Source organism: Phyllobacterium calauticae (assembly GCF_019991125.1).
Taxonomy (GTDB): Bacteria; Pseudomonadota; Alphaproteobacteria; order Rhizobiales; family Rhizobiaceae; genus Phyllobacterium; species Phyllobacterium calauticae.
Map to the genome: position 1 here is coordinate 55,993 of NZ_JAGENB010000005.1, position 57,671 is coordinate 113,663.

The following is a 57,671-nucleotide window of genomic DNA, read 5'->3' on the forward strand; positions in this document are numbered from 1 at the left end:
GAGCCGCCGCACCTTTACGCGGTTTTTCCGGCGCGAGACGGGCTTAAGCCTGTCGACATGGCGCCAGCAGGCATGCCTGCTATCCGCTTTGCCGCGTCTGTCCGGAGGTGAAGCGGTGACGAGCGTTGCGCTTGATCTTGGCTATAACAGCGTTCCCGCCTTTACCACCATGTTCAAACGCATGCTGGGCGCCCCTCCCCGCAATTATCTTCATTCGGCAGCCTGATTGCTTGCACCGGCATTTCCTGAGCGCCATCTTTCCGATGGCGCTCAGGAGACGTGGGCTATCCCGGAGCGCCCGGTGCTGACCAGATTTGGTTGACTTGGTTTTTAGACGATCGGTCACACGGATAGGGAGCTACCAGTTTATTCTCGACAATTGAGCCGGCATAAATGTCCACACACTTTCGCGTCGAATCTGGGCTATGGGCAGACATATCAGACGGCTCCAAGGCGTCGTTGGCAAGGTGACCATTCAAGTAGTACGAGAAGTCCTGACTATTGTCTTCTGATCTGCCCTTACACTCAACAAGACCAAATTTGTCATTTGCAGCCATGGATAAACACAGTTTCGGATCTGCTGCCAGTTTGATGCGGTGCGCGGCGATGTCACGCGACCAGATTTGCTGTTCGGATCCATTGCATGTGCTGATGGAAAATTTGGCAGTTGCGGTACTCTTGGAAGATGCAGTGAGGCACAAACCCTGTCCGCCAGCGCTGGGCACCGAATAAATCTGACCGGTAGGTATGACTTTAACCGTTTTGCCGTCGCATTTCGCTGCAAGCCGGTACATGGCATTGCCGTGAGCTTGAATAACCGTAGTCCACAACTCGTTCTTCGACAGGAGGCCTTCCGGCTTATCATCCCAGAGGTCTTTTGCGGAGACGGTGCAGCTTTGACCGGAAAGATCGAGGCCTATGAATTGCAGATTTATTTTCTGCGGCTGAAGTTGCGTATTGCCCTTATTCAGAATGACAACGGCAAGCCGGTCTTGACTGAGCGGCTTAACGACAACGTCCATTCCCTTGTCTGTAGCGGAATCCGTTTGATATGCGATATAGCCGCCGATGCCGAGTTCATCCTGATCAACGGCGATAATATCCTTGTTTGTCAGAATCTTGAGGGAGTCCTTGAGATGCGCGAGGGTTACGTCCGCATCATCCCTTCCCTTCGCCAGATAATCCTTGGTCAATCGCCGTATGTCGGTACTGAGAAGCAGCGGGGCCCCCATGACGGACCAGAGTGCGAACTGGCTCTTTTCTTCATCGGTGTTCATGCCGTTGTCACCGATGAGCAACTGATCTGGGTCATTCCAACTGCCAGGCGCGACGTAACGGGAAAGTGCCACGGCAATATAGAAACTCGGATAGACACCCTTGTCGTTCTCTCCTCCTGCACCGGATGACCAGGGATTGCTGAGCGTATTGGAGACTGCATCATACGTGTAGTTCTTAATGTCACCCCCGACACGCCACATCTGGCCGAGCGGGCGAACCCAATCCATTGTTGTATATTTTTCGCTGGCGTTATTGCCATATGCAGCTGGCGCCGATTCTTCAAAAATGATTTTACGAACGCTATTTTTCGTGGCTTCTGCCAGAGCATCGGCCATTGCTTTGAAGAGCTCATTTTTGGATTTGTCAGTAACCGCGCCGGGGCGTTCTTTTTTTGGCCAATACGAATAGTCGGACGGGTCGTCACTTTTGTCATAGTCGCAGTTATCGTACTTCAGATAGTCGATACCCCATTTTGCGAAAGCAGTGGCATCTTGCCTTTCATGCCCTGCCGATGCGGGAAAGATTTGACAGGTCCGCAGTCCGGAACTGCTGTAGAGCCCGGCTTTAAACCCCATAGAATGTAAATATTGAACGTATTGGCTGAGATCAGCATCAAAACCATTATGTGAGCCGTCAGGCCAATGGCCATAAGTCCAGCTCGCCGCGCCTTTTAGAGATTCATTATCGTCCCGTGCCCGGTTCATCCAGCAATCATCGACGTTCAGATAGCTATACCCTGCATCCAGCAGGCCGGAATCTTTCATCGCACGTGCCTGGTCCAGCATGAAGTGCTGGAACGAATATTGACTTCGGCTACCGTCGTCATTCAACGGCGCTTGGACGCCATTGATTGTTTCCAGTTTCGGCCAACTCTTGAATGGGTCTTGGGCGTTGCATTTAAAACGCGACCACGTTGTGAACCCCATGGGTGGTTTGGCCGCGAGTTTAGTCACTGACGGCATAGGAGCGCTGCCGGATGTCGATTGTTGTGCTGCGGCTCGATCGGTGTTGTACCCAGACAAAACTGAACAAAGCAAAAGTGCCGATGCATACGGTAAAATGTTTTTCATTATATTTCCGTTCTTCAATTGGATCAGATGTAAAAAGGTTGCGTAAAAAATCCTCTGGCGAGTGAGATTGGAACCATGAAAATCGATACCAATAGTCGAGAAATGTAGCTAATTTTCAGCTATAAAAGAAAGTTAGCTTAGAAATGTAATTTTGCAACATATACCAATGTCGTAGAACCCGCCGTTCGCGGAGCATAGCGAACAGCCGTATAAGACCACAATGATCGTGGCATGAGGGCGTTGTAGAGTTACTCGGCCGCTTGAACCCGGGGGGCCGGAACATAGTTGAGGATCGGGCCGAGCCAGCGCTCGACTTCTTCGACGGGCATTGCCTTGCGCTCCGAATAATCCTCGACCTGGTCGCGCTCCACCTTGGCCACGCCGAAATAGTAGGATTCCGGGTGGGCGAGATAGACGCCGGAAACCGACGAGCCCGGCCACATGGCGTAGCTTTCGGTGAGGCGCACGTTGATCTGCCTTTCCGCGTCGAGCAGGCTGAACAGAGTATCCTTTTCCGTGTGATCGGGTTGCGCGGGATAGCCGGGTGCCGGGCGGATGCCGCGATAGGGCTCGCCGATCAGTTCATCTGGCTTCAAAGTTTCATCCGGTGCATAGCCCCAGTATTCCTTGCGCACCCGTTCATGCATCAACTCGGCAAAGGCTTCGGCAAACCGGTCGGCAAGGGCCTTCACCAGAATGGACGAATAGTCGTCATTCGCCCGCTCGAACCGTTCGGCAATGGCGATTTCTTCTATACCTGCCGTCACGACGAAACCGCCGATGTAATCCCCTTTGCCGCTGGCAACAGGTGCGACGAAATCCGACAGGGCGACATTCGGCCGGCCATCGCGCTTCGACAGCTGCTGGCGCAATGTATAGAGTGTGGCCAGCTCTTTCTGGCGCCCTTCGTCGGTGAACAGGCGGATATCATCGCCGACGGTTCCCGCCGGCCAGAAGCCGATAACGGCTTTCGGATTAAACCACTTTTCATCAATGATCTTGGCCAGCATGGCCTGCGCGTCGGCAAACAACTGCCGCGCTGCCGCGCCCTGATGTTCGTCTTCGAGAATGGCGGGATAGCGGCCCTTCAGCTCCCATGTCTGGAAGAATGGCGTCCAGTCGATGTAGCGCGACAGTTCGGCGAGGTCGTAATTTTCGAACACCCGCGTTCCAAGGAAGGACGGCTTCGGCGGTTCATAGCCCGACCAGTCGATCCTGTGGGCATTGGCGCGGGCCTTTTCCAGTGACAGCCGCTGCTTGTCTGCCTCATTGCGGGCATGGGTCTCGGCAACCTTGGTGTATTCGCTACGGATGTTATCGACAAAGCCGCCCTTGGTATCCGGCGAGAGAAGTTGGGAGACGACGCCGACCGCACGGCTTGCATCGGTGACATAAACCGTCTGGCCCTTGTGATAGCGCGGATTGATCTTCACCGCCGTGTGCACGCGGCTTGTCGTGGCGCCGCCGATCAAAAGCGGAATATTGAACCCTTCGCGCTCCATTTCGGACGCGACATGCACCATTTCGTCGAGCGACGGCGTGATCAGGCCGGAGAGGCCAATGATATCGACGTTCAGCTCCTTGGCTGTCTGCAGAATCTTGGTGGCGGGCACCATCACGCCGAGATCGATGATCTCGTAATTGTTGCAGGCAAGAACGACGCCGACAATGTTCTTGCCGATATCATGCACATCACCCTTGACCGTCGCCATCAGCACCTTGCCGGCGCTTTCGCGTTCGCCCGTGCCGCCATTGGCGAGCTTCTCCGCCTCCATGTGCGGCAGGAGCAAGGCCACGGCCTGCTTCATCACGCGGGCGGATTTGACCACCTGCGGCAGGAACATCTTTCCTGCACCGAAGAGATCGCCGACAACGTTCATGCCTGCCATCAGCGGACCTTCGATCACATGCAGCGGCCGTTCGGCCGCAAGCCGCGCCTCTTCCGTGTCGACATCGATGAATTCGGTAATGCCGTTGACGAGCGCATGGGAAATACGGTCGGCCACGCTCCATTCGCGCCAGGCGAGATCACGCTCACGTGCTTCCTTGCCGGCCGATCCCTTGTAGCGCTCGGCGAGGTCGAGTAGCCGTTCCGTCGCATCGTCGCGGCGGTTGAGCACGACGTCCTCACAGGCCTCGCGCAGTTCCGGATCGATGGATTCATAAACTGCCAGCTGTCCGGCGTTGACGATGCCCATGTCCATGCCGACCTGGATCGCATGGTAGAGGAACACCGCGTGCATGGCTTCGCGCACAGGCTCGTTGCCGCGGAACGAAAAGGACAGGTTCGAGATGCCGCCGGAGATGTGGACATGCGGCAACGTTTCCGTGATCTGGCGTGTCGCCTCGATAAAGGCAACGCCATAGCCGTTGTGCTCCTCGATGCCGGTGGCAACCGCAAACACGTTCGGGTCGAAGATGATGTCTTCGGGCGGGAACCCGGCTTCCTTGGTCAGGAGTTCGTAGGCGCGGGTGCAGATCTCGACCTTGCGCTCCAGCGTATCGGCCTGGCCCTCCGTGTCGAAGGCCATGACCACGACGGCCGCGCCATAGGCCCGCACACGTTTTGCATGATGGAGAAAGGCTTCTTCGCCTTCCTTCATGGAGATGGAGTTGACGAGCGGCTTGCCCTGCACGCATTTCAGTCCGGCCTCGATGACATCCCACTTGGAACTGTCGATCATGACGGGCACGCGGGCGATATCGGGCTCGGCAGCAATCAGGTTGAGGAACTCGACCATCGCCTTCTCGCTGTCGATCAGGCCTTCATCCATATTGATGTCGATGATCTGCGCGCCATTGGCAACCTGATCGCGCGCCACATCCAGCGCCGTGGCAAAGTCGCCGGCGGTGATCAGCTTGCGGAACTTGGCCGACCCGGTGATGTTCGTGCGCTCGCCCACATTCACAAACGGAATGTCCTTGGTCAGCGTGAACGGCTCAAGGCCGGACAGGCGCATATGCGTGGAAATTTCCGGGATCTGGCGCGGCGGATACTTGCTGACCGCCTCGGCAATCGCCCGGATGTGATCGGGCGTCGAACCGCAGCAGCCGCCGACGATGTTCAGCAGGCCTTCACTGGCAAAGCCTTCCAGCTGCTCGGCCATCGCTTCGGGGCTTTCGTCGTACTGGCCGAATTCATTGGGCAGACCGGCATTGGGATAGGCGCAGACAAATGTATCGGCAACGCCGGAGATTTCAGCCAGGTGGGCGCGCATCGCATTGGCGCCAAGCGCGCAGTTCAGGCCGATGGTGAAGGGTTCCGCGTGACGCACGGAATGCCAGAACGCCGTCGGCGTCTGACCGGACAAGGTTCGGCCTGAGAGATCGGTGATCGTGCCCGAAATCATGATGGGCAGGGTAATGCCCTTTTCCTCGAAGACTTCCTGCGTGGCGAACACCGCTGCCTTGGCGTTCAGCGTGTCGAAGATCGTTTCGATGAGGATGATATCGGCGCCGCCATCCATCAGGCCGCGCACCTGATCCGCATAGGCAATACGCAGATCGTCGAAGGTGACAGCGCGATAGCCGGGATTGTTCACGTCAGGCGAAATGGATGCGGTGCGGTTCGTCGGTCCAAGCGCACCGGCAACAAAGCGGCGCTTGCCGTCTTTCTGTTCGGCCTTGATCGCGGCGCGGCGGGCAAGACGTGCGCCATCGCGATTCAGCTCGTATACAACCTCTTCCATGCTGTAGTCAGCCTGGGCAATGGTCGTGGAAGAGAATGTGTTGGTTTCGAGAATGTCCGCACCGGCCATGGCATAGGCGTAATGGATGTCCTCGATGGCCTGGGGCTGCGTGAGAATCAGAAGGTCGTTATTGCCCTGCAGGTGACAGGAGCAGTCGGCGAAGCGTTCGCCGCGGAAATCGTCCTCGTTCAGGCTGAGGCCCTGAATCTGCGTGCCCATGGCCCCGTCGAGAATCAGGATGCGTTCGCGCGCCACCTTGGTCAGCGCTTCAAACACCTCCGAGCCATCCCGTGGAGCGCCCATGGGACCGAACAGATTATCGACTGCAATATTCATGACTTAAACGCCTCTTGGCCATCTTGGGACGAGAGGCGTAAACTCACATAAAGATATCTTTATGTCAACAAATCAATTCCATTGGCGGCAGATTCTGTCGCAGCTGCGGCGTCCTGTCCCGCCGCAGCCGCGATGCCCGCATAAAGCGCGGCCACGCGACGAAAATGTCCTCGGAGCCGGCATTCTACGCATCAATCCCATGCCAGCGCTCCGCCATTCTGGTATTCGATAACCCGGGTTTCGAAGAAGTTCTTTTCCTTCTTCAAATCCATCGCTTCCGACATCCACGGGAACGGATTGTCCGTGTCGGGAAAGACCTGGGCAAGGCCAAGCTGGGCGCAGCGGCGGTTGGCGATGAAGTGCATATAGCTTTCGCACAGGGCAGCATTCAGCCCGAGGAACCCGCGCGGCATGGTATCGCGGCCATAGGACGCCTCGAGCTCCGCCGCATCCCTGATCATTCCGCGCAATTCTTCGGTAAAGGCTTTCGTCCACAGATGCGGGTTCTCGTGACGGATCTGGTTGATCACGTCGATGCCGAAATTCATGTGGATGCTCTCGTCGCGCAGGATGTACTGATACTGTTCGGCAATGCCGACCATCTTGTTGCGGCGGCCGAGCGACAGGATCTGGGCAAAGCCCGTATAGAACCACATGCCCTCGAAGATGACGTAGAAAGCCACGAGATCGCGCAGGAACTGCTGATCCATCTCGGGTGTGCCGGTCTTGAAATCGGGGTTGTCGAGATTTTGCGTGTGCTTGAGCGCCCATGCCGCCTTGTCGGTGATCGATGGCACTTCGCGATACATGTTGAACAGTTCGCCCTCGTCCAGGCCGAGACTTTCGACGATATACTGGAATGTATGGGTGTGAACCGCCTCCTCGAAGGCCTGACGCAAGAGATACTGGCGGCATTCCGGATTGGTCAGGTGGCGGTAGATGGCAAGGACAATATTGTTGGCAACAAGTGACTCGGATGCCGCGAAGAAACCGAGATTGCGCTTGATCATGCGGCGTTCGTCGTCGGTCAGCCCGTCCCTGGATTTCCACAGGGCGATATCCGCCTGCATCGACACTTCTGTCGGCATCCAGTGATTGTTGCAGCCATTGAGATATTTCTCCCAGGCCCAGTGATATTTGAGCGGCAGGAGCTGGTTGACGTCGGCCCGTGAATTGATCATCGCCTTGTCGTCGACGCGCACACGGCCACCGCCGCGTACGATATCGCCAAGACCCGTGGCATCGGCGGCGGGTGCCTGATCCGGTGCAAGGGCGGGATGAATGGCGCGGGCCGCATTGACGGCAGCTTCGGTGTTGGTCCAGTCAAGCATGGTCTTTTCCTTCAATTCATTGCAAAGCATGTGTGGCAGGCGCGGTTGCGCTTACTGGCAGGCTTCACAGTCAGGATCGTTGATCGAGCAGGCATTGCCGGCCGGTTCCGACAGGATGATCGGTTCGGCAATCGGCTTGGCGGCGACCGCGTTAAGCTTGCCATCCGTGCCTTTCAGCGTGGACTTTTCCACGTGCGACGCCGAGCGCGAGCGCAGGTAATAGGTCGTCTTCAAGCCGCTGTTCCAAGCGAGGCGATAGAGCTCGTCCAGCTTCTTGCCGCTCGGATTGGCAATATAGAGGTTGAGGGATTGAGCCTGGTCGATCCACTTCTGCCGGCGCGAGGCCGCTGCAATCAGCCATGCACTGTCGATTTCGAATGCCGTGGCATAGAGCGCCTTGAGGTCGGCGGGAATGCGGTCGATCTCACCCACCGAGCCGTCGAAATATTTCAGGTCCGAAATCATTACCTCGTCCCACAGCCCGCGCTGCTTCAGGTCATGCACCAGTGCTGCATTCACGACAGTGAAGTCGCCCGACATGTTGGATTTGACGAAGAGGTTCTGATAGGCGGGCTCGATGGACTGGGCGACGCCGCAAATGTTGGAAATCGTTGCGGTGGGGGCAATCGCCATGGTGTTGGAATTGCGCATGCCTGTCTTTTTCACCCGCTTGCGCAGGGCTTCCCAATCAAGGGTAGTGCCGCGGTCCATCGAAAGCCTGGCGCCGGCCGCCGTGCGGGCCTGATCGAGCAGTTCGATGGAATCGATCGGGAGAATGCCTTTTGACCAGAGCGAACCGCTGAAGCTCGGATAGCTGCCACGTTCGCTGGCGAGGTCAACCGATGCCGAAATGGCATGATAGGAAATGGCTTCCATGCTGAGATCGGCGAAAGCCACGGCCTCGTTGGAGGCGTAGGGAATACGCAATGCCTGCAATGCATCCTGGAACCCCATCAATCCGAGACCGACCGGACGGTGACGCAGGTTGGAATGGCGCGCTTCCGGAATTGTGTAGAAGTTGATGTCGATGACATTGTCGAGCATGCGCATGGCCGTTGCCACAGTGCGCGCCAGACGCTCAAGGTCGAGACCTTCGGCTGCAATGTGATTGGCAAGGTTGATCGAGCCGAGGTTGCACACCGCAACTTCATCCTTCGATGTGTTGAGGGTAATTTCCGTGCACAGGTTCGACGAGTGCACCACGCCGACATGGCCTTGGGGCGAGCGGATATTGCAGGGGTCCTTGAACGTGACCCATGGGTGGCCCGTCTCGAACAGCATCGTCAAAATCCGGCGCCAGAGATCCAGTGCCCGCACGGTGCGGAAGACACGGATTTCGCCGCGTGCAGCCTTGGCTTCATAGGCCTCGTAGGCAGTTTTGAAGTCCGCGCCATAGAGATCATGCAGATTCGGCGTCTCGTCAGGTGAGAACAGGGTCCACGGCTCGTCCTTTTCCACGCGGCTCATGAACAGATCAGGCACCCAGTTGGCGGTGTTCATGTCGTGGGTGCGGCGGCGGTCGTCACCGGTATTCTTGCGCAGATCGAGAAACTCCTCGATGTCGACATGCCAGGTCTCGAGATAGGCGCAGACCGCGCCCTTGCGCTTGCCGCCCTGATTGACCGCGATGGCCGTATCGTTGGCCACTTTCAGGAACGGTACGACGCCCTGGCTTTCGCCGTTGGTTCCCTTGATATGGGCGCCAAGACCGCGCACGGGCGTCCAGTCATTGCCCAGGCCGCCGGAATATTTTGCCAGGAGCGCATTGTCCTTCACCGCCTTGAAGATGCCGTCGAGATCGTCGGCGACGGTGGTCAGGAAGCAGGAGGACAACTGCGGACGCAGCGTGCCCGAATTGAACAGCGTCGGTGTGGATGCCATGAAGTCGAACGACGACAGCAGATCGTAGAATTCGATGGCGCGTGCTTCCCGGTCGATCTCGCGGGTGGCGAGGCCCATGGCAACGCGCATCAGGAAGGCCTGCGGCAACTCGAACCGGATACCGCGCGTCTGCTGGAGATAGCGATCATACAAAGTCTGCAGGCCGAGATACTGGAACTGCAGGTCGCGTTCCGGCTTCAGAGCGGCTGATATTTTCCGCAGATCGAAGCGGGCAAGTTCAGGATCGAGCAATTCGGCTTCAATGCCGGCCCTCACATAGGCCGGAAAATAATCGGCATAGCGTTCCGCCATTTCATGCTGCGTCGCCTGTTCAGGCCTGCCGAAGATAAAGCTCAAGGCTTCGCGGCGCAGCTTGTCCAGAAGCAGACGGGCGGTGACAAGGGAATAGTTCGGTTCGGTTTCAACGAGTGTGCGCGCAGCCAGAATGGGCGCGAGTGACAGTTCGTCGAGCGTGATGCCGTCATAAAGATTACGCCGGGTTTCGCTGAGGATCGGCGCGGCGCTGACCCCCTCAAGTCCTTCGCAGGCTTCGTCGATGATGCGGGCGAGGCGCGCCGCATCGAGCGGTGCCTTGGTTCCGTCGAGCGAGGTAACGCTCAGCGACGGGCCGGTTTCGGCCACGGGTTCAACCAGCTTCGCCCGTTCTCTCGCGCGTTCTTCCCGGTAGAGAACATAGGCGCGTGCGACCTTGTGGTTTTCGCTGCGCATGAGGGCAAGTTCGACCTGGTCCTGCACGTCTTCAATGTGGAACAGACGGCCTTCACTGCTGCGGCGCTTCAATGTTGTCACGATGTCGGCGGTCAAGCCCTCGACGACATCGTGCACACGGCGCGAACCGGCAGCGACATGGCCTTCAACGGCGAGGAAGGCTTTGGTGAGAGCAACAGTGATTTTCAGCGGGTCGAAGGGTGTGACCGAGCCATTGCGGCGAATGACGCGATAGCCGGGCTCGCTGGATGATGGCTGCAGTTCGGCAGGACGAACCGGCGACTGACCGTCGGCGCGGGTGGTTTGAAGAGAAAGAGACATGTGTTTATACCCCAAATGTTGGGGGCAAAGGTCGAGCGCACGCGTGCAAGAATCCGATCAGCTTGCGGCCAACCATTGCAAGCGACACACCGGGACACCCCGCCCGTGGACGTTCATCATGTCATGGCAGGTCTCCTGGCTCACAGGTCGGCGCTGGTGTCGGCCTTCCCGAAGCTGGGCTTCAGTGGCATTGTCGACAACAACTCGCTGTTTACAGTTGCGGGGGCAGCGCCGGCATCAATGTCCAGGACATTTCACCGGCTTCCCTCTTAGCTCCCGGTCTTGCGACTCGGAGAGAACCATAACATCTATATTTAGTATCAAATCGCCGTTTTTAGTCAATAGATAGATGGAGGCGTCTTCGCGTACTCAAAGGACTGCAGATTGCGGCAAGACGAACGGCACGGATTTTCCGGGCAGACCGCCCACCTTGAGCGCACATTCATAGACGCGCAGGATGCGGTCATCCGTCAAGACCTCCGTGGGGGTGCCCACAGAATCGGCCCTCCCCCTGTGCATGACCACGACCCGGTCGGCAAACATGGAGGTGAGGTTGAGGTCATGCAGGATAGCGATGACCCCGCCACCGCGATCGGCAAAGTCGCGGGCAATCTGCATGATGATCAACTGATGTTTGATATCGAGGCTTGAAACCGGCTCATCAAGAAAGAGAAAGCGCGGCTGGCCGTCGAGCACCGGCTGCCAGACCTGGCAGAGGACGCGCGCCAGTTGCACCCGCTGCTGCTCGCCGCCGGAGAGTTCCTGATAGAACCGCCCACCGAAACCCGCGAGGTCAACGCGCTCAAGCGCTTCATCGGGCAGTGTGTCCACGTTGTGGCGCGAAGCACCGGAGCGGCCGCTGGTCATGCCCAGCTTGACGATCTCACGCACGGTAAACGGGAAGGACAGCGAGGTGGATTGCGGCAGGATCGCCCGCATGGTTGCCATCTGCCAGAGCTTCAACCGGTCGATCGGCGTGCCGTTGATGCTGATGACGCCCTCATGCGGCAGATCACCGGAGAGTGCGCGCATCAGGGTCGTTTTGCCTGACCCGTTGGGGCCGACGATAACTGTGAATGCGCCCGCCTGCGCATCAAAGGATACGTCCTCGACGATTCTGTTTCGGCCGAGGGATACGGAGACATTGGAAACATGGATCATGGTCAGAGGTCCAGAATGCCGCGGCGGCGCAGCAATATCCACAGGAAGAACGGTGCGCCGACGGCTGCCGTGACGATGCCGATCGGCAGTTCCGATGGCGCAACAATCGTTCGGCTGACCGCATCGGCAATCAGCAGCAGGCTGGCACCGAGGAGAGCCGCCGCTGGCAGGAGATAGCGATGATCGGGGCCGATCACGAGGCGCAGCAGATGCGGAACGACGACGCCGACAAAGCCGATGCCGCCGCTCACCGCAACCGATGCGCCGGTGGCCGCGGCAACCGTCAGAATAGCGATGCGTTTGAAGCGCTGCACCGGGATGCCGAGATGGCTGGCTGATGCCTCCCCTAGTGCCAGGCCATTCAGGCCGCGGGCGAGGAACGGTGAAATGACGAGGGCGAGCGCAATGAGCGGGCCTGATGCAGCGATCTTGACCCAATTGGCCCCCGCCAGCGATCCCAGCCCCCAGAATGTCAGATCGCGCAATTGCTTGTCGTCGGCGACATAGACCAGGACACCGATATAGGCGGCGGCCATGGCGCCGAGCGCAATACCGGCGAGCAGCATGGTGGCGATGGATGTCTGCCCGCGCCGCGTCGCGACACGGTAGAGGACGAGCGTGAAGATGAGGGCGCCGAAGAAAGCGGCGAGCGGCAAGGCATAGAGACTGAACAGGGCGATCACCGGGGCGAGGAAGGTTCCACCGAGAACGATGATGCTGACCGCGCCAAGCCCGGCGCCCGCCGAGACGCCGACGATGCCGGGGTCGGCCAGCGGATTGCGGAACAATCCCTGCATGACTGCACCCGATACGGCAAGGGACGCGCCGATCAGCGCGCCGAGAATGACGCGCGGCAGGCGGATATCGTAAATGATGATGCGATCACGGACGGAGAGCGCATTGTCCGTGATATCGGATCCAGCAATCAGGGACTTCACGACGGAGAGAACCGATGCATCGGATGCACCAAAGGCAAGGCTGAAAAGGACTGTGGCAACGAGCGCCACGCACAGGCAGGCAATGACCATGCGCGCAAACGCTGACCGGTCACCCTCCGGGCGCAGTCTGCTGCCGCCCTGTGCGGAAGCAAGGACGGCAGGTTTTCTCAAGACGGTCTCACTCATTTGCCGAGTTCGTTGCCGTAAATGGCTTCTGCCAGCTCGTGAATTGCCTTGGGCGCACGCGGCCCGAAGCCCAGCAGATACTGACCACTCATGCGGATGATCTTCTTGTCCTTGCCGGCGGGCGTTGCGGCAATCGCAGCATTGGCAAGAAGGTCGGCATTGTCGGACGAATGGTCACCACCGCGGTCCATGACCAGAATGACGTCGGGTTTGGCGGTGATGATCGCCTCGTCCGTCAACGGCTTGTATCCGGGATATTCCGTTATCGCATTGTCGGCACCGGCCAGTGCAATGATCCCATTGGCTGCCGTTTTGGTGCCGGAGGCCATGATCTTGCCGCCCTGAGCGCTGAGGACAAACAGGATGCGCTTGCGGTTCTTGATGTTCTTCGTTGCGTCTTCAGCCGCCTGCAAATCCTTCTCGACCTGTGACGCCAGCTTTTCCGCCTTGTCGTCAACGCCAAGTGCCGTACCCACCACGCGTATCTTCGCCGAGATGCTTTTTCCCGTGTAGTCCTCAGGTACGAAGACAAAGGGGATGCTGGCCTTCTTCAGGACATCGATGGTTTCCTTCGGGCCGCTGCCTTCCACGGCAATGATGGCTGTCGGGTTGATGGACAGAACCCCTTCGGGAGACAGCGCGCGCATGTAGCCGACATCGGGCAGCTTCTGCGCAGCTTCCGGGTAGGTACTCGTCTGGTCACGACCGACAAGGTGCCCCTCTTCTCCCAGCGCATAGACGATTTCCGTGATGGAATCGCCAATGGACACCACACGGGCCGCATCAGGAAGACGCCCGGTGACTTCTTCTGCAGAAGCCACGCCTTGTGCGGAAAGCAATGCCATCAGCCCGGCGAGCGAAGCGGCGAGATGCAGCCTTGCCGGCTTGCTCTGGCGTTTAGCGAACATGGTCATTTCCTTACGCGGCCGAACGCAGAACGCGCGGCAGGTTTTCGACAAGCTGGCGCCAGTCTTCGCGCTCCCCCGAACCTTCATGACGCTTGCCAAAGAACTGGATGATCATTTCCCCTTCGGCGCCGTAGGCTTCGAGCGATGTCACATGACCGTCCTTGGTCGGTTTGCGCACGGCCCACAACTCGGCAATGTGATCGAGGCGCAGATGCATATGAAAGGTTTCATCGAGGATATTGAGCCATGGCCCCATCGCCTTGATGTTCGCAATCGGACCCGAATGAATCTGGATGCAGCCACGATTGCCGACAAAGCACATGATCGGTATCTGCTCCTGCGCCGCATGCTGCATCATGGCGCTCAAGGCGTCGCGATCCAGTGCCCAGGCATAGTCCTGCCCGATCACCTGCACCGCCTGATGGCGCGTCATCTTCAGTGAACGCAGAATGCCGAAGAACTCATGCACATCCTTCATCTGGGTCCAGCGATCCCGCAGGCCGTCCGCATCGAGTTCATGAATTTCCGCGGTCTTCTCCTCGGGCTTCGGCAAGGCCGTCAGTTCGATACTCTGCGACTGGTCGTCGAGACGCAGCTTGGCGACAAGTGCGTGGTAGGCATCAAGATCCGAAGCGGGGCGCAGATGGATTTTGTGGATTGCCTCACCGGCGGCATCGAAGAACTGGAGACTGCGGCGGGTGAATTCGCCATCCTGCTTTTCCACCGCAAAGCCGTGCGCCCAGCTGTCGGGAAACAGCCGCAGATCGATCTGTTCGCCCAGCAGCATGGAGGCGTGCTTGCCGACGATGGGCTTGTCGTAGACGCCAATCTTTTCGTGCACGGCGCTTTCGTTGCGCGTCAGCGCCATCACCTCGCCGAGGGTCTGTATCTCGGTCAGGAAGGTCTCGATGCGCGGGGTGATGCGAATGACATTGAGGCCGCAAAAGGCTGCTACCAGATCAGCCTCGGTGATGCCAAGCTGCTGGGCAAGATCGCGCTCGCGCATTTTGGGGTTGTCTGCCCGAGCTTGCCGGATGTCCTGGGGTGCTGGCTTGTGCGTATCAGTCATTGTCTTCGGATGCCTATCAATGCGTTACTTGTTGAGAATGAGTTTGCCCTGGCGGGTGATTTTCAGGCGGTAAAGCGAGCCGGCATGTTCGATGCCGACTTCGTTGGAGCCGTCGAACAGGATCTCGCTGCCGTAAACGCGCATATCCGTTTGCCGGACCGGCATGATTTCGCGTGCGAGCGGGGCCAGCCTCGGAAGCCGGACTTGAAGATCGATGATTTGGCGTCGTGACATTGCAGGCCAGCCTTTTCGTGCTGTCGCTGCCGGAATGCTCCGGCAACGGATAGTTCAAACTTGACTCGTATGATCATATTTATTACTCAACATAAAGAGGAGTCAACGAGTCAAGTTAGTTGGCGCTTGAAAAACATCACAAAATTGCAAGCGCGCTGACCGCGAGCCTGCAAAAAACTCTTGAAGTTCGCGCTATCCCAGCAAGCGCAACGGCTGGAAATTTCGGCGTGCGAAGCGCAATTTGCGGCAGGAAATGGTTTGAGCATGACCGCTGCTCCAGCCATGATGAAGCCTGCTGCAACAGGGAAGGCGTCGGGGTACGAGTCCTCCCCGGCGCCAACCCTGACAAAAGAAAAAGGCCCTTGCGGGCCTTTTCCATGTGCAGACTGATCATGTCTTGATCGTGGAGATCAGAACGGCGAATCAGGGAAGTAGAATTCCTTGGCATTGTCCTTGGTGACCAGGGTGGCATCCAGGATGTATTTGCCGCGTACAGGAACCTGATCGTAGAAATTGGCAACCGTCAGTTCGAGTGCCGTTGCGATCATGGACGGCGGATAGAGAACATTGATCGGTGTCATGGCATCGCCATCGCTGACACGCTTGATCATGTCCTTCATGCCGGCACCGCCGATGACCATCTTGATATCGGTACGCTTGGCCTGGCTGATGGCCTCGAGCACGCCGACGGCCATGTCGTCATCCTGGCACCAGACAGCATCGATCTTCGGGAACTTGGTCAGATAGTCCTGCATGACCTTGAAGGCGTCATCGCGTGACCAGTTGCCGAACTGCTTGTCGAGCACCTTGATACCGCTTCCGGCAATGGCTTCGTCAAAACCCTTCTGGCGTTCTTCGTCAATGACGATCGGCAGGCCGCGAATGACCACGACGTCAGCGGTGCCAAGCTTGTCTTTCAGATATTTGCCGGCGACACGGCCGAGCTCCGGATTGTTGCCGGCGACATACAGATCCTGAATGCTCTGATCGGATAGGGCGCGGTCGACAACCGTGACGAATACGCCCTTTGCCTTGACCTGACGGATCGGGTCGGTCAGTTCGTCGGAATTATGCGGCAGGGTGACGAGGGCATCGATCCCCTGCGTGGTCAGGTCTTCGAGCGCATTGGCCTGGGAAGCACCATCGGGTGATGTCTTGATGGTGATCTTGAGGCCGGGATGGTTGGCCTCGAGAATCTTGGCCGCCCGTTCTGCGTGATAGACGACGCCGCCTGTCCAGCCATGATCGGCAGCCGGAATGGAAACGGCGATATTGACTTTCTTGTCTGCGGCGTGAGCCAGGACCATGCTTGACGCGAGCAGCGCGCCGGCAAGTCCCACGATGAGTTTACGCATATTTCTCTCCCAAATATTCTACGGGCCTTTGTGTCGAGGTCGGCGGGTGGCCCATTCTCCCCCTCCCAAACTTTATCGCCATTATCCCTTGCGCTGCAGCGTCCGCTGCACCAGCATGGCGATGATGATGATGACGCCCTGAACCGCCCCGATCAGATATTCACTGACGAAGTTGGACAGGACCATGATGTTGCCGACGATCTCCAGCATGAAGGCGCCGCAGATGGTTCCCCAGATGCGCCCGACGCCGCCTTTCAGCGCCGTGCCGCCAATGACGACCGCCGTGATGGCCTGCAACTCCCACAGCATACCTGTCGTGGTGGTTGCGGCACCCAGCCTCGGGACGTAAACCACAACAGCAATGGCGACACAGATGCCCTGAATGACATAGGTCATGGCGCGGACACGATTGACGTGGATGCCGGAATACCGCGCGACGTCTTCGTTGGAACCGACCGCGATGACGTGCCGGCCAAAGGAGGTCTTGTAGAGGATGAAGGCACCGAGCAAACCGACGGCGATGATGATCCAGACCGGTATCGGCAGTCCGAGAACCGTGCCGGTATAGACCGGCCGGAACAGATTGCGCATTTCACTGGATTTCATGGCAATCGATCCGCCATTGGCAAGCCAGACCGTGACGGAGCGGTAGATGGCCATTGTTCCAAGCGTCACGATAAACGGTTCGATCCGCCCCAGCGTCGTGACGGCGCCGTTCACCAGCCCGGCGCCTGCCCCGACGCCGATGGCGATGACGACACCGGCGGCCAGCATGGCGAAATTGCCGTCGATGGCGGCAGAATTCAGGAACAGGATCATGATGCCGGCGACAAGCGCAGCCATCGATCCCACCGACAGATCAAGCCCGCCTGCCGAAATCACGAAGGTCGCTCCAACCGCGATGATGGCGATGAAGGACGAGCGGGTCAGCACGTTCAATATATTGTCGATGCCGATGAAGCTTGGATTGACCAGGGCGCCCAGAACGAAAAGCGCGGCAAGCGCCAGGAACGGCGCAACCGCCGTCTTGTCGATATCCGCCAGCTTGCGGCCAAGGCCGCGCGTGTCGGTATTTGCTTGCGTATCGCTCATGCGGACCCCGTTGCGTATAGTTCTGCTTCGTTTGTTTTGACGCCGGTGGCGTAGACGACGATTTCATCTTCCGTCATCGCGTCACCCGAGACCTCGCCGACAATGCGCGCGGAGCGCATGACAAGGATGCGGTGACAGATGCCGATCAGCTCCTGCATCTCGGACGAGATGACGATGACCGATTTTCCTGACCTGGCGAGATCGGCGATGAACCTGTAGATCTGTTCCTTGGTGCCGATATCGATGCCGCGGGTCGGCTCATCGATGATGACGATGCTCGGATCAAGCAGCATCATCTTGGCGAGCAACAGCTTTTGCTGATTGCCGCCGGACAACTGGCCCGCCAGCAGATCGCGCCGCCGGGCCCGGATGTCGAATTCGGCAATCGCCTTGTCCAGCCCCTGTTCTTCCTGCTTGCGCTCGATGAGCGGGCCTTTGGTGAATTTTTCCAATGAGGCCAGCGTGAGGTTCGTCCGCAGGTTCTGTGCCAGAAGCAGTCCCTTGCCCTTGCGGTCTTCGCTCAGGTAGACAATCCCGGCGGCCATGCTGTCGCGCACGCTGTGAAACCGCACCGGCTTGCCGTTCAATTTGACCTGCCCATGTCCGGCACGCAGCCCGACAATGCCTTCGAACAGCTCAGTCCGTCCGGCGCCGATCAGCCCGGCAAAGCCGAGAATTTCACCTTTGCGCAAGGCGAACGAGGCGCTGCGGGCATAACCCGGAACGTCGAAATTGCTCACATCAAGGATCGTCTCGCGCGTCGCGGTCTCTTCCCTTTCGGGATAGAGCTTCGACATATCGCGTCCGACCATCAGCTTGGCCATGTCAACGGGCTGCAATTCCGAGGCATTGCGGGTTGCGATGAGCTTGCCGTCGCGCAGCACGGTGATGCGGTCGGCAATGGCGGCAACCTCCGGCAGGCGGTGGGAAATATAGAGAACAGCGACGTTCTGGTCGCGCAGGTTGCGGATCACCTTGAGCAGCGCTTCGGTCTCATAGGGCGTGAGGGATGCCGTGGGTTCATCGAAAATCACGACGCGGTGCGGCACCTGCAGCGCGCGGGCAATCTGCACGAGCTGGCGCCGCGCAATGGATAGCCGCGACACCGGTGTTGTCGGATCAATATCAGCACCGAGCTTGCGCACGGCTTCGGCAGCCAGCCGGTTCATCTCGCGGTCATTGACCATGAGACCGCGTTTCAACTCGCGGCCCATGAAAATATTCTGTGCGACCGTCAAATGCGGTGCGAGCAGGATTTCCTGGTGCACCAGCACAAGGCCGCGATGTTCCGCATCGACGGGACCGGCGAGGGTCACGTCCTCCCCATCCATCGCAACCGAGCCGCGGGTCGGCTGCAGATGGCCGCTCAGAAGCTTCATCAGCGTCGATTTGCCCGCACCGTTCTCGCCGATGATTGCATGCACCTCGCCGGGCTGGATGGTGAGGCTGATATCAGTCAGCACCTCCACCGGCCCGAAAGCCTTGGCGATGCCCCGGGCTTCAAGCACGGGCGCTCCGTCGTTGCGATGGGTTTGGTCGCTGTTCATCACACCTTCGTCCACACGCCGCCGGCTTTGGAGGACTTTACCGCCGCATCGATGAACTCCATGCCGGCAAGTCCATCCTCGACCGTCGGATAAATCACATCCTTCGGTGTCTTCTTGCCCGTCCGGGCGGCAATGATCGCCTGTGCGGCTTCCGTATAGATATTGGCAAAACCTTCAAGATAGCCTTCCGGATGACCACCGGGAACGCGTGTGACACGGGCGGCTTCCGGCGACGCGCCGGCTCCGCCGCGGGTCAGCAATTGCTTGGGTTTGCCGAACGGCGTGTACCAGAGATAGTTCGGATCGGCCTGCGTCCATTCCAGCCCGCCCTTTGTGCCGTACACACGAAGTTTGAGGCCATTCTCGTGCCCGGGTGCTACCTGGCTTGCCCAGAGCATGCCCTTGGCGCCGCCATCGAAGCGCATCAGGATCTGCACGTCGTCATCGAGCTTGCGGCCTTCGACGAAGCTGGTGAGTTCGGCGCACAGCTGCTTCAGCGTCAGGCCGGAAACAAAACAGGCAAGGTTATAGGCGTGCGTGCCGATATCGCCGATGGCGCCGCCTGCGCCCGAACGCGCCGGATCGGTACGCCATTCCGCCTGCTTCGATCCTGAGTCCTCCGCTTTTTCGGTCAGCCAGTCCTGCGGGTATTCGGCCTGCACCAGACGGATCTTGCCAAGGACACCCTTTTCGACCATGGCGCGGGCCTGCCGGATCATGGGGTAACCGGTGTAATTGTGAGTCACGGCAAAAATCTTGCCGGTCTTCTTCACCAATGCCACGAGTTCCTTCGCGTCCTTCACCGTTGTCGTCAGCGGCTTGTCGCAGATCACATGGATGCCCGCTTTCAGAAACGCTTTTGCGGCGGGTGCATGCATATGGTTCGGGGTAACGATCGCCACCGCCTCGATCCCATCCGGGCGCTTGGCTTCCGCTTTCGCCATCTCTTCGAAAGAACCATAGGCACGGTCTTCCGCAATGCCGAGCTCCTTCGCCGAGGCCTTGGCGCGCGCCGGATCGGAAGACAGGGCTCCGGCGACGAGCTCGTATTGATCGTCGATGCGCATGGCGATGCGATGCACGGCGCCGATGAAGGCGCCCTGCCCTCCTCCGACCATGCCGATGCGAATGCGCCGGGTTGCCGCTTTTTCTCTGCTTGCTTCAATAGCCATTGCCGCTTCCTTCCGTTCTTATACCAGACCAAGGATATGGCGGTTGGCCGCGTCGTCAGTTCCTGCGCCAGCGAAATCATCGAATGCCCTTTCGGTCACGCGGATCAGATGTGCGTTGATGAATTCAGCGCCTTCACGTGCACCGTCTTCCGGATGCTTGAGTGCGCATTCCCATTCCAGCACCGCCCAGCCATCGAAGTCATAAGCCGTCAGCTTGGAAAAGACGGCGCCAAAATCCACCTGTCCGTCACCGAGCGAACGGAAACGGCCGGCACGATTCACCCAGGACTGGAAACCGCCATAGACACCCTGACGGCCGGTCGGGTTGAATTCGGCGTCCTTGACGTGAAAAGCCTTGATGCGCTCGTGATAGATGTCGATGTAGTCTAGATAGTCGAGCTGCTGCAGCACGAAGTGCGAGGGATCATAAAGCAGGTTGGCGCGCGGATGATTGTTCACGCGCTCCAGGAACATCTCGTAGGTGATGCCGTCATGCAGGTCTTCGCCCGGATGGATTTCATAGGCCGCATCGACACCCTGTTCATCGAGGTAGTTGAGGATCGGTGTCCAGCGCTTGGCCAGTTCGTCGAATGCCGCTTCGACGAGACCGGCAGGCCGCTGCGGAAAGGGATAGAGGAATGGCCAGGCCAGTGCGCCCGAGAATGTCGGCATGACTTTCAGGCCAAGATGGTTGGAGGCACGTGCGGCGCGCTTGACCTGATCGACGGCCCATTCCTGGCGGGCCTTGGGGTTGCCATGCACTTCAGGCACGGCAAAACCGTCCATCAGTTCATCGTAGACCGGATGAACGGCGACGAGCTGGCCCTGCAGATGGGTTGAAAGCTCGGTGATGGTGAGCCCATGCGCATGGGCAATGCCGGCGACTTCATCGCAATAGGTCTTGGAGTCCGAGGCCTTCTTGAGATCGAACAGCCGCGCATCCCAGGTGGGAATTTGAACACCCTTGTAGCCGAGGGATGCTGCCCATTGGCAGATCGCGTCGAATGAGTTGAACGGCGCCGCATCACCCGCAAACTGTGCGAGGAAAATGGCTGGTCCCTTGATCGTCTTCATGTCTCGTCTCCTCCAATTCATGCGGGCGCCTCGGGCAGGCACCTCTCCGGTTTCTGTTCAGGGCATGTTGTCCCTGAGAAAAATATCGATGCGGATATGTTCCTGCCCCGGTACGATGGGACGGCCTTCGCGCAGGGCAGTGAGAATGCGCGCGGTGCTACGCGCCATATGCCCGACATCCTGATTGATGAGCGCATCCACGGTGCCGCGCACCAGATGGCGGCGGGTCGAGGCGGTGAGTTCATGCGCCACGAAAATCACGTCGGAGACACGGCCGGTTGCTTCGAGCGCAGCAACGACACCCGCCTGACCGCCGCCAGCGTTGTAGATGGCGACCAGATCGGGATGATCGCGCAGCAGCGATCGCGAGACTGTCTCAACGCGTGCATTCTCGTCGCGTGCTTCCCGCACGGGCAGAACTTCAAGATTGGCGTATTCGCGGGAAATGACCTGTTCGAAACCGAACTGCCGCTCCACGTGGTCGCGCAGGGCCAGCGAGCCGGCAATCATGCCGACTTTGCCCTTGCGCGGTCCGACAAAGCGGCCAATCAGCGATGCAGCGGTGCGGCCGGCGGCGTAGTTGTCGATGCCGACAAAATGGGCGCGGCGCGAATTCGGCACATCGGAAACCAGTGTCAGGACAACCACACCCCTGTCGGCAAGGGCGTTGATGGCTTCTGTCACGGCGGGATGGTCGAGCGCGACGACAGCGACGCCGTCGATGCTGGAGGGCAGCCGTTCGAGCGCCGCCGCCAAAGCCTCGCCGTCGAAAGTATCGACATATTGAATGGAAAGCCGCACGCGTTCCTGCAGCTGGCGTTCGCGGGTTGCACGAAACTCCGCATCCAGCGCCTGCATGAATTCGTTTTCGCCGGTCGGCAGGATAATCCGGAAATCATAGTCCCGTCCGCGCGCAAGCCGCGATGCGTGCTGATCCGGATGAAATCCAAGCAGCTTGATGGCCGCGTTAACGCGTTCGATGGTGCGCGCATGCACACCATTCCGCCCGTTCACAACACGATCAACCGTTGCAAGACTGACACCGGCTTCTCGGGCGACGTCTTCAAGCGTCATCTTTACCACGAGAATTCTCCTCCGCTTGATATACTAGTTCGGCGAAATGAGGTGTGCAACTCTTTTTGACGGGTTTTGATGGGAATTTTGATGGACGCAATGTTGTCCTGCTGCAACTTGCGTGTCGTGGTGTTGATCGCTGGCAACGATGTGAGCAACGCATGCCTTGAGCAAGGTCACCGTCTCACGACAGTGACCTTGCCCGAATTGTCCGATTGATGCGGAGTTTGACTGTTTAAATTATTCGCCTTTCTCGAAATCGGTGCTGCGGGTGATCGTTTCCCAGGCATCGATCTCATCGACAATCTGATCCAGTTTGCTTCGGGCACGGCGCAGCGCATCACTGCCGAGCAGCAGATGAAGAGGTGGATTGTCGGCACGAACCAGGGTGATGATCACTTGTGCTGCGCGATCTGGATTGCCCAGCTGTCGACCCGCGACGGAATCGAAGGCGGCAGAACTCCGTCCGATCGTCTCGGCATAGGCAGCGTCTTCGGCGTCGCTTTTGCGTATTGAGTGAGACGAAAGGAAGTCCGTCCTGAATGCGCCAGGGGCGATGGCCGTTATTTTGATACCAAGCGGTGCGACCTCCAAAGCCAAGGCTGATGAAAGGCCTTCAAGCGCATATTTGGCGGCAGCATAAACGGCCGATCCGGTGGTTGGCGCGCGCCCGGCAATCGAGGTGATGTTGATGATGTGACCATGGCGCTGCGCGCGGAGGTAAGGCAATGCCGTCCGGATGATCCGGAACGGTGCAAAAACATCGACTGCAAACAGTCTCTCGACATCCGCATCCGATGCCTTCTCCAATGCACCCAGCAGCCCGTATCCGGCATTGTTTACGATGACGTCGATCTCGCCCGCTATTTCAAAAGCTTTTGCTACGCTGGCAGCTGCGGCTTGGCCGTCGATCAGATCAACATTCAGGACATGCAACGTGCCGCGATCATGATCAAGTTCGAACGGTCCCGCACGAACTGTCCCAATCACAGTATCTCCCTCTGCCAGTGCTGCCGCGGCAAGTGCCTTGCCAAGGCCACGCGAAATTCCTGTGATGAACCAAGTTGTCATTTTTTATCCTTTTCAATGAACCAAAGAGAAAATGACAGAAAGGTTGTGCCTTTATAATACGCCAAGAAATTACAGTGCTTGTTAGTTCAGCTAAGTAATGTACGGTGGTGAAATGGACATCCTGCTCGCCGGACATGACTACAATCAGCTTCGCGCCTTCATTGCCGTCGCTGAATTTCTGAGCTTCTCCCGGGCCGCCGACAGCCTCGGCGTCTCCCCTTCAGCACTGAGCCAGATGGTGCGCAGTTTCGAGGAGAGGGTGGAGATGCGCCTCCTCCACCGGACGACGCGAAATGTGTCATTGACGGAGGCCGGTGAGAATCTGCTTCAGCGGGTCAGGCCCGCGGCGTTTGAACTCGGAAGCGCAGTCGCACAGGCTCGCCGTTCGGGAGAAAATCCCGCCGGTACGGTAAAGGTGCATTCATTCCGATCCGCAGCCCGAAAACACATCGAACCGATTCTTGCCAGCTTTACCCAACGCTATCCCGAAGTGCTGCTCGACATTACGGTCGATGACGAGGTCATTGACATCGTCGCTGGCGGTTTCGACGTGGGCTTGCGCATAGGAGAGGTAATTGAACGCGACATGATCGCCGTTCGTCTGGGATCCGAGCTTCGGCAGGTGGTGGTGGCGACGCCTGATTACCTTGCGCGTCATGGATATCCGGAGCACCCGCGCGATCTCATCAGTCATCGTTGCATACGTTGGCGCTGGCCGGGCCGGGCCACGCCTTACGCTTGGGAATTCTTCGAGAATGAAACCTGGTTCAGTGTCTCCGTCGAAGGTCCATTGATCTTCAGTGACAAGGAAATGGCACTGGGTGCCACTCTCAAAGGAATCGGGATCGGTTTTCCGATCGAGGACACCGTTGTCGACCACATTGCCGAAGGCAGGCTCGTCAGCCTGCTGGATCCATGGTGCGCTCCGTTTCCAGGGCTATTCCTGTGCTATCCCAGGCAGCGTCATATGGCACCTGCGCTGCGGGTTTTCATCGATGCCGTGCGTGCTGGCGCCTGAATGCTCAGTTTCTGCCAGCGGTCCGCATACCACCGCCTCGTCACATGGTTGTAACGCGATTGGCGCATAGGCGGTGCCAAAGATCGAAAAGCATTGTAAAAGCGGCGCATGACCGACATTCACATCCAGAATCTGACCAAGCGCTTCGGCGAGACGGTTGCTCTCAGAAATATCTCCATCGATTTCCCCGCAGGGTCTTTTACCTCGCTGCTGGGACCCTCCGGTTGCGGCAAGACCACTCTCCTGCGTCTGATTGCCGGGTTCGAGGCACCCGACGATGGCGCCATTGATTTTGGCGACGAGCGGATCGCCGATGCGCGCCGCCAGAAAACGCCGGAGGAGCGCGGTGTCGGCGTGGTCTTCCAGTCCTATGCCCTGTGGCCGCATATGAATGTTGCCGAGAATGTCGCCTACCCGCTGAAGACCCGGAAGGTTGCCAAGGCCGAGATCGCGCAGCGCGTCAAAACGGTGCTGGAAAGCGTCAGTCTCGGCAGTTTCGCCGATCGGCGGATCGAGGAACTTTCGGGCGGCCAGCGGCAACGCGTTGCCCTCGCCCGCTGTCTGGTTGCCGACGCGAAAATCATCCTTTTCGATGAACCGCTTGCCAATCTCGACATGCATTTGCGCGCTTCGATGATCGAGGCTTTTCGGGATATCCATCGGCGCACCCGTGCGACGATCGTTTATGTCACGCATGACCAATCGGAAGCGCTGGCGCTCTCCGACCGCATCGCGGTGATGAGTGCCGGCAACATCCTGCAAATCGCTGCACCGGTGGAGGTCTATCACTCCCCTGCGGATCAGCGCGTGGCCGGATTTATCGGCCGCGGCACGCCGGTTTCCGGCACGGTTGTCGAGAGGCAGGCGTCATCGGCTCTCGTTGATGTGGCGGGGTATCGTCTTGCAGCGCGGGGCGTTGCCGATGGCTCCGACGCAATCAAGCTGCTGCTGCGCCCCGAAGCTCTCCGTCTCGCCGATGACGGGCTTGCTGCCACAGTACAGGAAAGCACTTATCGCGGTGCCGTCTACGAAACCCGGCTTGAACTGGCCAACGGCGAGCGCCTGACGCTCGACAGCCCCTCGGCGCTGCGCATTGGTGAAACCGTGCACGTCGCCATTGCCGACGCCTGGATTATTCCCGGCTGATCTACCGCCAGGGCAATACACCAGGCGGGAGCTTTTTGCCGAGACGGTCGAGAACCGCCAAAAGTGCCACGACAATCAGGATTGTCGTCACGGCAATGGCCGCCGCATGGGTACCAAGCCCAGCCTCTTCGAGGCTGAACAACACGACGCCGAGTGTTTCATGCCCGCTTGACCAAAGCAGTGCCGAGACCGTCAATTCGTTGAATGCGCTCATGAAGACAAGCAGGGCCCCGGCAACCGCTGCGGGTGCGGTCAGTGGGCCGGTGATTGTCATGAGACGGCGCAGCGGACTGGCACCGGACACGGCGGCCGCTTCATTGAGATCGCGCGATAGTTGCCCGATTGCCGTTGTGACCGGTTTCATGGCCAGGGCGAAGAAGCGCATGAGATAGGCAACCAGGATGATCCACACGGTACCGTAGAGGCTGCCGATCAATGGCAGCGGGCGCAGGAACAGCAAAATGCAGGCAATGGCAAGCACAATGCCCGGCAAGGCATAGGGCAGTTCGATGGTCCCATGCAGGATGCGTTGCGATAGACGCGAGAAGCGCTCCAGCCCCACAGCAACCGGAATGGATCCCACCGCGAGAATGAGAGCGGCGGCGCCAGCAAGAGTGGCCGAGTTCCAGAAGGCGCGGCTGGTGGATGCCTGCCGGAACAGTACTTCCTCGAAATTGGAGAATGTCAGGGTGGACCAGTTGAGCGGGACGCCGAAAGACGGGATCAATGCCGTGGTTATGAGGGCAAGCACCGGCAGGATCAGCATGAACAGGATGGCGACCCAGCCAAGAGCGGCGAACAGCCAGCGGTAGCGGCCAAGGGCAAAGCGCGCGGGTGTTCCCGTGGTAAATCGGTGGTTGACCTTCTTGAGTGCCAGGGCCTGCAGGACGACACCAAGCAAGGCGAGCATGGCAATAAGGACGGAGAGCGCTGCAACCTGCGGCAGCACGCTGGGACCAAAACTGGCGATACGCTGGTAGATCATCGTCGTCAGGGTGAGATAGTTGACCGGCATGCCAAGCAGGGCGGGAATGCCGAAATTGCCAACACCCGACACGAAGGCAAGCGCCGTGGCAGCAACGAGATAGGGCCGTACCATCGGCAGGATGATCGTCAGGAGCACGCGCAGCGGCGATGATCCGGAAGAACGCGCCGCCTCGACCAGATCGCGGGGGACGCGAGTGAGCCCTGCCCGCAAGGTGATGAAAACAATGGGTGCATGCTGGATGGCATAGAGCAGGATGATGCCATTGCGACCGAGCAGCGGATTGGACGTGCCCGGCGGTGGTGCAAGACCGAAAGCACCAAGCAGCGTGCTGGATGGCCCGAACAGGTGCAGCCATGACAGAGCCATCACCTGTGGCGCGATCATCAACGGCAGCAGCAGCAGGAAACCGAGGGTCTTGCGCCCCGGCAGGTCGGTCATGGCAATGCCGATGGCAAAAGGCGCGCCAACCACAAGGGCGAGCAGCGCGCCGAAGAAGGCCGTATCCAGGGTGTTGAGCGTGGCCCGCATGACCGAGGCACTGGAAAGCCGCCCGGCCATGGCGGCAAGATCAATCTCGCCGCCGGGTGCGACGGCTGTCACCAGCAGCCGCAGCATCGGCAAAAAGCTTAAGGCAAAGATGATGGCGAGAACCAGCACGGCGGACAATCCGCCATCCTGCCGGAAATAACGCCACAACCTGTATGCCGGGGAACCCGCATGTGTGGATGCGGGTCTGGCATTGTCTATGGAATGTGTAATGGCCAAAGGCGTTTACTGCCCCATCACTTCGCTGAACTTTTCCTTGTTCTTGGTCTCGTTGGCGAGCGCGCCGGCGGCGTCGAACTTCATGACCTTGATCGAGGCGCGGTCCGGATAGCCCGCCGGCAAGGCAACGTCGGCACTCGCGGGGATATAGCCCATCTTGGCTGCGAGCTCCTGACCGTCCTTCGACAGGAGGAAGTTGATGAAGGCTTTTGCCGCTTCCGGATTTTTCGCCGTCGACAGGATGCCGGCCGGCTCGGTGACAGCCGAAACGCCTTCCTTCGGGAACACGAACTCGACCGGAGCGCCCTTGGCCTTCTCGCGGATCGGCATGTAGTCGACGATCATGCCATAGAGCTTGTCGCCGCCGCTGACTGCTTTGAGGATATCGCCATTGCCGCCCGCAGCCTGCGCGCCATTCTTGGCCAGCTCGGCATAATAGTCCCAACCCTGTTTGAGATTTTCGGTGAGCGTAACGGTGTGGATCAGGGCGGCACCCGATGTCAGCGGACTTGGCATGGTGACAAGACCTTTGGCTTCCGGCTTGGCGAGATCGGCCCAGCTCGTCGGCACAAACGGTGCCTTTGTGTTGTAGACAATGCCTGTCGTGATCAGCTTGGTGGAGAAGTAGGTGCCGTCCTTGTCAATGAGCGCGGCGTCGATACCCGAAGTCTTTGCGTCCTTGAAGGGCAGCAGGCGGCCTTCCTTCTTCAAGCCTTCCATCGTCACCACATCGGCAATCAGCAGAACGTCGGGCTGCGGCTGGCCGGCTTCGATTTCGGCGCGCAGCTTGGCCATGATCTTGGGCGTTCCGTCGCGCACCCATTCAACCTTGATACCGGGGTTCTTTGCCATGAATGCATCGGCGGTTTGCTGCGCATCGGTGTTGGGCTGGCTGGTATAGAGGACAAGTTTGCCATCTGCGGCAAACACCGGCTGAAGACCGGCGGCAAGCAAAACGGAAACGATGAGAATGCGGCGCATGATAACCCCTTTTGTCAGGACGAGATGAACCCGCTTTGATTTTTGCAGGCTCATAATGATCGGTCACCCCTATACAAGCCGGATAACGGTTCTATGACATCTAGACAAAAGTTGTAAGGTTTTCATCGGGTGAATTGGCTTGGAAAACCCCGTCAAAATTTTTTACTTGTCATCCCGCTGTTATAAACAGACAGTACAAAGAAAAAATTGCACAGCTGCGCAATGGGATGGAAAATGACTGAACCTGCTTTCCTCAAAGTCGAGCGAATGAGCGTGGGGTATGGCCCGACGACAGTACTCGACAATCTAGACCTCGACATTCACAAGGGTGAATTCGTGGCGCTTCTCGGCTCGTCCGGTTGCGGCAAGACAACGCTTCTGCGGACGATTGCCGGCTTCTCCAAGCCGTTCAGCGGTTCCATCCAGGTTGCGAACCGCGATGTCACCCAGATGCCGCCGGACAAGCGCGGTATGGCGCTGGTGTTCCAGTCCTATGCGCTGTGGCCGCACATGACCGTTGCCCAGAATATCGGCTATGGGCTGAAGCTGCAGAAGCGCTCCAAGGATGTCATCGACGCGCGGGTCAACGAAATGCAGAACCTGCTTGGCCTTGGCGGTCTCGGCGCACGCAAGCCGGCTCAGCTTTCCGGCGGGCAGCGCCAGCGCGTGGCGCTCGGCCGGGCGCTGGCCATCGATCCGGAAATCCTGCTGCTGGATGAGCCGCTTTCCAACCTCGATGCCCGTATCCGCCTGACGGTACGCCACGAGATACGGTCGCTGCAAAAGCGGCTTGGCATCACCGCCATTCACGTCACGCACGACCGCGAGGAAGCCATGGTGATGGCTGACCGTATCGTCATCATGAATGCCGGGCGGATCGAGCAGCAGGGAACGCCGGAGGACGTCTACAACAAGCCTGCATCGCTGTTCGTTGCTGCGTTCATGGGCGCGGAAAATGTTCTGTCCATGCAGGCGCGTGTCAACGGCGCGCAGATTGAACTGGCGGAAGGCGCGTTCAATCCCTCGACGGTCACGGCATTGTCGGGCCGCGCGCTTGCCAGCGGGCCGGTGCAGCTGCGTTTTCGTGCCGAAGCCGCCCGCCTTGCCGGCCGCGGCGATACGGTTTCCGCCGAGCCGGGTGCGCTCGAATTGCGCGGCCGGATTGCCAGCGTCAGCTATCCCGGCGGTCATTGGCGCCATGCCGTGCGTCTGGGCAATGACGAAATCCTAGTCGATGCGGATACCGCCTTTGCCGAGGGAGAAACCGTCAAGGTGCATATCCCCGCGCATTCGCTTTTCATTTTCAACGCGCCGCAGGTTGCTGCGGCCGCACATGCCCATTGAGGACAGGTCGCCGGTCCGCCGGCCCCTGCCCCATAGACTGCCAAAACAAAACATCCATGCTCAACGGGAGTTCACGATGAAAACGTTACTACAGGCTTCACTTATCCTCGGACTGGCAGCCACACCTGCGGCTGCCGGTGACCTCACCGTGTTGACGGCGGGTGACCAGAACATGGTCGATTACGTCAATGATTACCTCGCCCCGATCTTCGAAAAGGAAAATCCGGGCACCAAGGTGCGGGTTGTCGGCACGGGCCCCGGCGATGCCGGTTCGCAGAAGATCGTCGAGCGGTTCGACGCGCAGGCCAAGGCCAACACGGAAAAATGGGATGCTGACGTGGCCGTCGTCCACGAGAAGTTCGCCGGTCCCATGGTCAAGGAAGGCTATCTGGAATCCTATCGTGCAAAGATTCCTTCCGGCGTAATGGTGACAAGCGACAAGGCAAAAATGGCGCTTGGCGCCAATGTCGACGGTTATGTCATGCCGATGTTCTCCAGCCAGACTGCTATCGCCTACAACCCTGCGCTGATCCCCAACCCGCCGAAGAGCTATGAAGAGCTGGTTGCCTGGGCCAAGAAGAACCCGAAGCAGTTCGGTTACAACGGCATCAAGGGCGGCGCCTCGGGTGTCAGCTTCGTCATGGGCTGGATTTATGCCTTCGGCGATGGCGATGCCAAGAAGCTGATGAACGGTCCGTTCGAAGAAGCAGAAACCAAGAAGTGGGACAAGGCATTTGCTGGTCTGAAAGATTTCACCACCAATGCCACCCTGACGCCGGGCAATGCCGGAACGCTCGACATGCTGAGCCGCGGCGAAATCGCCATGGGCCCGGTCTGGGTTGATATGTTCTATTCCTGGAAAGCAGACGGCAAGCTGCCGCCGGAAATGAAGCTGTTCCTGCCTGCTCCCGGCATGCCCGGTCAGCCGATGCACTATGTCATCCCTGCCAAGAGCCCGAACACGGCGCTGGCTGAAAAGTTCGTTGCCCTTGCCACCAGCCCGAAGGTTCAGGCTGAAGGCATCGTCAAGCGCTTCAACTGGTACCCTGGCATCGATGCGAAATATGTGCAGTCGGAACTCGACAAAGCCAGCTGGGACAAGCTCTTCATCGATATTTCCCCGGAAGATCTTGCCACCAAGGCAAAGCCCTTCCCGATTGCCAAGTACAATTCGGCAATTCTCGAAGCATATGAGCGCAATGTAGCCAACTAATAGAGCGTGCCCTTCGGACCACCGGCGCACGCCGGTGGTCCCCTCCCCTCTTCTGGAATATGCCGATGCAGAAACGCCTTCTCGCCATTCTTCTCGTGATCCCGGCACTGGTCATGATCGTGCTGTTTTTCATCGTGCCGCTTGGCGCGTCGATTGTCGGCGCATTTGTTGTCGGCGATAGCTACGGCATCGGGAATTTTTCCAAATCCTTCGAGCTTTACTCCAGCGACATGATTTTCACGCTGCTGATTGTCGGCGTTTCCACCCTGCTGATCGGCTTTTTTTCGATCGCTATTGGCGGTTATCTCACGCTGGGCGAGAATCCGCGTGCTGTCGCCGTACTGCGCTGGCTCTACCGCTGGCCCATGTTCATTCCGTTTATTGTCGTCGGCCAGATCCTGCGCACATTCCTTGCCAAGAATGGCCTGATGAACAATATCCTTGTCAGCCTGGGCGTCCTGACGCCACTTCAAACGGTCGGCTTTCTTGACTGGCGCGGCATCGTCATCGCCTTCGTCTGGAAGCAGACACCATTCGTGACGCTGCTGGTCGCGGGCGCGATGGCCTCGCTGGATCGCAGCACCATTGAAGCCGCGCGCAATCTTGGCGCTTCGCGGCTGCGCATCCTCATCGAAATCATTGTCCCGCAAATCGCGGGAACCCTGCTGGTCGGCCTTATCCTCTCCTTTGTCACCATGATGTCGGTGCTTTCGGTGCCGCTGATGATCAATGCGCAATCCCCCACCATGCTGACCGCCGATATTGCGTTCCGCATCAATGCCCATGGCGATTACGGCGTTGCCAATGCGCTCGGCATGATATCGCTGCTGCTGACGGCCGGTGTCGCCCTGGTCTATCTGCGCCAGTCGGTGAAGGAGCGTTCGTGATGGCCCGAATTGATTTTTGGTGGGTTCCCCGCGCGCTCGTCCTTGGCCTGCTTGCCTTTGTGATTTTCGGGCCGCTGACCAACCTCCTGCTGTGGACCGTCGCGGAGAAATGGTATTTTCCGCATATGCTGCCGCTGGAATATGGTTTCAGCTTCTGGCAGCGGGTGTTCTCGCCGCGCGGCAATGCCATGGAATCGCTGGTGACGAGCATTGTCGTGGCCAGCTTGACCGTGGTGGTGGCCCTCGCGCTGGCCGTTCCGGCCGGTTACGCGCTGTCGCGGCTGAAACTGCCGTTCCGCAGCCTGATCCTGCTCGCCTTCCTCATTCCGCAGGCTTTCCCCAATCTGCCCGTCTATGTGAACATCGCGCGGTTCTTCTACCAGATTGGCCTGAACGGCACGATCATGGGCGTGGTGCTGGTGCATGTCACGCACGGTCTCGTCTATGCGGTGTGGATTGCCACGGCAGCGTTCTCCGCCGTGCAGATCGATCTGGAGGAAGCCGCCCGGTCCATTGGTGCCGGTCCCCTGCGCGCCTTTCGTGACGTGACCCTGCCTCTTGCGGCGCCCGGGCTTCTCGCCAGTGCTATTTTTGTGTTTCTGGAGTCGTTGGATGAGTTTACCGGCAGCTATTTCGTTGGCGCGCCCGATGTGAACACGCTGCCGTTATTGCTTTATACGGCGGGGTCCGGCGGCAACTATCAGATTGCATCGATCACCGCGCTGCTGCTACTCATCCCGTCTATCGGCTTTATGCTGGTGGTGGAGCGATTCTTGCGCGCCGATGTGCTGTCCAAGGTTGGACACTAGAGGAACAAGCATGGATTCGAACGGCGACGATCTACCGAAGAAGACCCAGCACTATGTCAGTGCCGTCGAGGTGGCAAGAAAGGCTGGCGTGTCCCGCTCTGCGGTGTCGCGGGCGTTCACACCCGGTGCCAGTGTTTCTGCCAAGAAACGCGAAAAGATCATGGCTGCCGCCGAGGAGCTCGGCTATCAGGTCAACGATCTGGCGCGGGGTCTTTTGGCAAGAACAAGCCGGCTGGTCGGCCTTGTCGTTACCAATCCGGAACTGGGCTACCGCTCGCATCTCGTCGCAGCCTTGACCAAGGCGCTGATCCATCGCGGCAGCGTACCCATCGTCATCAATACCGGCCGCACGGAAGAGGAACTTGTCGCGGCGCAAAAAACGCTGTTCGGCTACCGCGCCGAGGCGACGATCATTCTGTCCGGTTCTCCCCCCTCCTCTTTCGTCGAGCTGGCGCGGCGCAACGGTCAGCCGCTCATTGTGCTCGGACGATCCGAAACCGGGGCCGATGACGTCAATATCGACAATGAAGGCGCAGGCCGCGAAGCCGCCCGGGTTTTTCTCGCCAATGGATTGACGGCATTGGGCTTTGCCGGAACCGTGTCCCGTACGCCGACGACCATCGAACGCGAGAACGGCTTCTGCCAGGAAGCGGCTGCGCATGGGGCGACCGTCATCATGGGGCATGGCGGCAATTCCGATTATGCGGGCGGGCAGGAAGCGGCGCGGCAGCTTTTTGCCGGCAGCGAACCCCCGCAGGCCGTATTCTGCGTCAACGATCTGGTTGCCTTTGGTCTTATCGATCATGTGCGGCGGCACACAAGCCTGAGGATTCCGGAGGACCTGTCCGTCATCGGGTTTGACGACATACCGGAAGCGGCGTGGGAAACCTACAATCTCACCACCTTCCGCCAGGACCCGGCTGTCATGGCTGCACACGCCGTGGCCCTGCTCGACCAGCGGCAGGCGGAACCGGATTGCCCGCCCATGCACGACCGGCTGAACACGCACATTGTTGTGCGCGGCAGTGCCCGCATCCCCCATTCATTCAAGCCCTGATACGTCCGAGACATTCCATGAAAATTATCCAGGTTACCGATCTGCATCTCGTCACGCCGGGCGATATTCTGTGTGAGCGCGATCCGCTGAAGAATCTTCAGGCCTGCATTGCCGACATCAACGAGAATCATGCGGATGCAGAACTGGTGATTTTCACCGGCGATCTCAGCGATAACGGTCATGAGGACAGCTACCAGGCATTGGCGGGTGAACTGGAAAAGCTCATTCCGTCGTATAAACTGCTTCTCGGCAATCACGATAACCGCAGCGCATTTCTGCGGGTTTTCGCTTCCGTCACGCCGGAGGACGGTTTCGTCCAAAGCGTGGTCGATACGGCGGAGGGGCGCCTGATACTGCTCGACACCCTATCGGAAGGTTTTGTCGAAGGGCGTCTGGATGAAACCCGGCAAGCCTGGCTGAAACGGCGTCTGGCCGAGGCGGCTGGCCGGCCGGTGTTCCTCTTCCTGCACCATCCCCCCTTCCCTATTTTCCTGCCGCTCCTCGATGGGCTCGGACTTGTCGAATCGGAAGCGCTTCATGCTTTGCTGCGCGAGCATGGCAATGTCAGGCATATTTTTGTCGGTCATGCGCACAGGCCGGTGGCGGGCAGCTGGCGCGGCATTCCCGTGAGCGTCATACGCGGCACCAACCACCAGACGGCACTGGATTTTTCACCCGACAGGATCATGACGACGCTCGAGCCGCCGGCCTATGCCGTTGTGTTTATCGATCGGAATACAGTGATCGCCCATTTCCACGATTTCCTCGATCGCACCGCTGCCTATCGCTAGCGGTTCGCCGGATTGGCCGTTCGGCTGCCCGCCGAGCGGGAGGATTTCTGCTATGCTATTGTATTCGTTTGTAAAAAGGAAATATATTGGATATATTTTCGGCAGGTTCCGGTTTCTTGCCGAAGCAGTAGCCCAATGCTTGCGCGCGCTGGTCGAGTTCTTCTCTGATCCCGTCGAGGATCGGGCCGCAATAGACCGGAGGATGGCAGGGAGACGAATTTACCGCGCGTTCCGGTGATGTGAACATGAGGGTTCCGGGTTCCAGGAACCTGACCCGGTTGCCAAGATCGAGGTAGCTTTCCGCATAGGCACCTTCCGCGATCAGCACGCCATGCTGCTCCAATTCAATATGGTAATAAATGAATGGTTCGAGCGTTGCGTTCTGCGTGATGGAAGTGCCGTTGATGAGGAGCTTTGCCGGGACAAGTGACCCATTCAGAAACAGGCAATGATCCGGCGACACATGGAGGTTGCGGTTCGGTGCGCCGCGATCGAGCGCGCCCGGACGGATGCGGATAGGTGCATGATCGCGCAGCTTGTCGATGGTTCTGGGATCGATCCTGCGGCTTCCGATCCAGATGATGGGTACGGCTTCACCGTTCATCGTATAGACCAGATTGCCGATCTTGAGCCTCTCGACGGCGATCTCCCCTGCCGGTGTGGAGATCAGCGTTCCCATGACGAAGCAGGGCGTCTTGATGGTGATCTGACCGCTGTTGTCCGCTTGAGCAAAGTCGAACGTGGCAGCGGGATTGATAGTAAACTTTGCGCCTGTACCGAGCACATCTTTGACTGTGTTGGTGGCGCCTTTGATTGTCGTTGCAATGGGGTTTAGAAGACCAGTCAAAAAACCAGGTTTTTCAGCAGGCGCAGGCTCGGTGGTCTTTCCAGTCTTGAAGAGAAGTGTGTCATCCTTCAGTTCGGCGGAGGTTGCGCCATCCACTTTGATCTTGTCGCCTCCGTGAAGATTGATGATCGTGATGGGGCTGGCCACGTTAATACCGAGATTGCCGGGCTGGTATTCGAATGTGCCAGTGCCGTCTGAATAGCCAAAATCGATGGTCGTCGAATTTGCAATGTTGACGGCGGCAGGCGGAGCACTGAGGGTGAGTGTACAGTTTTTTCCTACTCCATAGGTGATGTGCCCGAGCGCTTTCACATCCAGTCCCGCCGGGTTCACCGTCAGATGGGCGCCGTCGACGAGGTCAATTCTTGCAATGTTGAGTGCGCTGAGGTCGACCGATTTGCTGTCCAGGGTGACCTCCCTGCCAGTGATGAGATAGTGGCCATCGGCCCGCTTCTCCAGTCCGACGGGCGGGTCGTTGACGGATGTTTTGGCCATGCTTCTGTTTCCTTCTGAAAATGGATTGTGGTGAAAATCAAACAGGCGTGGCTCTTTCCGCTGCGGCGCGGAGATGAGCGCGGAGGTCGATGGACGGCTTCTGTCCGTAAATTTCGCGATAGGTGGCGGCGAAGCGCGCCGGGTTTGAAAACTGCAGACTGCTTGCGACATCAGTGACGGTTCTCGCCTTGCCCATCTTGATCAGGTCATGTGCCTCTGCGATGCGGTAATGCGACAGAATTTGGATTGGCGTTGCGTCACGGAAATGCCGGAATATTCGCTGCAGTGTTCGCGTACTGCATCCTGCAGCACCTGCTATATGATCGACCGTGACCGGAGCGTAGAGATTGTTGCGGATGAATTCCTCGGCACGGCGAAGCTGTCTTGGGCATGGTTGCCGTGTGGAACGATCGCCATGGCAAAGATTGTGCGGCGCTGACGCGTAGAGCTGCGCGATCAGCAATTGCTCATAACTGATGACCAGCGGCGGCGTCTCCCCCTCCCCTTTCCTGAAAAGCAGAAGATTGATCGTGCGGTACAGGCTGGACACGGCGTGCCTGCGGAAATCGGCGACAGCCGCAAACCGGGGCTCATGAAAGCAAAATTGTCCTGACCACAGGCCAAACTGATTGCGCAACAGGGAGAGTGGAATCTGGAATGCGAGCCAGCGACACCCCTTGGTCAGTTTGAGCGAAGTGGCAGGTTCGTTGATGATGGCTCCGGTGCAGCCGCCCGGGATGAGCGACGCGAGGCGCGATCTGGTGTTGCCGCATTCGATCACACCGCTGAGCACAAAGACATAAAGGAGGTGGTCTGCCTTTCCGTCCGAAACGATTTCCATCGGATGGGAGGTCGAACCTTTCAGGACCTGTGTCTCATTGAGGCGGTAGATCTCGTCCAGGGGTAAACGAGGAAATATTGCGGGTCTCTCGGCAACCGGCGTTCCCGTGGCGGGCATTTGTGCCGGGTGATGGGACAGGCGGTCGCGAGCAGGACTGGCATTCCGCATTGTATCGAACATTGCTTCAATCCTTGAAAAAGAGATGGTGATTGAAATCGATGCGCCAGACAAAATACAATTTTAAATAGAATATATTTCGTACGTAATTTGAGGTTGTATTGTTAGCTAGGGATCGCTGCCGCGTAAATGCGACTTTAGTGCAAGGGAATTATTTGCCATGAATCGCGCTGTTTCTGGAAAGAAACAGTTGAAGAGCACTTGAATTCAGGAACCGATTGTTCTGTGGGGGCATTGATTGATGATAGGTTGGCGCCCTTTGCAGGAGTCGCCGAGGCGGCCCAATTCCTTGTGTTCCCTTAGTGAGATAGTTGAAATGAGCAAGCCATCTTCTGGTCCCATACCGACCGGTCCAAAGCCCTTTTACCGTTCATTTGGTTTTCAGGTTATTGCCGCGATGATCATCGGGCTCCTGCTCGGCCTCGTCGCCCGTAATCTTGGCCCCGATGCGACAGGCAATCCGAATTGGCTCAGCGTAACGCTGCAGACCGTCGGATCAATCTTCGTGCAACTCCTGCGGGCACTGGTTCCGGCGCTGATTTTCACCGCGATCGTGGCAAGCATCAGCAACCTGCGCGCGCTCAACAATGCAGCCGCTCTTGTCTGGCAAACGCTGCTGTGGTTCGCCATTACGGCGCTCGTGTCGGTGGTGATCGGCATTGCGCTTGGACTTGTTATCCAGCCTGGAATCAATTCCAGCGTCCTTGCCTCTGCCGCCTCCGCTCCGTCGTCAACCGGTTCGTGGCTCGATTTCCTGAAAGGGCTCGTTCCTTCCAACATGCTCGGCCTGCAGGCATCGACCAAAGTGACCGGCGGTTCGGCGAGCACGTACCTGTCTTTCAACGTGCTGCAGATCGTCATCATCTCCATTGTGGTTGGGGTCGCGGCGCTGCGCGTCGGATCGGTGGCGGAGCCGTTTCTTGATTTCAATCGCGCGCTGCTGGCTGTGGTGCGGAAGATTCTCTGGTGGGTGATCCGCTTGACGCCAATCGGAACGATCGGGCTTCTCGGCACGGCGGTGGCGCAGTATGGCTGGGAAACGCTGGCACAATTGGGCTGGTTTTCCGCTGCGGTCTACATCGGTCTTGGACTGGTGCTCTTTGTGGTCTATCCGATCGTGCTTCTGGCCAATGGTCTCAATCCGGCCCGGTTTTTCGCGGGAGCCTGGCCGGCGATCCAGCTTGGTTTTGTCTCCCGCTCATCGATTGGAACCCTGCCGGTCACCGAAGCCGTGACGGAAGGCAATCTCGGGGTGCCGCGGGAATATGCGGCCTTTGCCGTACCGCTGGGAGCGACGACGAAAATGGATGGCTGTGCTGCCATCTATCCGGCCATCGCCGCAATCTTCGTCGCGCAGTTCTACAACATACCGCTGGGTGTTCAGGAATATCTTCTGATCGCCTTTGTATCGGTCATCGGTTCCGCGGCGACCGCAGGGCTGACCGGCGCGATTGTCATGCTGACATTGACGCTCTCCACGCTGGGTTTGCCCTTGCAGGGTGTCGGGCTTTTGCTGGCGGTCGATCCGATTTTGGATATGGGCCGCACGGCGGTGAATGTTGCGGGACAGGCGCTGATTCCAACGATCGTCGCCAAGCGACAGGGAATTCTCGATCAGGACCGTTATGACAGCACGACGACGATTGACGTGATTGATCCGGCTGCCGTGCCCGCTGCAGCCTGAGGACATCTGCAGTTGGATAAAGCGCGGCAGCGATGCCGCGCTTTCTTTTTGGCGTTGACAGCTGTCAACTGCCTCCCGATTCGGACGCTAGGATTGGGCAGCACATGGCTGTGTAAGCGCCGACCATGCCAGTTGCGCGGTGAATCTGGAATCAGTTGACAGCTGTCAACCCGTTGAATCCTTGCGCGCGTGCCTTATGGTTAAAATACATCGTGGGCGATTCACTCTTTGTAAACCACACTTCCATAGAGTTTTACGCAATTGCCACAGTTGTAAGCGAGTACCGAGTTGTCCAAGCGTAATCAGGCAGTCAACCATAGTCTGCACACTCCCGCCATCTCCCGGCGCCATCTCTTGCTGGGCGCAGGCTCCCTCGCAGTTCTCGGCGTATCCGGATGCTCGCAGACATTCGAGCTTCCCGACATGAGCGTTGACACCATGTCGACCGGCAGTATTCGGCCGCAGATCAGCGTGGATAAATCCATCACGGTTCCCGACGTTATGTACGCCGCGGTGCAGGAGGGGCCATATTCGCTCCCGGCGATTCCCTATCAGAAGGTTCCGGCCGAGTTCCGGCGGCAGATCGTCGTCGATCCGACAGGCGAGCAGCCTGGGACAATCGTCGTGCGCTTGCAGGAGCGTTTCCTCTATCTGGTGCAGCCGGGCGGTGACGCCATCCGCTACGGCGTTGGCATCGGCAAGGCCGGGTTCCTGTGGAGCGGTCGCGCCAACATCCAGTACAAGAAGGAATGGCCGCGCTGGACGCCGCCGCGCGAGATGATCCAGCGCAAGCCTGAACTGGTGAAATTCGAAAACGGCATGGAACCCGGACCGCAGAATCCGTTGGGTGCGCGCGCGCTCTACATCTACAAGGATGGTGTCGATACAGGCTATCGCATCCATGGCTCGCCGGAATGGTGGTCGATCGGAAAGTCCATGTCATCCGGCTGCGTGCGTCTCATCAACCAGGATATTATCGATCTCTATAGTCGCGTGCCTGGCAAAGCCACTGTTGTCGTGGGGTAGGGAAGTCCTCTAGGAATCATTGCAGAGTTGGGTATCAGGCCGGGACCTATCGTCTCCGGCCTGATTGCTTTCATGGGCATGTCTGTGCGCGTGGGGTTCAGACGCGGATGAGCCCGAGCTTGCGTGCTCTGTCCATGAGGTTCTTGACCGATGATGCGGCCCAGCGGGCTGCGCCGCGCGGCGTCCGCTCGTGCATGGCTTCAAGCTGACCGGCGATGTCGCGCAAGGTCAAATCCGGGTTGGCATTGGCAATGCCGGTCACCAGCATCATGAGCCGATCCTCCGGCGTGCGGCGAGGGGAGGGGGCTATCAGGCGTGCATCCGCAAGCCCTTCATTGACCAGCAGTCGTACCGAGCGGCGCAAGCGGTCGGCATTCCAGATTTGTCCGGTCTGTTGGCGCAGGCTGCGAGCCACCTCGTCCCAGGGGTGTTCGGGACGCATGCGCCGCACGATGGGCAGCCAGGATGACATCCCAGCCGTCAGGTCCGCCAGATGGCCACGCCTGCGGGCCTGGGCGAGCTTTGCCAATGCCTCGGGCTGCTTCTCACGCAGGCCGGGATTGCCGGGAAGCCTGCCCCGCGCACGGGCGGCATTGATCCCCGCCTTGGTACGTTCGGAAATAAGGGCACGTTCCAGCTGGGCCACGGCGCCGAGAACCTGCAGGGAAAACATGCCTTGCGGCGTCGAGGTATCGATGGGGTCGTGCAGCGACCGGAAATGCGCACCCTTTTCCTCCAGCTGTTCGATGACAGTCAGGAGATGACTGACGGACCGGGCCAGCCGGTCGAGGCGTACCACGACCAGCACGTCACCGCGGTTGATCTCCCGCAGGAGGCGGGCCAGGACGGGACGGGCGCGCGATGCACCCGAGCCATGCTCTTCGAAGATGGTGCCGCAGCCCGCGGCCCTCAATTCCAAAAGCTGGGCATCATTGGCCTGTTCTTCCGTCGAGACGCGGGCGTAGCCAATCAAGATGGGTCTGGGTGCTGCGGTCATGGCCGCGATCCTAGCAACCGTCCTGCAACTTGCAATGCCAGACGTGGGGATTGGGCGGTACTCCCATCCCGCAAATTGGAGCGCCGGGAAGTCCTCATGATGGGCGCCGGGGCATGCCAACCATGGAAGGGGAGGGTGTGGAAAAGGCAAACAACTTATCCACGTACAGTCCGGATCTGCTATAATTCCTGCTGGGTAGACGGCCGGGAGCGCCGTGCTAGTCCATCATGCAGAAATTAAATCTGTTTTGCCTGCACTTTTGATAATATTATTCAACAAATACAATGATATTCGTTCAAATCGCATCTATAGTATCATGCGCATTCCGGAGTATGACAGCTCTCGCTTTGACCCATATTCTCATGGTTTGACGCGTCTTCAAACAGTTTTTCGACAAGGCTGGCTCGATACTGAAATCGAGTTCCTGCGGAGGGTTTTTTGAAGGGCAGATGAGCCAGTTTGGGTCGTTGTACTGATTTTGACGTCAGTACAGCATGGCGACGGGGCAACGAGACAAGACATCCGCTCACCGCTGAACAAAATGGCCTTTCGTCACTTCCACATAGTCACGCTGCGGTACTTTATAGCCAACCGGGCGCACCGGACTTTTCAACTCACTGATTACGGTGTTGCGTTTGATGGCCCGCCGCGCCGGATCAGGCACGGGGACGGCATTCATCAATGTCTTCGTATAGGCGTGTTGGGGATTATCGAAAACCGCCGCACGCGGTCCGATCTCGACAATCTCGCCGAGATACATGACGGCCACGCGATGGCTCACCCGTTCGACGACCGCCATGTCATGCGAAATAAACAGGAATGACAGGTTGAAATCCTGCTGCAGGTCTAGGAGCAGATTGACCACCTGCGCCTTGATCGACACGTCGAGCGCGGAAACGGACTCGTCCGCAACGATGACTTTGGGGTCGAGCGAAAGTGCCCGGGCAATGGCGATGCGCTGGCGCTGCCCGCCGGAAAACTCGTGCGGATAGCGGGAGAACATGTCCGCGGACAGGCCAACGCGCTCAAGCAGATCCACGGCTTTCTCGCGGGCCTGTTTCTGGGTTCCCAGCCGATGGACGATGAACGGCTCTGCGATGGTCGCACCGACGCTCATGCGCGGGTTGAGGCTGGCGAAGGGATCCTGAAAGATCATCTGGATGCTCTTGCGCATGGTGCGCAGGGCGATCTGGTCAAGGCTGAGGACATTGGTGCCGTCGAGGATCACCTCGCCGCTGTTGGGCTGCACGAGACGGGTGATAGACCGGCCGGTGGTCGACTTCCCGCAACCGGATTCACCGACAAGGGACAGTGTCTCGCCCTGGAACAGGTCAAATGACACGTTCTCGACCGCGTGAACCGCGCCGGTCTTGCGCGAGAACAAGCCTGAACGAATATCAAAACGGGTGGTCAGGTTCCTGACTTCAAGGATCGGCGTTTTGCGCCTGTCGACCGTATCGGCCACCGGGGCTGGAACGGTGGTCTCGCCGGTTTGAATGTCGACAATGGGGAAGCGCAGTGGCCAGTGCTGTCCTTTCATTGAACCGAGGCGAGGCACGGCTGAAAGCAGCGCCCGCGTATAGGGATGCTTGCCGCGATGGAAGATATCGGCGGTGAGGCCGCTCTCGACCGCTTCGCCGCGATACATCACAATGGTGCGATCGGAGATTTCGGCGACCACACCCATGTCATGGGTGATGAAGAGGACCGCCATGCCTTCCTCTTCCTGCAGGACCTTGATCAGATCGAGGATCTGTCCTTGAATCGTCACGTCAAGGGCCGTTGTCGGTTCGTCGGCAATGAGGAGCTTGGGGCGGCTGGCCAGAGCCATGGCGATCATGACACGTTGGCGCATCCCGCCGGAGAACTGGTGCGGATATTCGTCGAAGCGCGCCGCAGCATTGGGAATGCGGACCTTTTCCAGCAGGCGTATGGTTTCGGCCCGCGCCTCGGCCGGTGTCATCGCGCGGTGACAGGTCAAGGCTTCCGAGATCTGCCGCCCGATGGTGAAAATCGGATTGAGGCTGGTCATCGGCTCCTGAAAGATCATCGCAACATCGTTGCCGCGGATATCGCGCATCTGCCGGTCGGAGCGTGAAAGAAGGTTCTTGCCGTTGAGAATGACATTGCCTTCGATGCGGCTGGTTGCCTTTGCCAGCAGACGCATGACGGAGAGCGATGTAACGCTTTTCCCGGAACCGGATTCACCGACAATGGCGACGGTCTCGCCGGGCATGACCTCGAAGGACACATCGCGCACCACGCTTTTCCAGCTGCCGTCGACGAGGAAGGATGTGGTGAGCCCTTCGACAGACAGCACCGGTTTGGCTGTCTCTCCGGAAGAGTGGTTGGTTGAAGGAGCCGTCACAGGGTTCACCGTCATCCTGTCAGCGTCCTGCCGCATAGGCCTGCATCAGGCGCGGAGTAGCAGCGGCACGCAACAGCCCGTCCGCTTCGCGTTTCGCCGCGGTCAGGCGGCCCACGGTCCACGGGTCTGCGGGGGTGATCAGGTGGCCCTTCTGCTTGAGTGCGTTCAACGCATCCGTCCCGATACTGGTCTCGATCGTGATGTTTCCAAGCTCGCTCGTGCGCGGATAGAAGGAGCTTGGGAAATGCGCCGTGTGGAACAGCGGCTGGTCGATTGCTTCCTGCAGGTTGAGGCCGTGATGGATATGGCGCAGGAAGAATGGCAGCTGCCATTGGTCCTGCTGGTCGCCGCCGGGAGTGCCGAAGGCCATGGCCGGTCGTCCTTCGAAAAGGGCGATGGTGGGAGTAAGCGTCGTTCGGGGCCGCTTGCCGGGAGCAAGCGATGTCGGCAGGCCCTCCCGCAGCCAGAACATCTGCGCGCGCGAGTTGAGACAAAAGCCGAGACCGGGAATGATGGGCGAGGATTGCAGCCAGCCGCCGGACGGGGTGACGGAGACCAGATTGCCCTCGCGGTCGATCACGTCGATATGGACCGTATCCCCACGCTTTTCCGACAGGTGCGCCATGGTCGGCTCATAGACAACGCCGCCGCCCATGCCTTTCAACATGTGCATGGTCAGGTCATACTGCGTGTCAAAGCCGGGTATCCTGCCGGGTTGAAGCGTGTGGGAGGCTTCTCCCGCGATCAGCTTGCGGCGCTCATCCGTGTAGGCATCAGACAGGAGATGGTCTATCGGCACGTCGGCATGCTTTGGATCGCCGTAATAGACTTCCCGGTCCGCATAGGCGAGTTTCATCGCCTCGACCACCGTGTGCACGAACTCCGCGCCATTTGGGTCCATGGCCGCAATGTCAAAGCCTTTCAGCAGCGCAAGCGATTGCAGCAGGGCGGGTCCCTGGCCCCACGGGCCTGTCTTGGCAACGGTCCAGCCGTGATAATCGTAGGTTTGCGGTGCTTCGATCGTTGCGCGCCAGTTCGCCATATCGTCGGCGGTCAGGACTCCCCTGTGGCGACTGCCGCTGGCATCCATGACTTCGGCGCTGTGCAGATAGTCTGCAATATGCTCGGCAACGAAGCCGCGATAAAACGCATCGCGCGCTGCCTCGATCTGGCTTTCGCGTTCCTTCCTGCTTTCGGCTTCGGCAATGATGCGTTTCCAGGTTGCCGCAAGAACGGGGTTCCTGAAATTGGCATGCGGCGCCGGTGCCGTGCCGCCCGGCAGCCATGTGGCGAAGGATGTCGGCCATTCCTTGCGGAAGAATTCGCCCAAACCGCTGATGGTCGCGGCGACACGCGGCAGAACCGGATGACCGTTCTCGGCGTAGTAGATCGCCGGTTCCAGCACGTCCCGTACCGACATCGTGCCATAGTCGCGCAGCATCAGCATCCAGCCATCGAATGCGCCGGGTATGACGGTGGCCAGCAGGCCGTCGCCGGGGATAAGGTCCAGACCCTCACGCTTGTAATGGTCGATTGTCGCGCCTGCCGGCGCCGGTCCCTGTGCGCAGATGACTTCGATCTTGTTCTTCTTCTTTGAGTAGAAGACTGCCGGCATGTCCCCGCCTGCGCCGTTCAGATGCGGCTCCACCACCTGCAGAACCATGCCTGTCGCCACGGCCGCATCAAACGCATTGCCGCCCTTTTCCAGAATGCTCATGCCAACGGCGGTGGCGATCCAGTGGGTCGATGTCACAACGCCAAAGGTTCCAAGAATCTCGGGCCGGGTGGTGAAACGGGTCATTGCATTGTCCTTTCAGATATTATGCTTCGCGCGGATCGAGGGCGTCGCGCAGGCCGTCGCCAAGAAGATTGAAACCGATAACAACGAGAAAGATGGCGGCACCCGGCCACATGGCCATCCAGGGTGCCTGGGAGAGGAAGTTCTTGGCGACATTGAGCATCGAACCCCAGCTGGGCGCGGGGGGCTGCTGCCCAAGCCCGAGGAAGGACAGGCTGGCCTCGGCAATGATGGCGGTCGCGATGGTCAGGCTCGCCTGTACAAGCAGCGGCGAGAACACGTTTGGCAGGATGTAGCGGGTGATGATCCGGTAGTGCCCGAGCCCGACGGAGCGCGCTCCTTCCACATAGTCTTCGGTTTTCACGGTCAGCACCTGTCCGCGGGTCAGCCGGACGAAAAGCGGCATGGCGGAAAACCCGATGGCGATCATCGCATTGCCAAGGCTTGGTCCGAGAAAGGCGGCCAGCGCAATGGCCGTGATGAGGAACGGCATGGCAAGGAATGCCTCGGTGATGCGCGAAATGATGATGTCGATCCAGCCGCCGAAGTAACCGGATATCAGTCCGAGCGGCACGCCGACGGCAACGGCGATGCCCACCGAGAATACACCGGCCATCAGCGAGGCGCGGGCGCCCCAGATCATGCGCGAAAGAATGTCCCGGCCGATGTCGTCGGTTCCCAGCCAGTGTGCGGCGGAGGGAGCCTTGCGGATGGCCGACCAGCTGGTGGCGACGGGATCCGCTATGGGCAGGAGCGGCGCCGTGACGGCGAGGACCAGGAAGACGCTGATAATCAGAAGCCCGGCGAGGGCGCTCCTGTTCGCCTTCAGTTTCTTCCATGCACGGTTGCCTGAACGGCTTTGCTGGGGCGCTGCCGGCATTGCCTGCCGCATCGTCATAGCGTGGCCCTCATTCTCGGGTTGAGCAGGATGGAAAGCACGTCGGCGACGAGATTCATCAGGATGAAGCCTGCTCCGGTACAAAGGACAACGCCCTGGACAACCGCGTAATCCCGGTTGAAAACCGCATCGACGATCAGTTTGCCGAAACCGGGAATGGTAAAGATCTGTTCCGTCAGCACGGCGCCCGCCAGCAGCTCACCAAAGAGAAGCGCGGTCATGGTGATGATGGGAAGAAGCGCATTGCGGAACGTGTGTCGGAGAATGACGGATCGTTCGGAAACGCCCTTGGCCCGGGCCGTGCGGATGTAATCGGCACTCAGGACCGTCAGCATGGACGACCGGGTGTGGCGCATGAGAGTTGCTGCCAGTGCCAGCCCGAGAACGAAGGCCGGCATGATCATTGTCTGCAGCGACCGCAGCGGGTCCTTGAAGAACGGCTCGTAGCCCGATGCGGGAAGCCAGCCCAGTTTCACCGACACGAGCAGGATGAGCATGATGCCCATCCAGAAATTGGGTACGGACAGGCCGGAGAGCGCGACGACGTTGGCGATGTAGTCGACGGCAGTATTCTTCCTGACCGCCGCTATTATTCCGATGGGCACGCCGATGGCCAAGGCGAACGTCATGGCCATGACGGCCAGTTGGATGGTCACCGGCAGCTTTTCGGCAATCAGGGAAAGGACAGGCTGGTTTGTCCGCAGGGATATGCCGAAATCACCCCTGAGGGCGGAGCCGACCCAATAGAAATACTGGACGATGACAGGGTCGTTCAGGCGGTACTTGTCGCGCAGGAGTTCCAGCACCTGCGGATCGCGTTCTTCGCCGGCCATGGCCAGGATCGGGTCGCCCGGCAGCAGCTTTTGCAGCGAAAATGCAAAGATCGATATGATGATCAGTGTCGGTATGGCCAGCAGAAGCCGCTTTCCGATGTAGGTATACATGGGCTGAAAATCCTGACGCATCGCCTGGCGGCGAAGCTGCAGAACATTGCAGCTTCGCTTCAAGCCGTTTCGTTAGCTCTTCTTGACGCCCTGCAGGCGGATCATGCCATCAGGGGAGGGGACAAAGCCTGTGACGTTCTTCTTGAGGGCCCAGATCCATGCCTGATGACCAAGATAGATGATGGGCAGATCGTCATTGAGAATCCGCGCCGCCGCATCGTATTTCTGCTTGCGCGCGGCGTTATCCGTGGAACTGCGGGCCGCGTTGAGAAGGGTGTCCACTTCAGGATTGCAGTACTTGGCATCATTGATGGCACCCTTGCAGGTGACAAACTCACGCAGATTGCCATCGGGATCAACACGTCCGGACCAGTCGGCATGGCCAAACTGGAATTTTCCGGCTGGTAGTTCTGACTGGAGCGTTGCGAACTCCGTTGCCTTCAGTTTGACGTTAAACCCGGCCTCCGCAACCATCGATTGGATGACCTGCATTCTCTGCATGGTCACCGGATTGTTCGGGGTTGCAAATTCTATGTCGAGCGTTGCAAACCCAGCCTCTTTCATCAGGACCTTAGCCTTTTCAACATCCCGGGCCGGTACAGGAATGTCCTTGTCATACCAGGGACTGTTGGGCGGGAAGGGCTGGTTGCCGGCAACCGACGTGCCTTCATAAACAACCTGATTGACAGCTTCGCGGTCAATGGCAAGCGAGAAGGCCTGCCGCAACCGCTTGTCCTTGCCGAACGGATTGTCGGCGAGCGGCCCATTGCCCACATTGGCGATCATGGCCAGATATCCGACACCGATCGCATCGGCATAGGTGAGCTTCGAATCCGCTTTCACCGCCGCAGCGTCCGTGGCGGCGAGCCGTTCCAGCATGTCGAGATCGCCGGACTGCAGGTTGGCGAGACGCACGGTCGAGTCCGGGATCGGCAGGAACGTCACCTTGTCGATGAAGACGTTGGCCGCATTCCAGTAGTGCAGGAATTTTTCGAGCACGATGCGATCCTGCTGCACACGCTCGACGAACTTGAAGGGACCGGAACAGACCGGCTTGCTGCCGAGGTTTGCCCCCAGTTCCGCTGCGGCCTTTGGCGAAACCATCATGCCGCTGCGATCCGACAGCTGGGCAAGCAGGGATGCGTCAGGGCTTTTGAGGGTGAATTTGACCTGATAGTCGCCCGTTGCCTCAACACTCTTCACGGAAGACAATTCGCTCTTGCGGCGGGATTCCGGCAATGTCTGCGAGCGCTGGATATTGGCGACGACGGCCGCGGCATTGAACGGCGTCTCGTCGTGGAAAACCACGTCCTTGCGCAGGTTCATGGTCAATTCGGAACCGTCATCGGACCATTTCCAGTCCGTCGCCAGCTGTGGCACGATCTCAAGTGTCGGGCTGACATCGACCAGCTTGTCGCACAGGGCCGTATAGACGATGCGGCCGACGAAGGTGCGCGACTGTGCCGGGTCGAGGACATCGGCATCGTCCTGAAGGCCGATACGCAATTCGCTGGCGCCCGCAGGCACGGCAATGAGAATACCGGCTAGCAGGCCTGCAAGAAGTCTGGTCTTTTGCATTGAAGTTCTCCTCTTTTCATCAGAGCGGTCAAATCCGCTTGTTTGTTCCGTGTTGATGGCCGGTTATCTTCCGGTCCTTATCGCGATGGTGGTCTGTGCTTGCGGCACTTATCCGGGCTGTTTGGTTTCGAATCCGTCCAGCGATGTCAGGCGGATCAGCCATTCCTGCAGCATCAGCAAGTGCTGGCGCATGGCTTCGCCCGCCCTCAGCGGGTCGCGGGATTCGATGGCATCGATGATGGCTGAGTGGTGGTCATAGGATGTCACCGCGGCGTTGTTGCCGCTGCGCGCGCGCTCACGGATGATCTGCCAGGCTTCATCCTGGCGCACCCGGTTGACCACATCGAAGATGGTCAGGAAAAACTGGTTGCCGGCACTCTGGGCAATTTGCCGATGCAGTGATCCATCCCACAGCTCATGCGAGTCGGCATCCTGGCTTTCGCGCGATTTCAGCGCCAGTTCACGCATGCGGTCGATGTCGGTTTTCTTGGCCCGCATGGCCGCGAGTTGCGCCAGCTGCGGTTCTATCCTCAAACGGACCTCCATGATTTCCATGAAGTTCGTGCCGGCGATGATGGTATCGACATGCTCGCCCCAGCTATCGGGTTCGCGTCCGGCAAATGTGCCCTGACCCTGCCTGCGCCATATCCGGCCTTCAGCTTCCAGCACCTCCAGTGCCCGCCGGACCGAGCGGCGGCTGACGCCGAGTGATTCCGACAGTGCGCGTTCGGTTGGCAATTTGCCGTCTTTTCCGAATTCGTCGGATGCGAGAAGCCGGCGCAGCCGGTCAAGCGCGTAGTTCGAGTTTTCCTGGGACTGGTTGCTTGCCATGCGGTATTGGTCCGGACCAATTGTAATATTGGTTCAGTCGACGGTATTTTTCCGATGGCGTCAAGATGTTATTTTGAGCATTTATGTTTCTGCTCAAATTGTGGGCATGCGTGTACCGGTTAACCCCTTGGAATCAGACGTGTTGCGGCTGAAACTTTTGTTCACAACTTGCCACTTTGAAGCCATGTTTTTTACATCGGTCTGACATGAGGCGCTGGTAGGAATCCTTCACCGAAGCGAAACGGAATCGGTGACGAAAATGCGCGCCACAACTGATCAATGGAATCCGCACTGGGCCGTCCATCCCGGCGAGCATCTGGCGGCCTGTATCGGATCGCATGGGCTTTCACGCGAGAGATTCGCCCGGGCCGCCGACATTCCCGTGGAAACCATCGACGCGATCATCGCCGGCCAACACCCCATCACGCTCGACATCGCCGTGCGCATCGAGCGTTCGCTCGGCATCATGCCCGATCTCTGGTTCATTCTGCAGTCAAAATGGCATCGCCAGCAGAAGGCGTCCTAGCCCGATCTGAATGGGATCATAGAAAAGTTGCGATATCCTCCAGCCGCCGTTTTTCGGTCGCATGCGCCGGAATGGTAGCGCCCGGACGGGGATAGCCGACAACCAGCATGATATAGGGCTTGTCCTGTGCGGGACGCCCGCAAATCTCGTTCAGGAATCCCATGGGGTTGGGTGTGTGGGTCAGCATGGCCAACCCGGCCTTGTGCAGTGCTGCGATGAGAAAGCCGGTTGCGATGTTGACCGATTCCGGCACGTAATAATTTTTGCGCAATACCCCGTCGGCGGAACGACTCTTTCGCTCGCCGAATATGCAGATGAGCCAGGGAGCGTCTTCGAGAAAGGGTTTGCTGCTGTCGGTTCCCAGCGGTGCCAGGGCTTCGAGCCATTCTTCACCGGCACGGCCGGCATAGAAGGCCTGCTCCTCTTCTTCCGCAGCAACGCGGATCTGCCGCTTGATGTCGGGATTGCCGATGACGGCAAAATGCCATGGCTGATGATTGGCACCATTGGGTGCCGTTCCCGCCGCAAGCAGGCAGCTTTCGATGATATCCCGAGGCACTGGCCTTGTATCGAAATCCCGCACGGTATGACGACGGCGAATTTCCTCGTAGAAATCAAGCGCATTGCGGCGCATGAGGTCGACGGGCAATTCCTGATAGTCCGGCAGGGGGATGGGTTGGTAGGCCGCGGGCTTGGTTTGGCTCATGGTAAAAATCCTCACATATTGTCCGCTTATATTGTCAGACAATTCTCGCGAAGCAATCCCTCTTCGTGTACAAGGCTGGCCTTATTCCTAATCGGCGGTGAAATGGTCGTCGGTCAGCGACTGTATGAGTGCGCGCGACGCTTCGATATGGTCGAGCATGATGGCCTCGGCGCGCTGCACCTGTCCGTCAAGAATGGCGCTCACCAATGCCTGATGCTGGGCATTGGAGTTCAACACCTCCTGGCGGTGAACCAGCATGCGGAACTGCAGCCAGTAGATGGAGTTGTTGAGGCGACGCAGGGTTTCCGCCAGAAGCGCATTGCCGGCGCGTGTCACGAACAAGCCGTGGAATTCTTGGTTCAGATCCGAGAATCGCTGCATGTCGCCTGCGGAAACCGCATCGTCCAGCTGCATCTGCAAGGTCTGGACTTTTGCCGGCTCTGCCAGGATGACCGGAGCGGCCAGACGAACCGCCAGGACCTCGAGCGCCCCGCGAACCTGAAACAGTTGATCCACGCCCTTGCGCGACAATTGTCTGACCGTCACCCCGCGATTGGGCTCAAAGGCCAGGAGTCCGTCGGAAGCCAGGCGTTGAAAGGCTTCCCGGACCGTCGACCTTGATACGCCGAGGCGTTGGGTGAATTCGCCTTCCGTCAGGCGCTGACCTGGCGCCAGATTGCCTGAGCGGACGCGCGCGGTAATGGCGGTGACCACGTTTTCAACGGTGGAAGCGTGTGCAGGGTCACGCATGGTACGATGTTGCCCTCATGTCGTTGTCTGTACCGAGCCTGTGCCGGAGCGCATCGGGACCAGATCCTAATTTTGGCTGGTGCGGCGCTTTCGGCGAAGGCTGAAAAACAGGATGATCGAGCCCTCGGCAATGAACAAGACGACGGATGCCCAGAAGCCGACATGAATGGGGTCGTAGGGGGTTCCGCGCAGCGCATAGCCAAGGCAAAGAAACGGCGTGTTCCACAGGAAGGTGCCAACTGCTGTTGCCAGGGTGAAAGCGCGCGGATCCAGCCGCAGAACGCCAGCCGGCAGCGCGAGGTAAATACGGACGGTGGGAATGACCTGTCCGGTCAGGGTTACCCAGAAATGATTGCTGCGATACGAATTCGTCAACCGCTCATAGAACGCCGGTTTGAGGAAAACATATCGGCCATAACGTGCCACGATGGCCTTTGCTCGCTCCGGTCCGAGCAGCCATCCCAGCGAGAACCAGCCCAATGCCCCGGCAGCGGAGCCGATTGTCGTGACCAGAATCGCCAGACCCAGGCCGCTGCCATCTGGCACTGTCATTCCCAGAAGCATGAAGAGGACATAGGAGGGGATGACCGGGATGAACTTCTCAAGCAATGCCAGAGACCCAAAACCAACGAGACCAAAGCTCAGGAGTGTCGCGATGGTTGCGGGCGCTTCGGCGGCTATATCGGCTGCAGGCATTCAAGTTCACGATCTTTTATGCCGAGGTCGGCGGTGTAGTGTCTTTCCTCCAACACGGGCCTGTGATGGTCCTGTTGCGCCAGAACCTCTACGGCAATTGTAGCATAACTTCCAGAGCAATGTATTGGCGATGACACGAGGCCACGGAGTGTCCCCGCCAACCAGCCATGGATGGCCGGGGTTCTAGGGACGGTCGATCTTCGGCCCGATATGCGCCGGAATCGGGCATTGATAAGGGCGTCCTTCGGTTTTTTCCAACCACTCCGCCTTAGCCTGGGCCAGAAGACCGGGATTGAGAATGAGATCAAGGCCGGTCGAAGCCAGGGACTTTGCCGCATGGGCAAAAGCCTTGTGCGCTGCCGCACTTTTGCCCTGGGCCACCACCTGCCAGGTGTGCGGGGCGGTGCCGATGGCCCATGCGGGTGCCCAGCACTGTGCGGTCGGCGTGACCCAGCTGACGTCGCCGACGTCGGTCGAACCGGCGCGGAAATGCGATTCGCCTTCAAAGTCGCGCAGCCCGAGATGCAGCGGGCTGGAACCGTCAACCTTGCCGTTGAGGAACACATCCTTTTTGATCTGATAGAGCCGGACGCTGCTCTTGATGGCCTCCGGTGTCAGCGTGTTCTGTATTTCCTGGGCAAAGGTGACATCCTTGTCGTCAAACGGGACCGGACCAAGATCGACCATATTGGCGTGGATTGCACTTTCGAGGGTGATGTTCGGCAGAAGGTTTGTTGCCGCCCGGTCAAACACGATTTCGACCTCTGTATCCGTCATCATCGCCGCGCCTTTGGCGATCCGGTCAACGCGCGCCGCCAGATCAAGCGCCACAGGCAGTTCCGGCGCGCGCACGAGATAGAGCGCTTCCGTGCGGGATTGAACCACGTTGGCGGCTTTCCCGCCGGCGTCCGTGATGGCGTAGTGAACACGGCAGTCCTGCGGCATGTGCTCACGCAGGAAATTGACGCCGACATTCATCAGTTCCAGCGCATCGAGCGCGCTGCGGCCGAGATGGGCGCCATTGGACGCGTGCGCGGCCACACCCTTGAAGCGATAGTAGATCTCCAGCACCGCCAGATTGTTGGTGGAGCGCACACCGTTGAACGGCGCGGGATGCCACGTCAGCGCAGTGTCCACATCATCGAAGGCACCGGCGCGGGCCATGAATGTTTTTCCCGAGCCGCCCTCTTCGCCGGGGCAGCCGTAATAGCGGATGGTGCCTGGCAATTTGTTCTCCGCCAGGTGCTTCGCCAGGGCAACAGCGGCCAGCATCGAACCTGTGCCGAGCAGGTTGTGCCCGCATCCATGCCCCGTGCCCCCGGATTTCTCCGGTTGTTCGGCGGCAATACCTGCCTTCTGGCTCAATCCGGCAAGGGCGTCGAATTCACCGAGAAAGGCGATGACCGGCTTGCCATGACCGGCCTCGCCGATAAAGGCGGTTTCGATATCGGCGATCTCACGCTCGATGCGAAAGCCGTGCTTTTCCAGCATGGCAATCTGCGTCTGCGCAGACTGGTGTTCCGAAAAGCTCAACTCCGCATAGTCCCAGATCGCGTCGCTCATTGCAGCAAATTCAGGCTGCAACCGGTCGACAGTTGCAGCAATGGCTGCAACAGTTTGCTTGGTGGTCATCATGTCTTCCCTTTGGTTGTTCAATGTCCGGGCACAAACGCCCGCAAACAAACCTTCGAATCAATCGTCGAGCGATACTTCCCAAACCCGTGCATTCGACTGCCATACGGGTGTGCCATGCACCTTCTTCGACGCACCCCAGAGATCCATCAGGTCATAGAGAAAAATACCCGGCACATCCTGCAGCATGAGCTCGTGAAACTGGTCGAAGATGGCCTGACGCTTGCTTTGGTCGGCTTCCCGGTAGGCTGCATCCATCAGCTCGATCGCCTTGGGATTATCCCACATGAGGGAGGCGTTCTTGTCCTTGTTGCCGACATAGAAACTGTACATCAGCGCCGGATCGAGGCGCGGCGTCACCGACTGCGAGATCACCTGGTAGTTGCCGCTGCGGCGGCGGTCGACCTGGGTGGCGTAATCCAGAACTTCGATCTGCACGTTGAGGCCAACCTGCTGCATCATGGCCTGGGCAACCACGGCGACGGGATAGCTCGGAACATTGCCGCGCTTGTTGGCAATGATCTTGATGACTTCGCCCTTGTAACCGGACTCGGCGAGCTCTTTCTTGGCCTTTTCAAGATCGGTGGCAATCCGCTTCTTCTGCACGTCGGAATAGTAGATCGAGTCCAGCGACACCATGGAGGCATTGGCAGCGCCGGTGCCGTTGGAAACAGCCCCGACCAGATCGTCGAGATCGAGGGCTGCGGCCATGGCGCGGCGAACGCCTGCTTTGCTCAGCACCGGATCGCGGGTCTGGATGTAGAGAAGATTCTTGCCGTTGTTGCGCTTCATGATCAGCTGGATCGCGCCGTTGTCCTTCAGTTCCGGGACGAGATCGGCGGGCACTTCCGCCGCATCCAGCGCGCCTGACAGCAGGCCAGCCTTGACCGTGGAAGCATCGGGAACCGCCGTGAATTTTACGCCGTCCACCAGGGGGCGCTTGGAACCGACCATGCCATCCGGCTTGCCGTCGTTCGGCGGCGATACATACTGGTCGAATTTTGCCAGACGGACATACTCGCCGCGCTTCCATTCACCCCACTTGAACGGCCCTGTGCCGATGGGAGCGACGAAACTGCCGTCGGCGGCCACCGACTTCGGGCTGATAATGCCGGTGTAGCCGCATTCCGGCCGTGCCATCAGGCCGAGGAACACTGCCGAAGGCGATGCGATCTTCACGGCGACCGTATGGGCGTCGACAGCCTCGATGCCGGTGACCTTGACGGTTCGGCTGCCGTCGAAATCGGCGCGGCAGGTCCACTTGGTGTCCTCTGCCATATAGCGGTTCCAGTTCCACACGACATCGGCAGCGGTCAGCGGGTCGCCATTGTGGAATTTTACATTGTCGCGCAACGGGAATGTATAGGTCAGACCGTCCGCCGACACATTGACGGATTGGGCGAGAAGCGGCTTCACATCGCCGTTCTCCGTATAGCCCACCAGCCCTTCGACCAGATGAAATATGACGGAGTCGGTGTTGCCGTCGCGGTTGACGCCGGGGACGTTGCTGCGAATATCCGAGCTTTGCGCGACATTGATGTCACGGGCTTGAGCAAGGCCGCCGGCCGTCATCAGGATTGTTCCTGCGAGAAGTATCTTTTTCATGTTCCACTCTTTTTCCATAGGTTCAGGCGTCCAGCCGCCATTTGAGTTTGACGCCGCCATTGTCGTTGAGATCCAGTGCGGGAATGGCTGAAAGCAGTTTGCGCGTATAGGCTTCCTTCGGGGTATCGAAGATTGCGTTCCGGTCTCCCTGCTCGATGATCCGGCCATCCTGCATGACGATCACCCGGTCGGCGATCTGCTCGACAACGCCGAGATCGTGGCTGATGAAGAGGCAGGAAAAGCCATAACGCTTCTGCAGGTTTGAAAAGAGCTCGAGAACCTGCGCGCGCACCGTCACGTCCAGGGCCGATACCGGTTCGTCGGCGATGAGGAATTTGGGTCGGCGCGCGATCGCCCGGGCGATGGCAACGCGCTGGCGCTGACCGCCGGAAAGCTGGTGCGGATAGCGATCGGCAAAAGCCTTGCCGAGGCCGACCTCTTCGAGTGTATCGGCAGCACGCAGCTTTTTTTCCGCCGCCGTCAGGTCGGGGATAAGCCGCAACGCTTCCTCGACAAGTGCCAAGATGGTCATGCGCGGGTCGAGCGACGAATAGGGATCCTGAAAAACCATCTGGCAGTTCATGCGGTAGTTGAACCAGTCGTTGTCACGGCGCTTGCCGTGGAACAGGATCTCGCCGCTGGTTTCCTTGACCAGTCCGGCGATGGTGCGGCCGAGCGTGGTTTTCCCCGAGCCCGAGCCGCCGACCAAAGCCACCACCTCGCCCGGATGGATATCGATGCTGATGCCATGAAGGGCGCGTTTGGCAACGCCCTTCTTGAACAGGCTTTTGCGTCCGGCATAGTCAACCACGATGTCGCGCGCTGAAACGATCGGGCTGACGCTCGTGTCGATGACACGCACGTCACCGCGGAACGGCAGGGAGGACAGCAGCTTGCGCGTATAGGGATGCTTCGGTCTTGAGAGGATTTCTTCCGTCGTCCCCTGCTCGACCACCACACCCCGTTCCATCACGACAAAACGATGGGTGTAGCGGGCAACCATCGGCAGATCGTGGCTGATCAGGAGGACGGCGGTCCCTTGCTCCTTGGTCAGTTCCACCATCAGTTCCATGACATCGCGCTGCACGACGGCATCCAGCGCGGTGGTTGGCTCGTCGGCAATCAGCAGGGCCGGTTTCAGGAGCATGACCGAAGCCAGCATGATGCGCTGGCGCATGCCGCCGGAAAATTCGTGCGGATAGGCGGTCAATGCACCGGCCGGGTCCTTCAGGCCGACACGGGTCAGCATGTGCAGGATGTTGGTCCGGCGCATCTCGGGTGTCTGCTTGGTGTGGAGAATCAGTCCTTCTTCCAACTGGCGGCCAATGGTCATCGACGGATTGAGGGAGGTCATCGGTTCCTGGAAGACGACGCCGATTTCGCCGCCGCGCAAACGCCGCAACGTGCGGTCGCTGGCCTGAAGCGTATCCTGACCCTTGTAAACGATCGAACCGCTGGCATGCCGGATGCCCGGCGCAATCAGTCCGATGATCGACCGTGTCGCCAGCGTCTTGCCCGACCCGGATTCACCGACGATACCGACGATCTCTCCGGGTGAGACATCGAAGCTCACATCTTTGACGACGGCGCCGCCATTGTGGATGACCTCAAGCGTCAGCCCGCGAACACTGAGAAGCGCGTTTTGATTGCTCATTTCAAACCTCTCATGCGGGGATCGAGCTTGTCACGCAGGGCATCCCCAAGCAGGTTGATGCCGAGAAGGGTCAGCGCGATGCAAAGGCCGGGAAAGAAGCCGAGCCAGGCTGCCTGTTCGATGAACGGCCGGCCGGCGGCAAGCATGTTGCCCCAGGTGGGTGCAGGCGGCGGAACGCCAAGGCCGAGGAAGCTCAGCGCACTTTCCGAAAGGATCGCCCAGCCGAACATGGATGTCCCCAGAACCGTAATCGGTGCCAGGCAATTGGGCAGGATGTGGCGGAGAATCGTATAGATTTCGCTGTTGCCCATGACCTTGGAGGCTTCGATGAATTCCCGTTCGCGCAGGGACAGGACGGCACCGCGCACGATACGCGCCATCGACGGGGTGTAGGCGATCCCAAGTGCGAAGATGATGCCGTACTGGTTGGCGCCGAAAACCGCGAGCAGTCCGAGGGCGAGAAGAATACCGGGAAAGGCCAGCAGGGCATTGTTGAACGCCATGATGACACCGTCGACCCAGCCGCGTGCATAACCGCTGATCAGGCCGATGAGGGTGCCGAAGAACACGGCAAAACAGACTGTTGCAAAGCCGATCCAGACACTGGCCTGTGCCCCGACCATCAGCCGGCTCAGGACATCCCGTCCGAACTCGTCGGTGCCGAGAAGATGCGCTGCGCTTGGTGCGGCCAGACGCGCGGAAAAACTGAGCTTCATCGGATCGAACGGCGTCCAGAGCATGCCGATGGCCGCGACGATAAAGAGGAGGGTGATGATGGTGCCACCGATCACCCCGTTGAATGTAAGCTTTTTCATTCCGCCACCACCCGTGGATCAAAGAGTGGATAGAGAAGATCCACGACGAGGTTGACCAGGACATAGGCAACCGCAACCAGCAGGAGACAGCCCTGAATGACGGGATAATCGCGCTGGAAAATACTGTCGACGAGCAGGCGGCCGAGGCCTGGTATGGAGAATACGGTTTCGATAACCGCAATACCGCCGAGCAGATTGCCAAGAATCAGGCCGATCATGGTCCAGGTCGGACCGAAGGCGTTCTTGAAGGCGTGACGCCACAGAACTGCCTGTTCCGACAGGCCCTTG

General features: G+C 59.0%; 47 protein-coding genes and 1 riboswitch (2 of these 48 only partly in view). Of the genes, 12 read left to right on the plus strand and 35 right to left on the minus strand.

Features of this window, described 5'->3' with window-relative positions:
* Positions 1-226: the 3' portion of an AraC family transcriptional regulator gene (locus tag J1W56_RS17825; RefSeq protein ID WP_223614644.1), read on the plus strand. The gene continues 602 nt to the left of window position 1, outside the view; the window shows 226 of its 828 coding nt (coding positions 603-828); its start codon lies beyond the left edge, outside the window; the stop codon is at positions 224-226.
* A gap of 58 nt (positions 227-284) precedes the next feature.
* On the opposite strand, the gene J1W56_RS17830 is transcribed toward J1W56_RS17825, so the two are convergent.
* From J1W56_RS17830 to J1W56_RS17905, 16 genes are all read right to left on the minus strand, one after another.
* Positions 285-2,348 carry an alpha-galactosidase gene (locus J1W56_RS17830; RefSeq protein ID WP_223614645.1) on the minus strand — a complete coding sequence of 688 codons (2,064 nt, stop codon included), beginning with the start codon at positions 2,346-2,348 and terminating at the stop codon, positions 285-287.
* Between the two features lie 248 nt (positions 2,349-2,596).
* The gene (gene metH / locus J1W56_RS17835) at positions 2,597-6,373 is read right to left on the minus strand and encodes a methionine synthase (RefSeq protein WP_223614646.1); all 3,777 of its coding nucleotides are present in this window, start codon (positions 6,371-6,373) and stop codon (positions 2,597-2,599) included.
* Between the two features lie 191 nt (positions 6,374-6,564).
* A complete protein-coding gene (locus tag J1W56_RS17840; RefSeq protein ID WP_223614647.1) occupies positions 6,565-7,704 on the minus strand; it encodes a ribonucleotide-diphosphate reductase subunit beta in 1,140 nt (379 codons plus the stop codon).
* A gap of 51 nt (positions 7,705-7,755) precedes the next feature.
* A complete protein-coding gene (locus J1W56_RS17845) occupies positions 7,756-10,635 on the minus strand; it encodes a ribonucleoside-diphosphate reductase subunit alpha (protein WP_223614648.1) in 2,880 nt (959 codons plus the stop codon).
* A gap of 108 nt (positions 10,636-10,743) precedes the next feature.
* Positions 10,744-10,954, minus strand: a riboswitch (cobalamin riboswitch).
* A 50-nt stretch (positions 10,955-11,004) separates the two neighbouring features.
* Complete coding sequence (locus tag J1W56_RS17850) at positions 11,005-11,796, minus strand: heme ABC transporter ATP-binding protein (protein WP_223614649.1); 792 nt, start codon at positions 11,794-11,796, stop codon at positions 11,005-11,007.
* Positions 11,797-11,798: 2 nt separating this feature from the next.
* Positions 11,799-12,920 (minus strand): FecCD family ABC transporter permease, encoded by a 1,122-nt coding sequence (locus J1W56_RS17855; protein ID WP_223614650.1) that lies wholly within the window; start codon positions 12,918-12,920, stop codon positions 11,799-11,801.
* Positions 12,917-13,834, minus strand: coding sequence for a heme/hemin ABC transporter substrate-binding protein (locus J1W56_RS17860; protein WP_404928342.1), 918 nt, complete (start codon positions 13,832-13,834; stop codon positions 12,917-12,919). Before J1W56_RS17860 ends, J1W56_RS17855 begins: the two co-directional genes overlap by 4 nt.
* 4 nt (positions 13,835-13,838) lie before the next feature.
* Complete coding sequence (locus J1W56_RS17865) at positions 13,839-14,897, minus strand: hemin-degrading factor (protein ID WP_223614651.1); 1,059 nt, start codon at positions 14,895-14,897, stop codon at positions 13,839-13,841.
* Between the two features lie 24 nt (positions 14,898-14,921).
* Positions 14,922-15,062 carry a hemin uptake protein HemP gene (gene hemP, locus J1W56_RS17870; RefSeq protein WP_223614931.1) on the minus strand — a complete coding sequence of 47 codons (141 nt, stop codon included), beginning with the start codon at positions 15,060-15,062 and terminating at the stop codon, positions 14,922-14,924.
* A gap of 479 nt (positions 15,063-15,541) precedes the next feature.
* Positions 15,542-16,486, minus strand: a complete 945-nt coding sequence (locus J1W56_RS17875; RefSeq protein ID WP_223614652.1) for a substrate-binding domain-containing protein — start codon at positions 16,484-16,486, stop codon at positions 15,542-15,544.
* A gap of 81 nt (positions 16,487-16,567) precedes the next feature.
* Positions 16,568-17,578, minus strand: a complete 1,011-nt coding sequence (locus J1W56_RS17880; protein WP_223614653.1) for an ABC transporter permease — start codon at positions 17,576-17,578, stop codon at positions 16,568-16,570.
* Complete coding sequence (locus tag J1W56_RS17885; protein WP_223614654.1) at positions 17,575-19,125, minus strand: sugar ABC transporter ATP-binding protein; 1,551 nt, start codon at positions 19,123-19,125, stop codon at positions 17,575-17,577. Before J1W56_RS17885 ends, J1W56_RS17880 begins: the two co-directional genes overlap by 4 nt.
* The gene (locus J1W56_RS17890; protein ID WP_223614655.1) at positions 19,125-20,297 is read right to left on the minus strand and encodes a Gfo/Idh/MocA family protein; all 1,173 of its coding nucleotides are present in this window, start codon (positions 20,295-20,297) and stop codon (positions 19,125-19,127) included. Before J1W56_RS17890 ends, J1W56_RS17885 begins: the two co-directional genes overlap by 1 nt.
* Positions 20,298-20,315: 18 nt before the next feature.
* Positions 20,316-21,371: a sugar phosphate isomerase/epimerase family protein gene (locus J1W56_RS17895; protein ID WP_223614656.1), complete on the minus strand. Its 1,056-nt coding sequence runs from the start codon at positions 21,369-21,371 to the stop codon at positions 20,316-20,318.
* A 57-nt stretch (positions 21,372-21,428) separates the two neighbouring features.
* Complete coding sequence (locus tag J1W56_RS17900) at positions 21,429-22,445, minus strand: LacI family DNA-binding transcriptional regulator (protein ID WP_223614932.1); 1,017 nt, start codon at positions 22,443-22,445, stop codon at positions 21,429-21,431.
* 240 nt (positions 22,446-22,685) lie between these two features.
* Positions 22,686-23,516, minus strand: a complete 831-nt coding sequence (locus J1W56_RS17905) for an oxidoreductase (protein ID WP_223614657.1) — start codon at positions 23,514-23,516, stop codon at positions 22,686-22,688.
* A 112-nt stretch (positions 23,517-23,628) separates the two neighbouring features.
* Between J1W56_RS17905 and J1W56_RS17910 the strand changes: the two genes are divergently transcribed.
* Positions 23,629-24,534, plus strand: coding sequence for a LysR family transcriptional regulator (locus J1W56_RS17910; protein ID WP_223614658.1), 906 nt, complete (start codon positions 23,629-23,631; stop codon positions 24,532-24,534).
* A 108-nt stretch (positions 24,535-24,642) separates the two neighbouring features.
* On the plus strand, positions 24,643-25,680 hold the full coding sequence (locus J1W56_RS17915) for an ABC transporter ATP-binding protein (protein ID WP_223614659.1): 1,038 nt from the start codon (positions 24,643-24,645) through the stop codon (positions 25,678-25,680).
* Position 25,681: 1 nt separating this feature from the next.
* On the opposite strand, the gene J1W56_RS17920 is transcribed toward J1W56_RS17915, so the two are convergent.
* Positions 25,682-27,325: an ABC transporter permease gene (locus J1W56_RS17920; protein ID WP_319025569.1), complete on the minus strand. Its 1,644-nt coding sequence runs from the start codon at positions 27,323-27,325 to the stop codon at positions 25,682-25,684.
* 114 nt (positions 27,326-27,439) lie between these two features.
* Positions 27,440-28,414 carry an ABC transporter substrate-binding protein gene (locus J1W56_RS17925; protein ID WP_223614660.1) on the minus strand — a complete coding sequence of 325 codons (975 nt, stop codon included), beginning with the start codon at positions 28,412-28,414 and terminating at the stop codon, positions 27,440-27,442.
* A 234-nt stretch (positions 28,415-28,648) separates the two neighbouring features.
* Here J1W56_RS17925 and J1W56_RS17930 point away from each other — a divergent pair, with 234 nt between their 5' ends.
* The 6 genes from J1W56_RS17930 to J1W56_RS17955 all read left to right on the plus strand — a co-directional run bounded on the left by J1W56_RS17930 (position 28,649) and on the right by J1W56_RS17955 (position 34,515).
* A complete protein-coding gene (locus tag J1W56_RS17930; protein ID WP_223614661.1) occupies positions 28,649-29,758 on the plus strand; it encodes an ABC transporter ATP-binding protein in 1,110 nt (369 codons plus the stop codon).
* A gap of 76 nt (positions 29,759-29,834) precedes the next feature.
* Positions 29,835-30,971, plus strand: a complete 1,137-nt coding sequence (locus J1W56_RS17935) for an ABC transporter substrate-binding protein (protein ID WP_223614662.1) — start codon at positions 29,835-29,837, stop codon at positions 30,969-30,971.
* A 65-nt stretch (positions 30,972-31,036) separates the two neighbouring features.
* Positions 31,037-31,858, plus strand: a complete 822-nt coding sequence (locus J1W56_RS17940) for an ABC transporter permease (protein ID WP_130272636.1) — start codon at positions 31,037-31,039, stop codon at positions 31,856-31,858.
* Entirely contained in the window at positions 31,858-32,667 is an 810-nt protein-coding gene (locus J1W56_RS17945) for an ABC transporter permease (protein ID WP_223614663.1), read from the plus strand. The genes J1W56_RS17940 and J1W56_RS17945 overlap by 1 nt, the downstream gene beginning before the upstream one ends.
* A gap of 10 nt (positions 32,668-32,677) precedes the next feature.
* Positions 32,678-33,724 carry a LacI family DNA-binding transcriptional regulator gene (locus J1W56_RS17950; protein ID WP_223614664.1) on the plus strand — a complete coding sequence of 349 codons (1,047 nt, stop codon included), beginning with the start codon at positions 32,678-32,680 and terminating at the stop codon, positions 33,722-33,724.
* 17 nt (positions 33,725-33,741) lie between these two features.
* On the plus strand, positions 33,742-34,515 hold the full coding sequence (locus tag J1W56_RS17955; protein WP_223614665.1) for a phosphodiesterase: 774 nt from the start codon (positions 33,742-33,744) through the stop codon (positions 34,513-34,515).
* Positions 34,516-34,570: 55 nt separating this feature from the next.
* Here the strand turns inward: J1W56_RS17955 and J1W56_RS17960 are convergent, their stop codons facing one another.
* The gene (locus J1W56_RS17960; protein ID WP_223614666.1) at positions 34,571-35,857 is read right to left on the minus strand and encodes a Hint domain-containing protein; all 1,287 of its coding nucleotides are present in this window, start codon (positions 35,855-35,857) and stop codon (positions 34,571-34,573) included.
* A 37-nt stretch (positions 35,858-35,894) separates the two neighbouring features.
* Positions 35,895-36,878: a helix-turn-helix transcriptional regulator gene (locus tag J1W56_RS17965; protein ID WP_223614667.1), complete on the minus strand. Its 984-nt coding sequence runs from the start codon at positions 36,876-36,878 to the stop codon at positions 35,895-35,897.
* A gap of 313 nt (positions 36,879-37,191) precedes the next feature.
* On the opposite strand from J1W56_RS17965, the gene J1W56_RS17970 reads away from it, so the two are divergent.
* Both J1W56_RS17970 and J1W56_RS17975 read left to right on the plus strand, forming a co-directional pair.
* Entirely contained in the window at positions 37,192-38,559 is a 1,368-nt protein-coding gene (locus J1W56_RS17970) for a dicarboxylate/amino acid:cation symporter (protein ID WP_223614668.1), read from the plus strand.
* 321 nt (positions 38,560-38,880) lie between these two features.
* Positions 38,881-39,585, plus strand: coding sequence for a L,D-transpeptidase (locus J1W56_RS17975; protein ID WP_223614934.1), 705 nt, complete (start codon positions 38,881-38,883; stop codon positions 39,583-39,585).
* A gap of 97 nt (positions 39,586-39,682) precedes the next feature.
* On the opposite strand, the gene J1W56_RS17980 is transcribed toward J1W56_RS17975, so the two are convergent.
* The 7 genes from J1W56_RS17980 to J1W56_RS18010 all read right to left on the minus strand — a co-directional run bounded on the left by J1W56_RS17980 (position 39,683) and on the right by J1W56_RS18010 (position 48,999).
* On the minus strand, positions 39,683-40,582 hold the full coding sequence (locus J1W56_RS17980) for a recombinase family protein (RefSeq protein WP_223614669.1): 900 nt from the start codon (positions 40,580-40,582) through the stop codon (positions 39,683-39,685).
* A gap of 526 nt (positions 40,583-41,108) precedes the next feature.
* Positions 41,109-42,965: an ABC transporter ATP-binding protein gene (locus tag J1W56_RS17985; protein WP_223614670.1), complete on the minus strand. Its 1,857-nt coding sequence runs from the start codon at positions 42,963-42,965 to the stop codon at positions 41,109-41,111.
* A gap of 4 nt (positions 42,966-42,969) precedes the next feature.
* Entirely contained in the window at positions 42,970-44,751 is a 1,782-nt protein-coding gene (locus J1W56_RS17990; protein ID WP_223614671.1) for a gamma-glutamyltransferase family protein, read from the minus strand.
* A gap of 19 nt (positions 44,752-44,770) precedes the next feature.
* A complete protein-coding gene (locus J1W56_RS17995; protein ID WP_404928449.1) occupies positions 44,771-45,640 on the minus strand; it encodes an ABC transporter permease in 870 nt (289 codons plus the stop codon).
* Between the two features lie 2 nt (positions 45,641-45,642).
* Positions 45,643-46,590 (minus strand): ABC transporter permease, encoded by a 948-nt coding sequence (locus J1W56_RS18000; RefSeq protein WP_223614673.1) that lies wholly within the window; start codon positions 46,588-46,590, stop codon positions 45,643-45,645.
* Between the two features lie 72 nt (positions 46,591-46,662).
* Entirely contained in the window at positions 46,663-48,168 is a 1,506-nt protein-coding gene (locus tag J1W56_RS18005) for an ABC transporter substrate-binding protein (RefSeq protein ID WP_223614674.1), read from the minus strand.
* A gap of 108 nt (positions 48,169-48,276) precedes the next feature.
* The gene (locus tag J1W56_RS18010) at positions 48,277-48,999 is read right to left on the minus strand and encodes a FadR/GntR family transcriptional regulator (RefSeq protein ID WP_223614675.1); all 723 of its coding nucleotides are present in this window, start codon (positions 48,997-48,999) and stop codon (positions 48,277-48,279) included.
* 259 nt (positions 49,000-49,258) lie between these two features.
* On the opposite strand from J1W56_RS18010, the gene J1W56_RS18015 reads away from it, so the two are divergent.
* Positions 49,259-49,525: a HigA family addiction module antitoxin gene (locus J1W56_RS18015; RefSeq protein ID WP_223614676.1), complete on the plus strand. Its 267-nt coding sequence runs from the start codon at positions 49,259-49,261 to the stop codon at positions 49,523-49,525.
* A gap of 16 nt (positions 49,526-49,541) precedes the next feature.
* On the opposite strand, the gene J1W56_RS18020 is transcribed toward J1W56_RS18015, so the two are convergent.
* The 8 genes from J1W56_RS18020 to J1W56_RS18055 form a co-directional block, all read right to left on the minus strand.
* Positions 49,542-50,231, minus strand: coding sequence for a nitroreductase family protein (locus J1W56_RS18020; protein ID WP_223614677.1), 690 nt, complete (start codon positions 50,229-50,231; stop codon positions 49,542-49,544).
* An 87-nt stretch (positions 50,232-50,318) separates the two neighbouring features.
* Positions 50,319-50,981 (minus strand): GntR family transcriptional regulator, encoded by a 663-nt coding sequence (locus J1W56_RS18025; protein ID WP_223614678.1) that lies wholly within the window; start codon positions 50,979-50,981, stop codon positions 50,319-50,321.
* A gap of 66 nt (positions 50,982-51,047) precedes the next feature.
* Positions 51,048-51,677 carry a DedA family protein gene (locus J1W56_RS18030; protein ID WP_223614679.1) on the minus strand — a complete coding sequence of 210 codons (630 nt, stop codon included), beginning with the start codon at positions 51,675-51,677 and terminating at the stop codon, positions 51,048-51,050.
* A gap of 183 nt (positions 51,678-51,860) precedes the next feature.
* Positions 51,861-53,309: a M20 family metallopeptidase gene (locus tag J1W56_RS18035; RefSeq protein ID WP_223614680.1), complete on the minus strand. Its 1,449-nt coding sequence runs from the start codon at positions 53,307-53,309 to the stop codon at positions 51,861-51,863.
* Between the two features lie 60 nt (positions 53,310-53,369).
* Positions 53,370-54,914: an ABC transporter substrate-binding protein gene (locus tag J1W56_RS18040; RefSeq protein WP_223614681.1), complete on the minus strand. Its 1,545-nt coding sequence runs from the start codon at positions 54,912-54,914 to the stop codon at positions 53,370-53,372.
* A 22-nt stretch (positions 54,915-54,936) separates the two neighbouring features.
* Positions 54,937-56,568, minus strand: a complete 1,632-nt coding sequence (locus tag J1W56_RS18045; RefSeq protein ID WP_223614682.1) for an ABC transporter ATP-binding protein — start codon at positions 56,566-56,568, stop codon at positions 54,937-54,939.
* Entirely contained in the window at positions 56,565-57,383 is an 819-nt protein-coding gene (locus tag J1W56_RS18050; protein WP_223614683.1) for an ABC transporter permease, read from the minus strand. The genes J1W56_RS18045 and J1W56_RS18050 overlap by 4 nt, the downstream gene beginning before the upstream one ends.
* A protein-coding gene (locus J1W56_RS18055; protein WP_223614684.1) for an ABC transporter permease crosses the window boundary here: on the minus strand, positions 57,380-57,671 show its end. Its footprint extends 653 nt past the window's final position; only the last 292 of its 945 coding nucleotides appear in the window; the start codon falls outside the window, past its right edge; its stop codon occupies positions 57,380-57,382. Before J1W56_RS18055 ends, J1W56_RS18050 begins: the two co-directional genes overlap by 4 nt.

Bases quoted from the DNA above. Each gene is read 5' to 3' on its own strand.
- J1W56_RS17830 (WP_223614645.1), bottom strand. From the start codon at position 2,348: ATGAAAAACATTTTACCGTATGCATCGGCACTTTTGCTTTGTTCAGTT.
- metH (WP_223614646.1), bottom strand. From the start codon at position 6,373: ATGAATATTGCAGTCGATAATCTGTTCGGTCCCATGGGCGCTCCACGG.
- J1W56_RS17840 (WP_223614647.1), bottom strand. From the start codon at position 7,704: ATGCTTGACTGGACCAACACCGAAGCTGCCGTCAATGCGGCCCGCGCC.
- J1W56_RS17845 (WP_223614648.1), bottom strand. From the start codon at position 10,635: ATGTCTCTTTCTCTTCAAACCACCCGCGCCGACGGTCAGTCGCCGGTT.
- J1W56_RS17850 (WP_223614649.1), bottom strand. From the start codon at position 11,796: ATGATCCATGTTTCCAATGTCTCCGTATCCCTCGGCCGAAACAGAATC.
- J1W56_RS17855 (WP_223614650.1), bottom strand. From the start codon at position 12,920: ATGAGTGAGACCGTCTTGAGAAAACCTGCCGTCCTTGCTTCCGCACAG.
- J1W56_RS17860 (WP_404928342.1), bottom strand. From the start codon at position 13,834: ATGACCATGTTCGCTAAACGCCAGAGCAAGCCGGCAAGGCTGCATCTC.
- J1W56_RS17865 (WP_223614651.1), bottom strand. From the start codon at position 14,897: ATGACTGATACGCACAAGCCAGCACCCCAGGACATCCGGCAAGCTCGG.
- hemP (WP_223614931.1), bottom strand. From the start codon at position 15,062: ATGCCGGTCCGGCAAACGGATATGCGCGTTTACGGCAGCGAGATCCTG.
- J1W56_RS17875 (WP_223614652.1), bottom strand. From the start codon at position 16,486: ATGCGTAAACTCATCGTGGGACTTGCCGGCGCGCTGCTCGCGTCAAGC.
- J1W56_RS17880 (WP_223614653.1), bottom strand. From the start codon at position 17,578: ATGAGCGATACGCAAGCAAATACCGACACGCGCGGCCTTGGCCGCAAG.
- J1W56_RS17885 (WP_223614654.1), bottom strand. From the start codon at position 19,125: ATGAACAGCGACCAAACCCATCGCAACGACGGAGCGCCCGTGCTTGAA.
- J1W56_RS17890 (WP_223614655.1), bottom strand. From the start codon at position 20,297: ATGGCTATTGAAGCAAGCAGAGAAAAAGCGGCAACCCGGCGCATTCGC.
- J1W56_RS17895 (WP_223614656.1), bottom strand. From the start codon at position 21,371: ATGAAGACGATCAAGGGACCAGCCATTTTCCTCGCACAGTTTGCGGGT.
- J1W56_RS17900 (WP_223614932.1), bottom strand. From the start codon at position 22,445: ATGACGCTTGAAGACGTCGCCCGAGAAGCCGGTGTCAGTCTTGCAACG.
- J1W56_RS17905 (WP_223614657.1), bottom strand. From the start codon at position 23,516: ATGACAACTTGGTTCATCACAGGAATTTCGCGTGGCCTTGGCAAGGCA.
- J1W56_RS17910 (WP_223614658.1), top strand. From the start codon at position 23,629: ATGGACATCCTGCTCGCCGGACATGACTACAATCAGCTTCGCGCCTTC.
- J1W56_RS17915 (WP_223614659.1), top strand. From the start codon at position 24,643: ATGACCGACATTCACATCCAGAATCTGACCAAGCGCTTCGGCGAGACG.
- J1W56_RS17925 (WP_223614660.1), bottom strand. From the start codon at position 28,414: ATGCGCCGCATTCTCATCGTTTCCGTTTTGCTTGCCGCCGGTCTTCAG.
- J1W56_RS17930 (WP_223614661.1), top strand. From the start codon at position 28,649: ATGACTGAACCTGCTTTCCTCAAAGTCGAGCGAATGAGCGTGGGGTAT.
- J1W56_RS17935 (WP_223614662.1), top strand. From the start codon at position 29,835: ATGAAAACGTTACTACAGGCTTCACTTATCCTCGGACTGGCAGCCACA.
- J1W56_RS17940 (WP_130272636.1), top strand. From the start codon at position 31,037: ATGCAGAAACGCCTTCTCGCCATTCTTCTCGTGATCCCGGCACTGGTC.
- J1W56_RS17945 (WP_223614663.1), top strand. From the start codon at position 31,858: ATGGCCCGAATTGATTTTTGGTGGGTTCCCCGCGCGCTCGTCCTTGGC.
- J1W56_RS17950 (WP_223614664.1), top strand. From the start codon at position 32,678: ATGGATTCGAACGGCGACGATCTACCGAAGAAGACCCAGCACTATGTC.
- J1W56_RS17955 (WP_223614665.1), top strand. From the start codon at position 33,742: ATGAAAATTATCCAGGTTACCGATCTGCATCTCGTCACGCCGGGCGAT.
- J1W56_RS17960 (WP_223614666.1), bottom strand. From the start codon at position 35,857: ATGGCCAAAACATCCGTCAACGACCCGCCCGTCGGACTGGAGAAGCGG.
- J1W56_RS17965 (WP_223614667.1), bottom strand. From the start codon at position 36,878: ATGTTCGATACAATGCGGAATGCCAGTCCTGCTCGCGACCGCCTGTCC.
- J1W56_RS17970 (WP_223614668.1), top strand. From the start codon at position 37,192: ATGAGCAAGCCATCTTCTGGTCCCATACCGACCGGTCCAAAGCCCTTT.
- J1W56_RS17980 (WP_223614669.1), bottom strand. From the start codon at position 40,582: ATGACCGCAGCACCCAGACCCATCTTGATTGGCTACGCCCGCGTCTCG.
- J1W56_RS17985 (WP_223614670.1), bottom strand. From the start codon at position 42,965: ATGACGGTGAACCCTGTGACGGCTCCTTCAACCAACCACTCTTCCGGA.
- J1W56_RS17990 (WP_223614671.1), bottom strand. From the start codon at position 44,751: ATGACCCGTTTCACCACCCGGCCCGAGATTCTTGGAACCTTTGGCGTT.
- J1W56_RS17995 (WP_404928449.1), bottom strand. From the start codon at position 45,640: ATGCGGCAGGCAATGCCGGCAGCGCCCCAGCAAAGCCGTTCAGGCAAC.
- J1W56_RS18000 (WP_223614673.1), bottom strand. From the start codon at position 46,590: ATGTATACCTACATCGGAAAGCGGCTTCTGCTGGCCATACCGACACTG.
- J1W56_RS18005 (WP_223614674.1), bottom strand. From the start codon at position 48,168: ATGCAAAAGACCAGACTTCTTGCAGGCCTGCTAGCCGGTATTCTCATT.
- J1W56_RS18010 (WP_223614675.1), bottom strand. From the start codon at position 48,999: ATGGCAAGCAACCAGTCCCAGGAAAACTCGAACTACGCGCTTGACCGG.
- J1W56_RS18015 (WP_223614676.1), top strand. From the start codon at position 49,259: ATGCGCGCCACAACTGATCAATGGAATCCGCACTGGGCCGTCCATCCC.
- J1W56_RS18020 (WP_223614677.1), bottom strand. From the start codon at position 50,231: ATGAGCCAAACCAAGCCCGCGGCCTACCAACCCATCCCCCTGCCGGAC.
- J1W56_RS18025 (WP_223614678.1), bottom strand. From the start codon at position 50,981: ATGCGTGACCCTGCACACGCTTCCACCGTTGAAAACGTGGTCACCGCC.
- J1W56_RS18030 (WP_223614679.1), bottom strand. From the start codon at position 51,677: ATGCCTGCAGCCGATATAGCCGCCGAAGCGCCCGCAACCATCGCGACA.
- J1W56_RS18035 (WP_223614680.1), bottom strand. From the start codon at position 53,309: ATGACCACCAAGCAAACTGTTGCAGCCATTGCTGCAACTGTCGACCGG.
- J1W56_RS18040 (WP_223614681.1), bottom strand. From the start codon at position 54,914: ATGAAAAAGATACTTCTCGCAGGAACAATCCTGATGACGGCCGGCGGC.
- J1W56_RS18045 (WP_223614682.1), bottom strand. From the start codon at position 56,568: ATGAGCAATCAAAACGCGCTTCTCAGTGTTCGCGGGCTGACGCTTGAG.
- J1W56_RS18050 (WP_223614683.1), bottom strand. From the start codon at position 57,383: ATGAAAAAGCTTACATTCAACGGGGTGATCGGTGGCACCATCATCACC.